Raw genomic sequence first — 57,671 nt, 5'->3', positions numbered from 1 at the left:
GCCCTGATGCAGTTTTGCGATACCTTTAATCTCTTTTACTTCACACCAAAAACCTGTAATTAGTGGCAAATGTTCTTCAAGCATTTTCTTTGGAAGGTCTTTATAATACAACGGATCTTCCTGTGGTTCTTCAAAAGTTGCAACTAGTTCTTTTAGCGAGTCTTCAAGTTCCTGACGGGATTGTATTTTCAGCTTTACATTTACGTGCACCGCAGAATAATCCCAGGTGCTAATGTCTTTTTCTTTGTACCAGGAAGAGGAAACATAGCCGTGTGCGCCCTGAAAAATCAATAATGCTTCTGTATCGTCTTTTAAATATTTAAACTGCTGATTATGGTTCGCTATATGCGAAAAGAGAAGAAAATCCTTTGCAGTCCCTTTTGTGAGCACCGGAATATGCGTAGCTAAGATTTTTTCACCATTAAGTATAAAAGTTGCGAAAGGATGTTGTTGTATAAATTTAAAAAGGAATTCAGGATCGTCCTTTTTGTATTTTTTGGGCTGGTACATATTTATTTTTTTCTGTGAAAAGGACATTTCCATTCCTCTTCAACTTTACGGCCGCTATATTGTCTGGCCTCGCTATTCTCTCCAAAGTCTTCCAACATAGGATTTATATTTCCCTGCAATTCTATATCGCGTTCTCTAATCTTATCACGAACGGTATTAAATGCCCCCATTTCTCTTAACTTTTCAAATTGCCAGTGTAAATTAAAAGCAATTGCGGGATAAGGACTCTGCCTTGCTTTGCGACTGCTGTTTGGATGCATGCCTACCATATAAAAAGCTTTTCCGGCAATGCTAAAACTAAAATTTTTGTCTTCAGGATTATCGCTTACTTCAGGATCCCAGTCTTCATTATCTATATCGTGTAAGAACTCCAGTTGTTTCCAAAGTGCAGTTTCAAATTGCGTTTCAGAAAATGAATCCTGGTCTTTAAAAACCGCCATAAATGTATAGAATTCATTAGACTCAAAATCGTAGTTTTCTATATAGTTCTGTAAATCTTTATATATTTCTTTGGCTGTTCTTCGGCTTGGAAATTCATCGTAGGTATGTAGGTCTAAATGATTTTGGTCCACCACGGTTTGTGCCATCATACAAGGATGGTCTTTAGTTAGCACAAAATCTTTAAATGCTAACTCTGCAGCTTCATCTGCATTAACTTTCCACTTTTTCACTTTAGGTTTAACTCCGAAAGAAATCATAATATCGAATGGTTTTTTATAAAACTACCATCTCTAAGGTGGCGTTCCATAAGGTTTAAGAATAAATTAATTCAAAATTTAATAAGATTAACAGGCAGCCTCATAATCTATTTTTTTAAGGCAGATTTACCTCATTACATCTTTTGTGAGCCAATCTTCCAGCTCCTGATTCTCTTGTGAGGTATGTAAGACTGAAATATCTCCTGTGGTTTCAAATACTACTGCGCGTACCTGGGAAAGGTCTAAAACATTAGCTTCCCTTAATTTAGAGCGCAAATCACCTTCGGTAACCCTCGCTTTTTTTAAATTTTCATATAATATAGTTTGCTTATCCATAAGAAGCAAAGGGGAATTGTCTATTGCTTTTCGAGCCCAGGACCAACGTCTTAGAAACGCAGCCGAGATTTGTAAAATATATACAGCTCCAAGTCCCACAATTCCTTGTGTTAGGCTTACAGATTTGGATAAAATGGTTGAAGCTATAATAGAACCTACTGCAACCGTCATCGCAAAGTCAAAACTGGACATTTTAGAAAAACTACGTTTTCCTGCGATTCTTGTAAAGAGTATAATTGCCAGGTAGATTCCTAAGGCTGTTAATAAAATTGCTATTATAGACGTCCAGGACGCTTCAAACCATTCTTTCATAGTAAAGTTTTAACTGGTCCGGCAACCTTAAGAGTTGAAATTATAATTGGTTTCCGGGACATTATAGCTTAAAATTAAGAAGGATCTTGTACAATAAAATGTTAAGAATTTATAAGAGTTTCTAAACATCCATCAAAAAACCAGATAACATTAAAAAAACATGCTTTTGAGTTAATTGAATACCTTTGCAAAATGAATTTATTGAAAATTGGTCACCGGGGAGCCAAAGGACATTTGGCCGAAAATACTTTGGAAAGTATCCAGAAGGCCCTGCATTTTAAGGTTGATGCTATAGAAATTGATGTGCATCGATGTAAAACCGGTGAGTTGGTGGTAATTCACGATTTCACTTTAGACCGCACTACCAACGGAAGTGGTGAGGTTGCTAAAAAATCTCTAACCGAAATAAAATCCTTAAATGTAGAAGGTCAATATAAAGTACCTTTACTTACCGAAGTTTTGGATCTTATTCAGGGGAAATGTATTATAAATATTGAATTAAAAGGTTTAAATACCGCTACGTCTACTGCCGAAATCATTAAAAAATATATAGCAGAAAAAAACTGGAACTATAAAGATTTTATCGTTTCCAGTTTTCAGAAAAATGAGCTGTTTCAGATGCGAAAATTGGATGGAAAGGTAGCCCTGGGAATTTTGAGTAAAGCCAGTGTAACGGAGGCTATAGAGCTGGGAAAACTCCTCAATGCATCAGCAATTCATCCGTCTTTAGGAATAATTACCCGGGATAATGTAAAGGCATCTCACAAGGCCGGTTTTAATGTAAACGTCTGGACGGTCAACGAACCGGAAGACATTGCGCGGATGCGGGCATTTGGTGTTGACGGGATCATTTCCGATTTTCCCGACAGACTTTTATAAGCAAACGAAATTGGAAAAATTGACCCAGTAACCTTAAACTTTAAATCTGAAACCAGGAAAATGCAGCATTTCGATATTATAATTATAGGCGGGGGAGCAGCAGGCTTTTTTACCGCCATAAATGCAGCTGAATTTAATCCCAATCTAAAAATTGCAATTTTTGAACGCGGGAAAGAAGTGCTAACCAAAGTGAAAATTTCGGGCGGTGGAAGGTGTAATGTATCCCACGCAGAATTTATTCCGAAAGAACTTAGCCTCAATTATCCTCGTGGAGAAAAAGAATTGCTTGGGCCTTTTCATGGGTTTATGACCGGAGATACCATGGAATGGTTTGAGAAAAAAGGGATTGAGTTAAAGATTGAAGATGATGGCCGAATTTTTCCTGTTTCAGATGATTCGCAAAGTATTATTAATTGCTTTTTACAGGAAACCGAAAGATTAAAGATTCAGGTTTTTAAGAGCCACGCAGTTCAAAATTTTCAAAAGGAAGAAAAGTGCTGGATGGTTAAATCCAGTAAAGGGGATTTTTCTGCAGATAAAATTATGCTTGCCACCGGGAGCAATCCTAAAATGTGGAATATGCTGAAGAAACTGGGTCACGAAATTATAGAGCCGGTTCCTTCTCTTTTTACTTTCAATATTCAAGATGCCCGAATTAAAGATCTACCCGGAATCGCTACCGAAGCCGAGGTTAAAATAAATTCTAAGAATGTCACTTTAGAAAGTAAAGGACCTTTGCTAATTACTCATTGGGGAATGAGCGGCCCGGGAATTTTAAAGCTATCAGCCTGGGGAGCAAGAGATCTGGAGAAACTAAATTATCAATTTGAAATACTGGTAAACTGGTTGCCAGGGTTTACTTCAGAAGATATTTTGTCTAGTTTAAAAGATCTAAAAACAAAACTAGCTAAACAGCAGGTGGTAAAAAATGCGCAATTCGATTTGCCTAAACGCTTATGGAAAAACCTGGTGATAGGATCCGGAATTGCAGAAGGCACTACCTGGGCCGATTTAAATAAAAATCAGCTTCAAAATTTAAGCGATCAACTTACCGCAGCGATTTTCAAAGTAAACGGGAAAAGTACCTTCAAAGAAGAATTTGTTACTGCCGGGGGAGTGAATTTAAAAGAAATTAATTTTAAAACTTTTGAAAGTAAACTTCATAAAAACCTGTTTCTGGCGGGAGAAGTTTTAAATATAGACGCCATAACCGGCGGATTTAACTTTCAAAATGCCTGGACGGGTGGATTTCTTGCTGCAAAAGCAATGAGCGAAGATTAATTAAGTCGCCAGATCTCAAAATTTAAGATCATAGCAAACAATACCCAAACTGCATAGGGTATCATTAAGTAAGCCGCGGTTTTGCTTACCACTTTAAACCATTTTATTGTGATTAGTATTAGAATAAATAGCAAAGTAATACTTAATAAAGCTAAAAATGGTTTTTGTATCCCGAAGAAAAGTAAAGACCAGGAACCGTTTATTAATAGTTGAAATCCAAAATGATATAATGCGGTTTTCACCCATTTGTGATAAAAACCTTTGCTCCATACAATCCCTGCGGCAATACCCATTAATACGTACATAATTAACCAAATAGGGCCAAAAAATGCGTCAGGCGGATTAAACCAGGGTTTGTTCAGGGCGGGATACCATTCGGCGGTGCCAACTTGAGTGGCAATTGCGCCCATAAACCCGAAAAGCAAACAAATGCCAATGGCCACAGAACTTCGTAAAAAGAGTTTTTTGGTCATTTTTTGGTTGGTTTCGGGTAACTTCCCGGTTAAAACGAAGAAGTTTGTCCCTACTAAAATAAAAATTTATTTTGATAGGTAAAGAAAATTCCCAAAACATAAAACATATCTTTGCGCCCTGAGTAGGATTTAAATTTTCAATCTAATGCCTTAAGCTTCTGCGGCAGGTGTTTTTACTAAAATTTTGCTATGCGCGAACAGGATTTTATTCCAAAGCAATTTTCAAGCAACGTAGAAAAAGGAGAAGTTACCTGGAAGTCTCCCAGCAATATCGCCCTGGTAAAATATTGGGGGAAAAAAGCGAATCAGATTCCGGCTAATCCTTCGGTGAGTTTTACCTTGAAGAATTGTAAAACCACTACAAAAATGGAGTTTCAGAAGAAGCCAGAACCATCTGCGACTTTTGACTTTGAACTTTATTTTGAAGGAAAAAAGAAGGAAGATTTTAAACCGAAAATTCAGCAGTTTTTTCAGCGTATTGAGCAATATGCACCGTTTTTAAAAGATTATAAGCTTAATATTTATACTGAAAATTCTTTTCCTCATAGTAGCGGAATAGCATCGTCTGCAAGCGGCATGAGTGCCCTTGCGCTTTGCGTAATGAGCCTGGAAAAAGAATTGAATACTGATGTTACTAATGAAGAGTTTTTCTACAAAAAAGCTTCTTTTTTAGCCAGGCTAGGTTCAGGAAGTGCCTGCCGTAGTTTGGAAGGTGAATTGATTGAATGGGGCAAGCACCAGAATATTCCGGAAAGCAGCGATTTATTCGGAATAAAATATCCGTTTGAAATTGATGAGGTTTTTAAAAGTTTCCAGGATACAATTTTGTTGGTAGACAAAGGGCAAAAGCAGGTAAGCAGTAGTGTGGGGCATAATTTAATGCACGGCCATCCATTTGGTGAAGAGCGTTTTGCCCAGGCACATTCCAATTTAGATAAATTAAAGCAGGTTTTTGCTTCCGGAAATTTAGAAGAATTTATTTCTATCGTAGAAAGTGAGGCGCTCACTTTGCATGCGATGATGATGAGCAGCAATCCTTATTTTATTCTAATGAAGCCTAATACGCTTGAAATTATCAATAAAATATGGGAGTTTAGGGAAGATACTAAAATACCAATTTGTTTCACTCTGGATGCCGGCGCCAATGTACACCTGCTTTATCCAGAGATACATAAAGAAAAAGTTTTAGAATTCATTAAGAATGAGCTTGTTGCCTATTGTGAAAAAGGGCAGTATATTTGTGACCAGGTTGGAAAGGGAGCAGAAAAGCTAAATTAAACTAATGCCCACAATATTTAACGAAAAGAGGATTTCGGTTCTTTTTTTATTCAAATGAGCATCTTCCAAAACATATTCATGTTACTGGAAAAGGAGGCGAAGTTAAAATTGAATTAGATTCCTTAACTTTGGTATATAATTTTGGAGTGAAAAAGAATGATTTAAAGGCAATTATGGAAATTGCTGAAAAGAACAGATTCTTTTTTATTAAAAAGTGGGACGAGTTTTATAAACTATGAATTTAACGGAAGCGCATATTAAAATTAACGAAGTGAAGTTTAGGGAAGGGAAAGTTTTTTTTCTACTCGAAGACGGTCGTGAGATTGGCGCTCCTTTAAAATGGTATCCTAAATTAAACCAGGCTTCTGAAGATGAACTCCTGGATTTTGAAATTTCGCCGGGTGGTTATGGCGTGCATTGGAATAAAGTAGATGAAGATCTTTCTGCTTACGGAATGCTAAATTATAGCCAAGAGAAAAATATCAAAACAGTATGAAAGGACCTTTATTTTATTCAAAAATCTTACTCTTTGGAGAGTACGGAATCATTAAAGATTCCAAAGGTTTATCCATTCCTTATAATTTTTATAATGGAGCTTTAAAAGTAGATGAAGATCCTTCTGAAGCTGCTATAGCCTCTAATAGAAGTTTAAACCGTTTTGCCGATTATTTAAACGAGCTTCAGGAAAATAATCCGGAGCTGGTGCAGTTTGATCTGGCAAAGCTTAAAGCTGATATTGAAAAAGGCATGTATTTCGATTCTACTATTCCGCAGGGATATGGTGTAGGAAGTAGTGGTGCTTTGGTTGCGGCTATTTATGATAAATATGCAACCGGAAAGATCACGGTTTTAGAAAATCTTACCCGTGATAAACTATTAAAACTGAAAAAGATTTTCGGAGAAATGGAATCTTTTTTCCACGGAAAATCTTCAGGCTTAGATCCTTTAAATAGTTATTTAAGCATCCCGATTTTAATTAATTCTAAAGATAATATTGAGCCCGCAGGAATACCTTCGCAAACCGAAAATGGTTTAGGTGCCGTATTTTTATTAGACAGTGGCAGTACCGGTGAAACAGGCCCAATGGTGAATATTTTTATGGAAAATATGAAGCAGGAAGGCTTTAGACAAATGCTTAAAGAGCAGTTTGTAAAACATACCGATGCCTGCGTAGACGATTTTCTTAAAGGAGATGTGAAGTCGTTGTTTTCTAACGTAAAACGTCTTTCTCACGTGGTGTTGGATAACTTTAAGCCAATGATCCCCGCTCAATTTCATAAACTTTGGAAACACGGTATAGATACTAACGATTATTACCTCAAACTTTGCGGTTCTGGTGGTGGTGGTTATATCTTAGGTTTTACCGAAGACATTGATAAAGCCAGAAAATCTCTTCAAGATTACAAATTAGAAGTGGTTTACAACTTCTAAACAACCCTTACATGGCGTCTATTTCTAACAAGCGCTTATTGCTGAAAATGTTTAGTTTATTTTCGGTGGTTCGTGGCTATAATATTTTGGTGCTTATTTTAGCACAATACCTTACATCAGCTTTTATTTTGGCGCCTGAACTTCCGCTAAGAGAAATTTTTTTTGACGATAATCTATTCTTTCTAATTCTTTCTTCTGCTACGGTTATCGCTTCTGGGTATATTATCAATAATTTCTATGATAGCGAGAAAGATTTAATCAACAGGCCAAAGAAAACAATGTTAGACCGGTTTGTGAGTCAGCGAACCAAACTTTCGGTTTATTTTATTCTCAATTTACTGGCTATATTCTTTGCCAGCTATGTTTCGTTTAAAGCTGTAGTTTTCTTTTCTATCTATATTTTTGCGATTTGGTTGTATTCCCATCGTTTAAAACGGATTTTATTTTTGGGTAATTTAGTGGCTTCCATCCTTACCCTTACCCCATTTTTCGTGATATTTATCTATTATAAAAATTTTGAAACGGTCATCTTTATACACGCCACTTTCCTTTATTTAATGATCGTTATGCGCGAACTTGTAAAAGATCTGGAGAATATGCAGGGAGATTTGATTCAAAATTATCATACTATTCCCATAGTTTATGGCGAGAAGCTCAGTAAGTTTTTCCTTTCAATATTGAGTATTTTAGCCGTAATCCCAACCATGCTTCTAATTACCCGTTTTGATACCGGTTATATGAATTATTACTTTTATGTATCCCTTGTTTTACTGGTGTTTTTTGTACTGTTCCTGTATTTCAGCAAAGTGAAATGGCAGTTTTTACTGCTTCATAATATTTTAAAACTTATTATTGTTGCCGGGGTTTTTAGTATTTTACTTATTGATATTAAAGAGGTACTAAACCGCGTTTTTTAAGATTCAAATTCAAAAATAATTTATGGAAAAAGATCATAGCTATTTTTTAAAAAGAGCTATTCAGTTAGCAGAAGAAGGAATGGATAAAGGTTCCGGTGGCCCATTTGGTGCTGTAATCGTAAAGAATGGAGAAATTATTGCCGAATCCAGTAATAAAGTTACTTCTACCAACGATCCTACCGCACATGCCGAAGTTGCTGCAATTAGACAAGCCTGTGAAAAACTGGGAAATTTCCAGTTAGAAGATTGTATTCTTTATACATCTTGTGAGCCCTGCCCAATGTGTTTGGGTGCTATTTACTGGGCACGGCCTAGCAAAGTGTATTATGCTTTAAGTCGGGAAGATGCTGCTAGAATCGGTTTTGACGACCAGTTTGTTTATGATGAAATTGCACTTGATATGAATGAGCGTAAGATTCCATTTATTAATATGATGCGCGAAAAAGGCCTTCCAATTTTTCAAAAATGGGAAGCAAAAGGCGATAAAATTGATTATTAGATACGCTATTTTTAGTATAAATCAGTATAAAAACTTTCAATTAAATAGAATGCCACTCTAAATCAATAGAGTACCTTTGCAAAAAATTAGCGATATGAGTAGAGACGATAAATCTAAAGGTGGAAAATTTAGTGGAAGACAAGGTGGTGGTAAGACCAAGAAGTCTTTTGCACGCGGTAATGCGCCTATTAAAAAGCAGCAGTCAGCTCCTAAAACCCCTTCTAAGACCGATGGAATTCGTTTAAATAAATATATTGCCAATGCCGGGATTTGTTCCCGTCGTGATGCCGATATCTTTATTTCTGCCGGAAATGTGACCGTTAATGGAAATGTGGTAACCGAAATGGGCTTTAAAGTAGCCCCAACCGATGAAGTTAAATTTGACGGAAGAAGCGTTAATCCAGATAAGCCCGAATATTTTGTATTAAACAAACCAAAAGGGATCTACGTAACCGGAAGTATTGAAAAAGGAGGTAAAACAGTTATGGATATTATGGCGAAAGCCACTAAAGCTAAACTGGATCCTGTGGGTAAACTAGATACCCAGGCAATGGGACTTTTACTTTTTACCAACGACGGTACTTTGGCTAAAAAACTTGGTAAACCCAAGAATGGAATTAGACAAATTTACCAGGTAAACTTAACAAAACCGCTTTCAGTAGAACATTTAGAGAAAATTAGAAATGGAATTTTTCTTGAAGATGGGAAAGTTAATATACAAGACGTTAGCTTTATTGCCGATAGACCCAAAAACGAAATTGGAATAGAAACTAAAAGTACCAAAAACCACGTAATTCAAAGAATGTTTAAAAGTATGGGCTTTGAAGTTGAAAAACTGGATCGTGTAGTTTTTGGCGGCCTTACAAAAAAGGATCTGCCAAGAGGTCGTTTTAGAAGGCTTACAGATCAGGAAGTTATAAATTTAGGAATGCTTTAAAAAAAGTGATTCCGTATTAAGTTTTTTAATATTTTTGAACCGGATTAGGATATTCCTTCTCCGGTTTTTTATTTTAAATTTATAATGCACCTATTTAATTGACAGGAATTTATTACCTAAACGCTGGGCGAACCTTTTCGTCTGCTAAAATTCTTTGTTTTAAGCCTTATCAGAGCTTGACTTTAAGCTCCTATCATTTTTTTCTTAACATTAATTTACCAGTCATTCTTTTTGACCCGAAAAATTAATGCCTAATTTTTATCTTTATAACACATAAACTAAACAATTGAATACTAAATACAGCGATTTAATAGACCAGACCTATTACTTTCCGCAGGAAGAATTTACCCTGGAAGGAACCGAGTTAAAGTTTCACGACATAGATCTAATGGAGTTGATCAAAGAATATGGAGCTCCATTAAAATTCACCTATTTGCCTAAGATCTCCCAGAACATTCACAGAGCCAAAAAATGGTTTGCCGATGCTATGGAAAAACACGATTATAAGGCTAATTATAATTATTGTTATTGTACAAAAAGCTCTCACTTTCAACACGTTTTAAATGAAGCTTTAAAGAACGATATCCATATTGAAACTTCTTCGGCATTTGATATTAATATTGTGGAAGAATTAAAAGCATCTGGGAAAATTACCGATGATACTTATGTGCTTTGTAATGGCTTTAAACGCGACCAGTATATAGAAAACATTGCGCGCTTGCTTAATAATGGTCATAAAAACTGTATGCCTATTATAGATAATTATGAAGAGATAGATCTACTTTCAGAAAAAATAGAAGGGAAATTTCCCATTGGAATAAGGATCGCTTCAGAGGAAGAGCCAAAATTTGAATTCTATACTTCCAGGCTTGGAATTGGTTATAAGAACATTGTTCCGTTTTTCAATAAAAAGATTAAGGAAAATGAGCAGGTAGAACTAAAGATGCTGCATTTCTTTATCAATACCGGGATTAGGGATACAGCTTATTACTGGAACGAATTACAAAAATGTTTACGGGTTTATGTAAGCTTAAAGAAAGTGTGCCCAGAGCTGGATAGCTTAAATATTGGCGGAGGATTTCCGGTAAAAAATTCACTTCATTTTGAGTACGATTATGCTTATATGGTAGATGAGATCATCAACCAGATAAAATTATATTGTGAAGAAGCCGAAGTTGATGTACCCAATATTTTTACTGAATTTGGAAGTTTTACCGTGGGAGAAAGCGGCGGCGCCATCTACGAGATTTTATATCAAAAACAGCAAAACGACCGTGAAAAGTGGAATATGATCAATTCTTCATTTATCACCACCTTGCCAGATACCTGGGCAATAAGTAAGAAATTCGTGATGTTGGCCATAAACCGTTGGAACGATGAGTATGAGCGTGTTTTACTTGGTGGTTTAACCTGTGATAGTGACGATTATTATAATTCAGAACAGAACGTAAACGCTATTTATCTTCCTAAGTTTAAGAAAGAGAAACCATTATATATTGGCTTTTTTAATACTGGAGCTTACCAGGAAACTATTGGTGGATATGGTGGTTTGCACCACTGCTTAATTCCGCAGCCAAAGCATTTGTTAATCGATAAAGATGAAAATGGCAAGATTAGCACTAAGCTCTTCAGCGAGCAGCAAGATGCAAATGATATGCTGAAAATATTAGGCTATAATGGTCACAATTAAAAAATTAATAACTTTATATAACCAACAACCAATTAAGCATTTACAATGAACAAAAAGAATTACGCCGGAATACCAGATAAATATTCGCGCATAGATGATGCGAAAGTGGTATTGATCCCGGTTCCTTACGATGGTACCAGCACCTGGCAAAAAGGATCTGATAAGGGACCTGAAGCTTTTTTAGAAGCTTCAGAAAACATGGAACTCTACGATATAGAAACCCGTAGCGAAGTCTATAAAAAGGGAATTTATCTCGCGCCACCGGTTAGTGAAAATTCTTCTCCTGAGAAAATGGTAGAAGCGGTTTATAAAACCACTAAAAACTATATAACTCAGGAAAAATTTGTGACGCTTTTTGGTGGGGAACATTCAATATCTATTGGTTCTATAAAGGCCTTTAGTGAAAGTTTTCCAGATCTTACCGTAGTACAACTTGATGCGCACGCCGATCTTAGACCAGAGTATGAAGGATCTTCCTGCAACCACGCCTGTGCGGTTCATGAAGCCAGTAAGATGACAAATCTGGTCCAGGTAGGAATTCGGTCTATGGATGTTTCTGAAGTAGAGCATATGGATGAAAACCAGGTTTATTTTGCTCACGATCTTTACGAAGACTGGCAGGATGATGCTATTGGACAAATGACGCCAAATGTATTTATCACTATAGATTTAGATGCTTTTGATCCTTCTATCTTGCCATCTACAGGTACCCCGGAGCCAGGCGGACTTTTCTGGTATGAGACCCTGGAATTTCTTAAAATGATGTTCAAAAAGAAAAACGTAGTAGGTTTTGACATTGTAGAACTTTGCCCAAATAAAAATGAAAGATCATCAGATTTTCTTGCGGCCAAGTTGTATTATAAAATGTTGAGCTACAAATTCAAATATCAAAATTATAACGAAGAAGACGAAGATGAGTAAAGGAGCTATTTCCCAATTTATAGAAAAATATTATTTACATTTTAACTCGGCAGCACTTGTAGATGCGGCCAAAGATTACGAAAAGCAACTTCAGGGCGGTTCTAAGATGTTAGTTTCGCTAGCAGGAGCTATGAGTACAGCAGAACTCGGTAAAATTTTTGCCGAAATGATACGCAAAGATAAAGTGCAAATCATTTCCTGTACCGGTGCCAATTTAGAGGAAGATGTGATGAACCTTGTGGCGCATTCACATTATAAGCGTGTGCCGAATTATCGCGATCTAACCCCACAGGAAGAATGGGATCTATTGGAAAAAGGCCTGAATAGGGTTACCGATACCTGTATTCCGGAAGAAGAAGCTTTTAGAAGAATTCAGAAGCATATTGTAAAGATTTGGAAAGATGCCGAAGCCAATGGTGAGCGTTATTTTCCGCACGAATTTCTTTATAAATTGTTGCTTTCCGGGGTATTGGAAGAGCACTACGAAATTGATTTAAAAGATTCCTGGATGTATGCCGCAGCCGAAAAGAATTTACCAATTGTAGTTCCCGGTTGGGAAGATAGTACCCTAGGGAATATTTTTGCTTCCTACGTGCTTAAAGGGGAGCTTAAGGCTAGCACCATGAAGTCTGGAATTGAATATATGACATTCCTTGCCGACTGGTACACCGATAATTCTAAAGACGGAATTGGATTCTTCCAGATTGGTGGCGGAATTGCCGGCGATTTCCCAATTTGTGTAGTGCCTATGCTGTATCAGGATATGGAGCGAACTGATACTCCTTTCTGGAGTTATTTCTGTCAAATATCAGATTCAACAACCAGTTATGGATCTTATTCGGGAGCGGTTCCTAATGAGAAAATTACCTGGGGAAAATTAGATATAGATACTCCCAAGCATATTATAGAGAGTGATGCTACCATTGTGGCACCTCTCGTTTTTGCTTATTTGTTGGATATGTAATTAACATAGAATTATAAGTGTTTTAAGCTGTTCGCCTACATTATTTTATGTAGTATTGAACAGCTTTTTTTATGGATAAGATCTACTTATCTCAAGGCTATAATCTAATTGAAGTATGAGTAGTAGTTGGTTTGTTTACGCGATAGGCTTTTTGGGTCAACTTTTATTTGCTGGAAGATTAATTATGCAGTGGATAAAATCTGAAAAGGCTGAAAAGGTAGCAACACCAACACTTTTCTGGAAACTCAGTCTTCAGGGAGCCGTTTTGTTGTTTGTGTATGGTTATTTACGTGACGACATGGCAATTATGCTGGGGCAATTTTTGGTCTACGGCGCCTATTTTAGAAATCTGCAACTACAAGGGAAATGGGGTGAATCTGGAATAATATTTAAGATCTATGTAATTGCTTTACCAATCCTTATCGCTTTATATCTCATTTTTTTAGGTCAATTAGATTGGGCCGATCTTTTTAAAGGAGAAAATATTTCTGTCTGGCTTATTATTCTCGGTGTCGGTGGGCAGCTTATTTATACCTCGCGATTTATCTATCAATGGATTTATGCCGAAAGAAATGGGGAATCAGATTTGCCGTGGAAATTCTGGGTAATTAGCCTGGTGGGATCGAGTATTATTTTTACTTATGGAATCTTTAGAGATGATCCTGTTTTAATTGCGGCGCATTTCTTTGGAGGAATTGTTTATATCAGGAATTTATTTATAATACGGAAGTCTAAGGAGTAATTTCGATTTAAAAATTTCTAATAGAAAGATTCCAATTACAAGAATATATTCAACTGCAATTAACCAGTAATTTTCCTGAAATCCATTCTTTGTATAAGCCGAATAACTTAGCATTACCAAAAAAGACCATACCAACGCAAACCTAAATCTAGTAAAAATCGAAAGTAAAAGTGGCGTGGAAATATACCAGGGATGCACCGTGGTAGCTAGAAAAAAATAGGCTGAAACTCCCAGAAGCATAATGCCAATTAGCTTTTGGGTAGAATTATTTTTTCTGAAAAAGGCCAGTCCGGTAAGAATTAAAATTACAACTAAGGGTAAGATCTTCCCGGCGGTGGCAATAATATTGTAGCCTTTCAGTTGAAATCCAATCCATCTAATTGTATAATAAATACTCGCGTTAAACTCGAATTTCTGAAACCATAGCGCGATACTTGCTGAAAAATTGGAGATAAATTCCGAAGAAAGAAAAGGTAGAAAACTAGCTAATACTGTTACTCCAACGATGAAATAATAGCCCAGCAGTTTTTTGAAATTTAGACCCGGAATATCTGAATTTTCGGTCTTTCTGTTTTTTACAAAATAATTCCATAGAAGCGGCAAAACCAGTAGAGGAAGCAATTTAATCGAAACTGAAATTCCAATTAAAATTGCGCTCCAGACCCATTTTTTCTGATGTAATAAATAAATTGACCAGAGTAAGAAAAACAGCATTACACCTTCAAAATGAAGATTTCCGGTGAGCTCTATGATGATAAACGGATTTAAAATAAACCAGAAGATCTGGTGAGTAGGCAGCTTTAATTTTAGCAATAATTTTCTGCCGAAATATAGCGTCCCCAGGTCGGCTAAAATGAGAAAACATCTCATTACAATCACAGAACCCACAATACTCTTTCCTCCTAAAAATGCTGAAATTGCAAATAGCAGTTGATTTATCGGTGGGTAGCTGGTGAAGTTGCCGGCACTCAAACTGCCCATTCCCTGTATTAGTTTTTGCTGTGTGAATTCGAGAGAAGTTGAGATCTCTTTTAAATCATTAGGCACCGATAAATAAGGATTTATTCCTTCCAGAATCAATATTCCATCCCATATAAAACGATAAAAATCTTGCGAAAGATTTGGGGTGGCTGCAATAAAAACGAGTCGGAATAAAACTGCGGTTCCGGCTAACAACCAGAAATTATTCTTTTCTAACTGAATAAGTTTAAAACTGATAAAAAACAAGCCGGTATAAAGACTGATTAATCTTATAAAATCAGCGCGGGTTAGATCGTAAGCGAAAGACCAATAAAAAGCAATTCCGGTTAAGACTAGGAGAATGGAAAACTTATGATTTTTAAGGAAATCTTGCATTTTTATTTTCATAATACGTCAAGCTGAACTTGTTTCAGCTTCTAATATTCTTTTCGAGTTAGATCCTGAAACGAGTTCAGGATGACAGTGACAACAATTTTGAATCTAATCTATTTAGCCTTTCAAATCCTCACCGATCTAAAAACCACAAAACCAAAACCTATAAACAGCATCAGGTGGAAAATGGCCAGGCTAAAGTCGTTCAGCATAAAAGCGCTATAGAGTCCGAAACCAAAATACAGCCATAAGGCAAATTCAACCCCAATGCTTAATGAAAATTTCTGCTGAATATAAATATTCTTTTTCCAGGAATCGTTGAGGGAACTTACATTGAATTTTGGAGTTCTAATAAAAGCCGATTTTTTCCCCAAATGTCCTTCCAAAACTGCCAGGGAATTGTGGACCGAAAATCCCATCGCTACCGAAAAGAAAGTGAAAAACATTGCTATAAACTTTAAAAAGCTTTTAAAACTCTTCCCGTGAATCTTCGTATAAGCCGCATAATAACATAGAAAGAAAATAAGCGTACTTACTAAAAAGAAAGCCACCAAATTAAAATACCAGCCAAACTGCGGATTATTGTTTTTAATAAATAATACCGGAATGCTTAGAACCGCCAACACCAGAATGATTAAAAACATACTGGAATTTAGAAGATGAAAAAATGCATGAAACTTAGTGCCAAAAGGAACCGATTTGTCTTTTAGTAAGTTCTTGAAATTCTTTTTAAAATTCTCTGCAGCGCCTTTATTCCACCGAAATTGTTGCGAACGCGCCGCGCTTATTGCTACCGGTAATTCGGCGGGAGTTTCTACATCTTCCAGGTATTTAAATTTCCAGTTCTTTAGTTGTGCACGGTAGCTTAGGTCAAGGTCTTCGGTTAAAGTGTCTCCGCTCCAATTTCCTGCGTCCAAAATACATTCTTTCCTCCATATTCCTGCCGTTCCGTTAAAGTTGATAAAATGCCTGCCAAAATTACGGCCGGTTTGTTCCAGGATAAAATGAAAATCTAAAGCGAAAGCCTGGATTTTAGTAAGCAAGGAATAGTCCCGATTAATATGGCCCCATCGAGTTTGCACCACACCAATTTCAGGATCTTTGAAATAAGGCACCGTTTGTAACAACCAGTCTTTTTTAGGTAGAAAATCGGAATCGAAAATGGCGATAAACTCCCCTTTGGCGATTTTTAAACCTTCTTTTAAAGCACCTGCTTTAAAACCGCTCCTATCCTTTCTCGTAATATGTTTAATGTCTAGACCGGTTTGCTTGAGTTGTTTTACCAACATTTCAATTTTTTTAACCGATTCATCGGTAGAATCATCTAAAACCTGGATTTCTAATTTTTCAGGAGGATAATCAATTTTCGCAATATTTTTCAGCAGGCGTTCTACTACATAAAGCTCGTTGTAGAGCGGGAGCTGAATGGTGACGAAAGGAATTTCTGCAGGATCTTGCAGGTTGAATTTTTCCGAAGCATCTACCTGTTTTTTGGCTTTTAGGTAATTCAACAATAATTGCAGCTGCGAAATACTGTAAAAGAAGATAAGCAGCAGGGCAAACGTGTATATAAGGATAATGGCTAAATCCATTACTTAAAACTGTATTTAAAGATCCAACCCAGGATTTTTACTCCTGCAAAGATAGCACCTTTAACGGTGCCTGAAACTTTTGAAGTGCCAATCCTGTTTTTGTAATGTACGGGAACTTCGGTGTAGGAAAAATCTTTTTTTAGGGCTTTTAATTGCATTTCTACCGTCCAGCCGTAGGTTTTGTCCTGCATTTCAAGTTCCAGCAACTTATTGTATTTAATAGCCCTAAACGGACCGAGATCGGTAAAGCGGGCGTTAAAGAATAATTTCATAAGAGAAGTTGCCAGCCAATTCCCAAATATCTGCGGAAAAGTCATTGAGCCTTTTTTACGCCATTTTTTTACCCGGGTACCAATCACCAGGTCTTTGTTTTCTTCAATAATTGGCGCAATAATTTTGGGTAATTCAGAAGGAAAATCGCTGTAATCGCCATCGAGAAAGACAATAATGTCGGGTGTTGTTGATTGTTTTGAGATATAGTCTATACCCTTTAAACAGGCATAACCATAACCTTTTTGATTTTCCTGAAGCACGGTTGCACCGGCATTTAGAGCGTTTTCTTCAGTATCATCGGTAGAATTGTTGCTTACCACTATTATTTCCTGAACAACCTTAGGAATTTCAGCAATCACTTTGGCAATGGATTCTTCTTCGTTATAAGCCGGAATAATAACTTTTACCTTAATTCCGTCAAGCTTAGAATCATTTAGGGAGTAAATTTCTGACTCATCTTTCGTAGTTTTTCGCTGAGTTTCGTGATTTTTTTGCGGCATTACTTCGATTTCTGGTTTACCAAATCCATTAGATCTACATCATTTCCCAATAGCACTTCTTCAGAATTTATGCGTCCGTCCATATCATCATTTTCAAGTTTTAAAACGCCACGTGGGCAAACTGCAGAACAGATTCCGCAGCCAACGCAACTGGAACGCACTATATTTTCGCCTTTTTGAGCATAAGCGCGTACATCAATTCCCATTTCGCAATAGGTAGAGCAATTTCCGCAGGAAATACACTGGCCGCCATTGGTAGTAATTCTAAACCTGGAAAAAAGACGTTGTTGCATTCCTAAGATCGCTGCCATTGGGCAACCGTACCGACACCAAACGCGACTTCCAAAAATTGGATAAAAACCTACACCAATAACACCTGAGAATGCGGCGCCAATTAAGAAGCCATACCATTCTCTAAGTTGATAGCCGCCGAAGAAAAAGATATTCCCATTTCCGCTGAAATAATTGAGACTTATTATTGACAAAATCACCACTAAATAACCAATAGCACCATATTTAGCATCTTTCGCCAATTCTTTGCGTTTAAAGATCATAATTACGGCAAAAAGCAAAGTAAGGAAACCGGCAGTGCTCCAAAGGAAAACGTCTTTGGTAAGCCAGAAATCATTGGCACTGTCGCCTAAAAATGAATATAAAACCGCGATAGTCATTACGGTAACAAAAACAAGAACACTGTGAATCACCCAGCGTTCAATTTTCCACGCATATTGCGATTTATTCGAAAGCTGACGGTAGGGATCACCGGCGGTCTCCGCGAGCCCACCACAGCCACAAACCCAGCTGCAATACCAACGTTTGCCGTATTTATAAGTTAATATGGGGGTGATTACAAAAATGGAAATCAAACCGAAAGCCAACATGATTACTCCGACATTGCCTGCCGAAAGGAATTCGTTGATTTTATAATCGGTAAACAGATCGTAGTTAAGTGGCCAGATATTAGCGGGATTGTAATAAGGTTGGTTAAGCCGAATTAAAATTTCCGGGATTAGAAATGCGAAACCCAATTGAAAGAACATAACCGAAAATGTACGAATTATCTCGTAACGATTATTCCGATATTTCAGGATAAATTTATAGCCAAAAATAAGAATGGCCAAAGTGTAAAGCGTTCCGTAAACAAACCACTGGCTGGCTGGATTTCCGCTAATAAGGTGGCTTAAAGGATCGAATAAAGAGACGATTCCTGTATTGGCGCCATCGGCATTCAAGCCTAAATATTGCGGATACCAATATAAGACTATATAAAAAAGCGTTAGGGTAATTCCCAGAATCCAGGCCCAAAATCCGCGGCCGGTAAGCGATTTAAACCAAACCCCATCATTTTTTACACCCGCATGTTTGCCTGAATATAAATCGTTGGCAAAGATTACTGTTCCCATTGTAATAAGTCCTAGAGACAAACTCAAGAATAAAATTTTGTTAGGGAAATTTACGTTTGCCACCGCAAGCACTAGAATAAACAGCCCAACCAACCCGATGCCACTGGCGAGTTTTTGCTTGGTAGAAAGTTTTGCCGGTGCCTCAGCAGTGAGGGACATATTGTGTTCTAGTTTGCTCATATATGGTGTGTTAGACCTCACAGGTTTTTAAAACCTGTGAGGTCTGCGTTTATTCTAAGAAAATGTTTTTATCTATTTCAAGTACTTCCTCTTGTCTTTCGTAATGAACAGACGAAAAGTTAGACTTATCATTAAAGAAACTTAATACCTCATTTGTGCTTAGAAAAGAATCTTCTGTCGCAATTATTGTTAAATAAGAAGAATGTCTATAGTTACCAAAATCTTCAATAATCTTGTGATTTTTTGGATTTAGATGAATGTACAGAATTAAGGTTTTAAGATATTCTTCATTTTCGATAATTTTTCGTTTAAATCGATCCTGAAAAAGACTTCCTGAGCGATTATATGCTTTATTTATAGCCTTTGCGTAGGCATTAAACAAATTTGAAAAAGCTTTTGAAATTTTTACATCAGGAATATTATTCCTGGTTTTTACCAAAATATGAAAATGATTTTTTATCAAACAGTACGCATAAATATCGGCTACAGGAATCAAATACTTTATCATAAGATTAATGAAATAATCGTAATTTTTCTCTTCAAAGAATATGGACTGTTTGTTATTCCCCCGATTATAAATGTGGTAGTACCTATCTGCTATAATTGGTTCATATTTCATTTTCTAAGGTGTTTTAGACCTCACAGGTCTCTAAGACCTGTGAGGTCTGTTCAATCAAAATTTCTGTAAATTCTCTTTAAAACTTTTAAAAATTTCTTTTTCGTAACGAGTATAAAATTCGGGGTCGAAATTGGCTTGTTTTAGATTGGCCAAAACATGATCTATTTTTCTGTTTTCGTTAAGCCATTGATCAAAAACTGAATGGCGCATCCTAATTCCGAAGGTGTTTATTCCCAGGAATTTATTTGAATTCGCATCAAAGGCGATAGTAATAGCTTTGGTATTTTCTTTATGCTGCCAGTGAAAATGCATTTCGTTATCACCCGGTTTTGCTGAAACATTGCCGTAAGTTTGATATTCAATATCGAAGAATTTAGCCGAATTAAACCAGTTCCCGGGTTTATATTTTATAGCGTTTCCGGTTAAAGTTTGCGCCAGGGTTTCGCCCATCATACGGCCGGCATACCAAACTGCTTCGATGGGTTTGCGGTGGGATAAAGGCTGCTTTAATTGGGCGCAATCCCCAATAGCATAAACATCTTTTATGTTAGTTTGTAAGAATTCATCTACCAGAATTCCTTTATCGGTTTCCAGAGATGAATTTTTAAGAAAATCTACATTCGGTCTAACTCCGGTGCAAAGGCCCACTAACTGGCATTCGATTTCTTCTCCGGAATTTGTGATTATAGATTTAACTCTTCCGTTTTCATTTGCAACAATCTTATCCAGTTCGGTTTCCTCTCTAAGATCTACGCCGTGGGATTTGATGTGTTTAGAGATCATTTGGGCATCCTGAATTGGCAATACATTATGCCAAAAAGCTTCTTCTCGAATTAGGAATGTGACTTCAATATTTCGGGTTTTAAGCATTTCGGCGAGTTCCACGCCTATAAGTCCGCCGCCAATAATTACTGCTTTTTTGCAGTTCTGCGTGTTTTCTTCCAGTAATTCTAAATCCTGCTTAGAAACCAATCCCTGAACACCTTTTAAATCCTGACCTTCCCAACCGAATTTATTATAAACCGAACCTGTTGCTAAAACCAGCTTGTCATAATTCAATGTTTCTTCTGTAGAAAAATGCAATGTCTTTTCTTCAAAATCTATGGTCTCAACCCAGGCTTTTTTTAATCCAATCCTGTTTTTCTCCCAAAACCAGTCTTCATAAGGTTTCAAGTGATTCCATTTCATGTGGCCCATATACACATACATCAAGGCGGTACGGGAAAAGAAATAATCGCTTTCCGCAGAAATCACAGTAATTTTCGCATCAGAGTTCTTTCTAATATGCCGCGCACAGGTAATTCCTGCAATCCCATTTCCTATGATGACTATTTGTTCCATATGTGCTCGATACTCGAGATTTAAAAGCTCCAGGGCTTGCTTCGAAATTAAAATTTTATTTTCTAAATATCCTTTTGAATTTGTTCGGTGCTAGTTTGCTTAAACAGATTTTACTACTTCCTTAAAAAGCTTAATCATATTTGGTTCTGCTTTTTCGGCCATAGCGATAATTTCGTCAATATTTACCGGTTTTAGGTTATCGGGATCGCCTTCATCTGTAATTACAGAAATAGCCGAAACCGGTAGTTTTAAATGGTTGGCCACAATAATTTCGGGCACGGTACTCATTCCTACAGCATCTGCTCCCAGCACCTGCAACATTCTATATTCTGCACGGGTTTCTAATTGCGGACCTAAAAGTGCCGCGTAGACTCCTTTGTGCAGTGTAATTCTTTCTTTTTTAGCGATAGTTTCAAATGCTTCATTCATTTCAGCATCGTAAGGCGCACTCATATCCACAAAACGTTCGCCCATTTGTGAAACTCCTTTAAAGGCTAAAGGAGAATCTCCCAGCAAATTAATATGATCGTCAATTAGCATAAGTTCACCTTTTTTAAACTTTAAATTTACCGAGCCGGAAGCATTGGAAACAAGTAGTTTTTTCATACCCAGCTGATGCATTATGCGAACGGGAAAAGTGACATCTTGCATCGTGTAACCTTCATACATATGAAAACGCCCCTGCATGACCATTACTTTTTTCCCTTCCAGTTCTCCAAAAATTAATTTTCCTTTATGGAATTCTACCGTTGCGGTTGGGAAATGCGGAATATGATTGTAACTAACCTCAATTTCTATCTTAATTTCGTCTAAGAGCTGACCTAAACCGGTGCCAAGAATAATCCCGATTTCAGGATTTTCAAATCCTTTTTCCTTGAGGTATTTAGTAGTTTCCTGTATTTCTTTAATCATTTTTTAATTTTTGAAAAATTGCTGAAAATCTTTATGATCTTTAATATCTGAATAATAATCTACATCGTTCCTGGCTTCAAGCAAACCGATATTTTTTCCTTTTAAATCCTTTAAAGTATCCTCCAAAACCGATGAGGTTCCCCATTTTTTTTCCTCAAATACTTCTGGAAACAATTGATTCATTCCCAATAAATAATAGCCGCCATCTGTAGCCGGGCCAATTACCGCATCTTTTTCCTGAAGTAATTGAAAGGCTTTTTCCAGATCTTCCCGCTGTAAATCGTAAAGATCGCTACCAATAATTATAATATTTTTGTAACCATTATTAAAACCTTCTTGAAACGCATTTTTCATTCTTTCTCCCAGACCTTCTCCCTGCTGAAGTTTTTTATCATAAGCCTTCGATTTCCAAATATCGTTTTGGGGAATTGTTTCAGAATAATATACTTCTTTGCTAACCGCAAGATTTCTAGTAACCGAAACAGTATGCTCCAGTAAGAAATTATAAATTTTAAAAGCAGTTATATCGCCAACATCTTTGGCAAGCCTGGTTTTTACTTTTCCCAGTTCTGGATTCCTGGTAAAGATAATTAATAAAGCTTCGGTAGGTTTAAGGCTCAAAGTTTAAAATTTAAGAAGTGAAAATTATGCGACTGTTCCCTGGCAGCTACTTCCAGCGCCTGCAGTACAGCCGTAACAATGTTGTGAAATTCTTATTTCCCGGTTATTGAGCAAATCTTCGTTGTAATCGCTAATATGCTGCACTTTGCTGTCTACTTTTAATTCTAACATCTGATTAAAATCGCAATCGTATAACCAGCCATCCCAACTTACCGAAATGGTATTGGTGCACATAACACTTTCTACCGCGGCAGAATTGTAGGCTTCTACTAGCGCATACATATAATCTTCATAATTCTCTGAAGCAATTAAAAATTCTAGAAACCTGCTTATAGGAAGGTTAGTGATGGCAAAAAGATTATCAAAATCTATATTGAAATCTTCTTTAAGTGCGGTTTTAAAATCCTGTTCCAATGCTTGCTGATTAGTAGGTAGAAAGGCGCCGGCAGGATTATAAACCAGGTCTAGTTTTAAATCTGTTTCTGGCTGTGCGTAGCCCACAGCGTTAAGCATTTGCAGGGCTTTGATAGATTTATCAAAAACACCGCTCCCACGCTGTTTATCTGTTTTTTCCTTTTTATAAAAGGGAAGTGAGGAAACTACGTGAACATTATATTTTTTGAAGAATTCTGGTAAGTCATGGTATTTTTTGTTCGCCAGAATTATAGTAAGGTTAGACCGAACAATAAAATCTTTGATCCCTGCTTTTGAAGCTTCTTCTACAAACCATCTAAAATTGGGGTTCATTTCCGGAGCACCGCCGGTAAGATCTAAGGTATGGGCTTTAGTGGTTTTAATAACCTCCAGGCATTGCTCCATGGTTTCTTTGGTCATAATTTCCTTCCGATCGGGGCCTGCATCTACGTGACAATGCGAGCAAACCTGGTTGCACATATAACCCAGGTTAAGCTGAAGGATTTCCAGTTTTCTAGGTTTTAAAGGATAATTGCCGGTTTTGGCAATTTTATCTTTAAAAAAGGGTAGTTCTCCTTCTTTAAAAATTCCGTTGCTTAAAAAGGCAAGCTGGTTCTCTGGTTTAGAAAGATCGTTTTTTCTAGCCGATAAGGATTTGAGTAAAGCCATGCAAAAATTACATTTTGTGCTATTTGAAGAAAATAATTTATGAGATTAAGCGGTAAGATAAGGGCTTACATGCTTAACTTATCATATTTATTCATCATCTGTACGCCGTGTACAAGGGTAGCTCCACTTTCAATAGCGGCACCGGCGTGTACGGCTTCCATCATTTCTTCTTTGGTGATTCCTCTTTGCAAGCCGTCTTTAGTATAGGCATCAATGCAGTATGGACATTTTATCACGTGAGAAACGGCAAGAGCTATCAGTGATTTTTCCCTGGCGGAAAGTGCTCCTTCTTCAAAAACTTTTCCGTAATAATCAAAAAATTTATTTCCTAAGTCTTCGCTCCACTCGGTTATTTTACCAAATTTTCTTAGATCATCGGGATTGTAATAGGTCTTCGCCATAGCAGTTAATAGGTTTTTAGATATTTTGGTCTAAAATATCTATTAATACTTACGCAGCCAATCAATTTTAAGGGAAATGGCAGGTATTAAATTTCGCTTTGAGAATTCTAAAAGCTGAAAATTTCTTGAAGAGAGAATGGTAAAAATGGTGGAAATAGAAACTACTTTCTTCTAAGCGTTTTGATAATTTTCTTTACAAAAAATATAGAAACTGCAAGAATAGCCAGAATTTCTAAGCCCAAAAATATATAAATAAGATCCATAGTTGGTTGGTGTTTAGGACCTAACCCGTGTAGGCGAGGGCATGGTTATTAAGATGTAAATGTCTGATTCTTAATTTGTTTTACTTGCCGCTATTCGAATAAAAGTTAATGTTTATAATTTGCATTTGGTTACAATTGCGTATTTTAATCCTAAAATAATTACCTGCTAAAAATTTGCTATATCCCCATCAAGCCTCGGTCTAAAATGAAAATGATAATGACTTTTAATTGTATGTATGCTAAGTGTTTTATCTTTACACTGAACTATTAAACGTTAGTTCTGCTAATAATGAATGAATTAACAGTAATTTTAGGAAATAAGAAATTGATTTACAGGGGCTTCCCTAAGAATTAGGTTTATGAGGATAGATGTAAAAACTTTACCGGTAGAGGAAATCATTCAAGATATTTCTGAAAGTCTGGATGCCCCAATTCAAAATGGGAGTGGAGAGCATACTATACAGCTGCCAGAACATATAGGGGAAGGATATATTAGAGGAATCAGTTTTGATTCTGGCATGGGGTTTATTACTTACAACTGTAAGTTTTATGAAGATGTAAAGATATGTTTTGCACTTAATACGGTGCATCCGCTAAAATTCATATTTTGCTCAACCGGGACTGCCGGTCACTCATTTCAGGATACCGAAAAGGTTAATGATATAAAAGCTTACCAAAACATTATTGTTTCCAGTAGTGGTTATAATGGCCACGTGCTTTACTTTAAAGCTAATGAAGCGACACACGTTTCTAGTTTGGAAATAATTAGATCGGTTTTTGCACATCGCAGGAACTATGACTTTAAAGATCTTGATCCAACTTTAAAAGAGTTGTTTCAGGATGCAGTATCAGAGAAACAATTTTTCTACCAGGGGAATTATAGTATTAAAGCTGCTGATATTATGAACGAGATTAATACCAAGGATTTTTCGGGATTCTTACGTTCATTATACCTGGAGGCGAAAGCTTTTCAAATGCTGGTGATACAAATTTCGCAATATGAAGACGATGAATCTGGAGATAAACTTCCGCAGATTTTAAGACAGTCAGATATTGAAAAAGTAGATTATGTAGTAAAACGCATTCAGGGCGATTTGGGAAGTAATTTAACGGTAGAAGCCCTGGCTAAAGAGGCAGGGACTAATGTGAACAAACTCCAGGAAGGCTTTAAATATGTTTATGATCTTACCGTGAATAAATATATGCAGCATAAAAAGCTGGAGGCAGCCAAAGAAATGCTAATGACCACCGAAAAGAATATTTCTGAAATTGTTACTTCAATCGGTTTGAATAACCGTAGTTATTTCTCGAAGATCTTTAAAGAGAAATATGGTGTAAATCCTAAGTATTTCCTGAAAACACGAAAAATGCAAGACGACTAGTCTTCCAGGATAATATCTTTTACTTGTGATAGATAACTACGGCCAATAACATATCTTTTACCGTTAATTTCCAGGCTGTTGCCTTCTAAGGCTTCAATTTTATCGAGAGAAACAGTATACGATCTATGTATCCTTATAAATCTATTGGAGGGCAAACTTTCGGTAAAACTGCTTAAGGTTTGATGAATAATATAATTCTTGTTAGGCGTAATTACCTTGATATAATCTTTTAAACTTTCCACTAACAGAATGTCATTTAAGTAAACCTTTTTCATCTTTTTTTTGTTGATTTTTAAAAAAAGATGTTTGCCTTTCCAGTCATCGTTTTCGCCTTTATTTTCTTCGCAATTCTTTATCGCCTTATTTACTGCTTTTAGAAACCGGGGAAACGGGATTGGTTTTACAAGATAATCCAGAATTTCAAGTTCATAACCTTTAACGGCGTATTCTTCGTGCGCCGTGGTGATTATTACCTGGGGCTTATTGCTTAAACTTTTTAGGAAACTGTAGCCGTCTAAAACAGGCATGTTTATGTCTAAAAACATAAGGTCTACCTCATTTTCCTGCAGAAATTCCAGGCTGTCTAAAGCGCTATTAAAGCTTGCTATTATTTCCAGGCCTTTAATTTGGGAGATATAGTTTTTAATTACATCCACCGCTAAAGGCTCATCATCTATAATTACACATTTCAGCATCATTTCAATTTTAACTTTAGGTCAACCAAAAACTCGGTTTCTTCTTTAGTGATTTTTAAGTCGTAATTCTCTCTGTTATACCCAAGATTGAGACGTTTTTTTACATTTAAGATCCCTATACCTCCCGGTTGTTCCTCAATATTTTGAGAATGGTAAGTTTTAATTTCTTCCTCGTCTGGAAGGCTATTGCAGGTTCTAAAGTACAAAATATCATCTTTAATGATCAATTCTATTTTGATAACAACTTCTTTAGTACTTCTGTTCGCTCCGTGTTTAAAAGCATTTTCAATAAATGGAATAAGAAGCATTGGCGGTAACTTCTTATTTTCTGTGTTTCCTTCCACTTTTAGCTGTATACTTAACTTCTCGCCATACCTGATTCTTTCCAGGTCCAGGTAATTTTTAATGCAGTTAATCTCTTTTTTCAGACATTGAAGATTCGGTTTTGTCTCATAAAGCAAATACCGCATTAATTCTGAAAGTTTTAAAATCGTTTCAGGAGTTTTATTCGATTTGCTAAGACTAAGCGAATAAATATTATTTAAGGTATTAAAAAAGAAATGCGGTGAGATTTGTGATCGTAAAAACCTTAATTCGGTTTCAAGCTGAGTTTTCTCAAGTTTAGCCGCTCTTTTGTTTTCACTCATCCAGTCTATCGTAATCTTTATTGCAGTAACAAAAGAGATTACATACAACTCGCCCAGCATCATAACCAGTACATAATTAAAACTGAAAGTAGATGTTTCTTCAGGGCCCTCTGGCCAAACATTGTTGCTTATAAGAAGATAGGTGAGTTCAAACTTGAGAAACACCATCAAAAAGATTGAAAATATTAAAATAGCGATAAACCAAAAGAACTTTCTGGTGTAAATAAACTTAGGAATAAGCAGGTAAATAGTGAAATAACATAACGCCATGTGGATAGGAAAACCCAGCAAGTTTGCTTTAAGCGAATAGAGGTAATCGCCATAATAACTTCCCCATCTAAGTGCATTAAAAATAAAGTAGACAGACCAGAAAATTATATGATGCAAAGTGGAGATTTGATAACCCCATCTTTCATTTAAAAAAAAGCTTCTTTTAAAACGTTTTCGTAGTGACATGGAATGGAAAAAGATGGATTTTAGCTATTCGGCTTTTCTTACTTGTTGTTGGTCTAATATTATTTTTTTCGTTGATGAATATATAAATATTTATGAAATATCTACCCGTATTATTTTTAATGCGCCATAACCTAAGAAAGAAAATGTTTAAAAGATACCCCGTCCTCTTACTTGTTTTATTGTTAACATTAGCTGCTTGTGAAGAACAAGTTGAAAAGGATATTGATTCGCAGAAATCAGTTGATAGTTTAACTTCTTATGTAGATCCTTTTATTGGAACAGGTGGTCACGGGCATACCTATCCTGGGGTGAGCCGACCATTTGGAATGGTACAGGTAAGCCCAGATAACGGTACTAGCGGTTGGGATTGGTGTTCCGGCTATCATTATTCGGATTCTTTAGTGGCAGGCTTTAGTCATTTGCATCTCTCGGGAACAGGAATTGGTGACCTCGCCGATATTTTATTTATGCCGGTAAACAAAAAGATTGATCTTAAAAAAAAGGTTGAAGCGAGAAAAGATATTCCATATCTCTCAAAATATTCTCATATAGATGAATCGGCCAGCCCGGGATATTACCAACTCTACCTGGAAGATTTTAATATTAATGTAGAGCTTACTTCAACCAATAGAACAGCGTATCATAAATATACATTTGGAAAAGGTGAAGAGAAATCGGTTGTAGTAGACCTTGGATTTGCTATAAACTGGGATGAACCCACAGAAACTTCTATTAAAATACAAGATGAAAATACGATTACTGGCTACCGTCACAGTACCGGTTGGGCAAATAATCAAAAAGTGTTTTTTGTAGCCAAATTTTCAAAACCAATTATAAAATCAGAATTATTCTCAGACGGAGAAGCTGTTTCTAAATCTCAAGTAAGTAATAAGAAAACCTCAGCGCAGCTTTATTTTGATAAGGAAAGCAAGCAGCTTCAGGTGGCCGTGGCACTTTCTTCGGTAAGTCTGAAAAACGCCAAAGAAAATCTGGAAGGCGATGCGAATTTCGATTTTGATGAAATTAAGAAAGAATCTAATCAAACATGGGAAAAGGCATTGTCAGATATCGTTGTAGAAACTTCTACAGATTCTTTGAAAACCATTTTCTATTCAGCACTTTATCATACAAAACTAGCGCCGGTTACATTCAGTGATAAAAATGGAGAATTTCGATTACAAAATGATAGCATTGCTAAAACTGATGGTATTGCATATTCAACTTTATCGCTTTGGGATACCTTTAGAGCACAGAATCCTCTGCTAACAATAACGAATCCTGGAATAACTTCAGACATTGTAAATAGTATGTTAGCCTACTACGATGAAAGTGGCAGCTTACCGGTATGGACGCTTTACGGAAACGAAACCAATACTATGACCGGGTATCATTCGGTTCCTGTAATTGTGGAAGCCTATTTTAAAGGAATTGAAGGTTTTGATGTTGAAAAAGCTTACGAAGCTTTAAAAACTACAATGATGCAAGACCAGCGAAGTTTAAAAGAATTAAAAGACTACGGCTACATTCCTTATAACCTGGGGAACGAATCGGTGACTAAAACCCTTGAATATGCTTATAACGACTGGTGTGTGGCGCAGATGGCGAAAGCTTTAGGGAAAGAGAAAGATTATGACTATTTCTCTGAAAGAGCTAAAGCCTACAAAGAACTTTTTGATCCCGAAACCGGATTTATGAGGGGGAAATCCTCAGAAGGAGAATGGAATACACCATTTGATCCCAAACATTCACAGCATAGAGTAAACACCGATTATACCGAGGGTAATGCCTGGCAACACAGCTGGTTTGTATTGCACGAGCCGCAGGGTTTAATTGAACTTCATGGAGGAGCGGAGCCTTTTACTAAGAAATTGGAGCAATTATTTAATGAAAGTTCAGAGATTACCGGAGATCATACTTCAGCAGATATTTCAGGCTTAATTGGGCAATATGCTCACGGTAACGAGCCCAGCCACCATATCGCATATTTATTTAATAAAGCCGGGAAGCCCTGGCGAACACAATATTGGGTACGTGAGATACTAAAAACTCAATACAGTACTAAACCAGACGGGTTAAGTGGTAATGAAGATGCCGGGCAAATGTCTGCCTGGTATGTGTTTAGTTCTATGGGTTTATATCCTTTTAACCCAGCTTCAGCTGAATACGAAATTGGCAGCCCTATATTCGAGACTTCTACTATTAACTTAGAAAATGGGAAGAGTTTTAAAATTGTGGCTAAGAATGTTTCCGAAGAAAATATCTATATCCAGTCCGCTACTTTAAATGGTGAAAATTTCAACAAGACATCTATTTCCCATAAAGAACTTTTAGCGGGGGGTGAGTTAGTATTTGAGATGGGCAGTGCGCCTAATAAAAACTGGGGTGTAACCACAAATAAAAATTAATGGAACTAATAGATGTTCTAATTATTGCGCTATACCTCATCCTTACACTTTCTATTGGAATTTGGGTTTCAAAGAAGGCTTCTAAAGGTTTAGATTCTTACTTTCTGGGGGGTAAAAGCATCAAATGGTATTACTTAGGTCTTAGCAACGGTTCGGGTATGTTTGATGTTTCAGGTACTGCCTGGATGGTAGGGATTCTCTTTCTATACGGGGTGAAGAGTTTTATGTTTATGTGGATGTGGCCCATTTGGAACCAAATTTTTGTGATGATGTTTCTGGCGGTTTGGATTAGAAGATCTGGCGTGATGACAGGATCTGAGTGGATCCTTACCCGCTTTGGTGACGATAAAGCCGGCAGGGCTTCGCACCTTATTGTCGCTATTTTTGCAGTAATCGCCTCTATAGGTTTTATAGCTTATTTTTTTGAAGGTGTCGGGAAATTTATGACGGTAATCCTTCCCTGGGATCTTTCGCTCAGCATTGCAGAAATAAGTCTGTTGAATTCTGAACAATCCTATGCCTTGCTTATAATTTTCTTTACTACAATCTACACTATAAAAGGAGGGATGTTCTCGGTGGTTACCACTGAAGTTCTACAATATGGAATTATGGTTTTAGCCGGAGTCCTGGTGGCAGGATATACTTTTGTGAGTTTTACTGATGTAGAAGTGAATAAACTTATTCCTGAAGCCTGGAAAAGTATTTCATTTGGGAGCGAACTTCAGGGGTTTTGGAATGAAAAGAAAGAACCTTTTAATGCTCTTATAGATTCACAGGGCTATAAAATGTTTGGTGCTTTTATTGGAATGACTTTATTCAAAGGGTTTTTTGCCAGTATTGCCGGGCCCACGCCCAGTTACGACATGCAACGGATTCTTTCTACCAGAACAGTAAAAGAGGCCGCATATATGAGTGGTTTTACCAATCTTGTGCTATTTGTGCCAAGATATCTTTTAATTGCCGCCGTGGTATTGTTAGGTTTGGTTTTCGTTGCACCAGAGATGGCTGCTTCCGGGAGTTTAACAGGAAATGATTTAGAAGTTGTGCTACCAAAAGTAATTAATAACCACGTGCCCGTGGGTGTAAAAGGCTTATTGTTGGCAGGGCTTCTAGCAGCATTTATGTCAACCTTTTCTGCCTTTGTAAATGCAGGACCGGCCTATATTGTTAACGATATTTATAAGAAATACTTTAAGCCTAAAGCGACTGATCGTCATTATATTAAAGCGAGTCACATTACTTCTTTTATAGTGGTTTTACTAGGGGTGATTATGGGCTTTTTTGCCGATTCTATTAACTCGATAACTTTATGGATCACCAGCGCTTTGTATGGTGGATATGTTGCGGCCAATTTCCTAAAATGGGTTTGGTGGCGTTTTAATGGCTGGGGGTATTTTTGGGGAATGCTCTCAGGTTTGTTAATCGCCACCTTTCAATTTTTTATGGATCAAAATAAAGGAAATTTTGTTCCAGATTCGTTTTTATATGAAACCGCCCATATTCCCGCGATATACCTGTTTCCGGCTATTTTTGGCTTCTCTCTGTTGGGTTCTTTTTTAGGGACTTATTTTACTGCTCCCACTAATATGGAAACTCTAAAGAGTTTCTACAAAAATGTAAGGCCCTGGGGATGGTGGAAACCGGTATTAAGGGAATTGCGAATAGAAAATACCAGGATAGAACGGAATAAAGATTTCGGGATAGATATGCTAAATTGCCTTATAGGAGTGATATGGCAATCCAGTATGATACTTTTACCAATATTTTTGGTAGTACGGGACTACCCTAAAATGGGATTAACTTTTTTGATTTTCCTTTTAAGTTCTCTTATTCTGAAATTTACCTGGTTAGACAAAATTAGAAAATATGCAAACTGAAATGGCAAATAATATACCCTGGCAGGAAAGGCCGGCTAACTCAAAAGAGGTGCTATGGCGATACGATCAAAACCCTATTATAGATCGTTACGCTATACCCTCTTCAAACAGTATTTTTAACTCTGCGGTAGTTCCTTTTAAAGATGGATATGCAGGGGTGTTTAGATGTGATAATAAAGCGGTGCAAATGAACATTTTTGCAGGTTTTAGTAAAAATGGGATCGATTGGGAAATAGAACATGATCCTATAGATTTTAGCCCGGGAAATACTGAAATGATCGATTCAGATTATAAATACGATCCACGGGTTACTTTTATCGAAGACCGTTACTGGATAACCTGGTGCAATGGATACCACGGGCCAACAATAGGAATTGGGTATACCTTCGATTTTAAGGAGTTTTATCAGTGTGAAAATGCTTTTCTTCCTTTTAACCGAAACGGAGTTTTATTTCCGAAGAAAATTAAAGGGAAATATGCCATGTTAAGTCGGCCCAGTGATAATGGTCACACTCCTTTTGGCGATATTTACATTAGTTATAGTCCTGACATGAAGTATTGGGGAGAACACCGCTGCGTGATGAAAGTGTCTCCTTTTGAAGAAAGCGCCTGGCAGTGTACTAAAATTGGAGCCGGCCCTGTTCCTATCCTAACCGATGAAGGTTGGTTACTTTTTTACCACGGTGTAATTAATACTTGCAACGGTTTCCGGTATTCTATAGGCGCAGCCATTTTGGATGAAAACGAACCAGACAAAGTGAAATACCGTTCTCAGCCTTATTTACTGGCCCCAGCAGAACTTTATGAAATGGCCGGAGATGTTCCAAATGTAATTTTTCCCTGCGCAGCATTACATTCAGAAAAGGAAGATAAATTAGCGCTCTATTATGGCGCTGCAGACACAGTGACCTCGGTAGCTTTCGGTCATATTACTGAAATTGTAGATTTTGTAAAAAATAATAGCCTGTAATTATGAACTATAAATTGCTTCTCCTTTTTGTTAGTGTTTTTGCTGCCAATTTCGTCCACGCTCAAAATCCGCCAAGATCCTATATAGCTTACAAAACTATTGGTGAGATTCAAATAGACGGGAAGGCCGAGGAAGAGTCCTGGAAAGAAGCTCCGGAAAGTGAAGATTTTATTGATATTGAGGGCGAAAAAACTCCAAAATACCAAACAAATATGAAGATGGTATACGATGAGGAGTATCTCTATTTCTATGTTAAAATGGAAGAGCCTCATATTTGGGCAACGCTTAAGCAGCGCGACACGGTAATTTTTTATAATAATGATTTTGAGATTTTTATAGATCCAGACGGCGATACTCATAATTATATGGAGTTTGAAATGAATGCTCTTAACACGGTATGGGACCTTTTTATAGTAAAACCTTATCGTGAACCTGCACCGGTAATAGATAGCTGGGATATTCAGGGTTTAAAATCGGCTGTTCATATTTCGGGAACCTTAAATGATGCCTCAGATGAAGATGAATTTTGGAGTGTTGAGGTAGCAATTCCCTGGGATGTTTTAACCGAAGCAAATTCACATAACGAAATTCCTGAAGACGAATTCTGGAGAATTAATTTTTCGCGAGTAAACTGGGATTTTGATCTTAATGAAGGCACATATTCCCGAAAGAAAACTGAAGAAGGAGAATATTTGCCTGAATATAATTGGGTGTGGTCTCCCCAGGGCGTTATCAATATGCATGAACCCGAACATTGGGGCTATGTATATTTTTCTGCAGAAAATACAGGAGAAAATGACGAATTTGAAATTCCCGAAGATGAAAAAATTAAATGGAAGCTTTATGAAATCTATCGAAAGCAGAAGGAGTATTTCAGCAAAAAGGAAGAATGGGCTACAAGTTTAGAAGAAATTCAAAAAGATACAATCAAGCTCAACGGAAAGATACTTCAGCCTAAACTCGAAAATCATCTAACCGGATGGAATATCTCTATAGAAAGTCCATTTACCGGGAATCATTATATCATTAAAGAAGATGGTAAAGTTTTAACCTCCAAAATCTAAATTATATGAAAACTAAACTTTTATTAATTGCCTTATTAGCCTTTGGGTTTACATCCTGCCTGGATAACGTAGCCGCCTCAAAAAAGAATCAGGACAACAGTACAGAGGAAAACCAGGAAGATTTCAAATTTTGGGTCTGGACCACTGCCGATGCTAAAAGAGCAGATTCCTCTTATACTTCAGAATTTAAAAAATACAGTGAGAATGGGATAGAAGCGGTACTTATAAATACCAATACCGATCCTGAGTTGCTTTCTCGTATAACACCCCTGGCTAAAAAAGAAGGGCTGGAAGTGCACGCCTGGATTATGGCTATGAATCGTCCGGGAGATAGTGTAGCCTTGCAACACCCTGAATGGTATACCGTAAGTAGAGAAGGGAATTCTACCCACGACACCAGGCCTTATGTAGATTATTACCAATGGCTATGCCCAACAAGAGAAGCATCAAGAAATCACGTTTTAGGCTTGGTAGAAGGTCTAGCAAAAGTTGAGGGTGTGGCCAGCGTTCACCTGGATTATATTAGATTTTCTGATATTTTTCTGCCAATAGGGTTATTACCAAAATATGATTTAGAGCAGGAAGAAGAGCTTGCTGAATTTGATTTTTGTTACTGCGATGTGTGTGTAGCTGAATTTGAGAAAATTCACCATAAAAATCCTAGAGATTTTGAAAATCCGGCGATAGATATGGAATGGAAACAATTCCGATTAAATAAAATTAAAGAAGTAGTTGATGACGCTTATGAAATTGCACATGAAAACAATAAAGACTTGACCGCAGCTGTTTTTCCATATCCAGAAATGGCCGATCATATGGTGAGACAACGTTGGGATAAATGGAAAGTAGATGCTGTTTTACCTATGATCTATCATAACTTTTACAATGAAGAAGTAGACTGGATAGGATTTGCTACAAAACAAGGTGTGCAAGACCTAAAAGGTAAAAACACCGATTTACATACAGGAATTTATCTGCCGCCTATGAGTGCAGAAGATGTTACCCAGGCAATTGATCTTGCTAAAGAAAATGGTGCCAAAGGTATTTCGTTTTTCGATGGGAATGCGCTTACCAAAGAGCAACTAAAAGCTATAAAAGAAGCGAGTAAATAGATGAAGAATTTAGGTTTGTTTTTATTAATGCTGTTTACTGTTTCTGCTTTTGCCCAAAAGCATAGGCTTACGGAATATGTAAACCCCTTTATTGGAACCGATGGCCCGGGAAATACTTATCCCGGTGCCACCGTTCCTTACGGGATGGTGCAGCTAAGTCCCGATATAGGGATTGGAGGCTGGGATCGCATTTCAGGTTATTTTTACCAGGATTCCATAATTAGCGGTTTCTCTCATATGCATCTTTCTGGAACCGGTGCTGGCGATCTTTATGATATTTTAGTGATGCCCACCAATAGCCGTTTTTCTAAACGAATTCCGGAGAATAACAATAAACCTTTTTCAAAATTCAGTCATGATAAAGAAGAAGCTTCTCCAGGGTACTATTCGGTGCAGCTTTTAGATTATGATATTAAAGCTGAACTTACCGCAACTAAAAGAACCGGGATTCATCGCTATACTTTTCCTAAAGATTCGCTTTCTCAAATTCATGTAGATTTAGGTTATGCGATGAACTGGGATCGCCCAACTGAAACTCATATTAAAGTGGTAAACGATTCGGTTATTGAAGGCTATAGAAAGTCTACAGGATGGGCCAAAGATCAGCGGGTTTATTTTGTGATGAAGCTTTCTAAAGCTTTTAAAAATTTTCAGCTTTTCAATGATGAAAAAGAGATTTCAGGAACAGGAATTACCGGGACGAACATCAAAATAATTCTGAATTATAAAACAACTTCTCAAGAACAGATAGTTGTAAAAACAGGAGTTTCTTCCGCAAATATTGCAGGAGCTTATGCCAGTCTAAAAAAGGAAGCACCAGGTTTTAGTTTTGATGATTTCAAGAAAGATGCCGATGAGGTTTGGCAGCAAGAACTGGAAAAAATAAAAATTAAGACTGCTGATGAAGACCAAAAATCGGTTTTCTATACGATGATGTATCAATCTATGTTAGCGCCAACCTTACTTAGCGACCCTAATGGAAATTATAAGGGAGCTAATGGGGAAATAGCAACAGCCAGGGATTTTGAACGTTACGACACCTTCTCTTTATGGGATACTTTTCGGGCGGCGCATCCACTTTACACAATTATTCAGCAGGAAAAAGTACCTGATTTTATAAAATCGATGTTGGCTCATTACAAAGAAACCGGATTGCTTCCGGTTTGGTCTATGCAGGGAAATGAAACCAATATGATGCTGGGTTACCACGCTGTTCCGGTAGTAGTAGATGCATATTTTAAAGGTTTTGAATTTGATGCTGAATTAGCTTATAAAGCTTGTAAAGAAAGTGCAATGGCTAATGACAGAGAAATTGATGTTTACCGGGAAATGGGCTATGTACCTGCAGGGGAAGAAAACGAAGATTGGAGCGTTTCAAAAACTCTTGAATATGCTTACGATGATTGGTGTGTAGCAATGTTTGCAAAGGATTTGGGGAAAACAGCCGATTATAATTATTTCCTGGAACGTTCTCAGAACTGGAAGAATATTTATGATGAACAAAGCAGTTTTTTCCGCCCCAAAACTGAAGATGGAGAATTTGTTGAAAATTTCGTTCCAAAAGAATACACAAAATTTTTTAGTGAAAGCAATGCCTGGCAATATTTCTGGTTTGTACCGCAGGATATTCCAGCCCTTTCACAACAATTAGGAGGAGAGCAAAGGTTTGAGCAAAAACTGGATTCTATGTTTTCCTATTATCCTAAAGCCACAGATAAGCTGCCAATTTTTAGCACCGGAATGATTGGCCAGTATGCTCATGGTAATGAGCCAAGCCATCACGTTGCCTATTTATATAATTACGTAGATAAACCATCTGAAACGCAAAAGCTGGTAAGAGAAATTCTCACAACTCAATACAAAAACGAGCCTGCGGGACATTGTGGAAATGAAGATTGCGGACAAATGTCTTCCTGGTACATTTTCAGTTCTCTTGGCTTTTATCCTGTAAACCCTGCCCAAGGCACCTATATACTTGGGGCGCCACTTTTTGAAAATGCTGAAATAAAATTACCTGGAAACAAGTCTTTTAGTATAAGAACAGAAAATTTTTCACCAAATAATATTTTCGTGAAAAGTGTTTTGCTTAATGGTGAAAAGCTGGATCGTGCATTTATAACCCATAAAGAAATTATTTCGGGCGGGGAATTAACCTTTGTGATGAGCAACAAGGCTCGGAATCAAGAATCTGGAAAGAGATCGATTAAAACACCAAAGCCTGATAAAATCTACCAATAATGAAATATTTATACTACCTCTTATGTTTTCCAGTTTTAGTCGTTTCGGCCTGTTCTGGGAATAAAGAAAAGACCTTTTCAGAAAACGAGCTCAACCTTATTCCCATGCCTAAGGAATTGAAGTTAAATGAGGGTAGTTTTAACTTCACAAAGGAAACCAGCTTTGTGGTAAAAGAAACTCAACAAAAGGAAATTGCGCAGTTATTAAACTCTAAATTTAGTGCTGCCGCAGGCTGGGAACTGAAAATACTTGAAGAAAAGCCTCAAACTAATTTCATTCAGTTTAAAGAAAATAAGGATTTGAATGAGGAAGCTTATAAACTTTTAGTAGAGGAGGAAAAGATTATTATTGAAGCTGCAGCCTCTGCGGGATTTATTTATGCTATAGAAACCTTGCGCCAATTGCTCCCTTTAGAAATTGAAAGTAAAGAAGAAATAAGTGATGTAAACTGGCAAATTCCGCAGATAGAAATAAGTGATGAACCTAGATTTGAATGGCGGGGATTAATGTTAGATGTTTCCAGGCATTTCTTTGAGAAAGAATATATTTTTAAAACTATAGATAGGCTTGCTTTCCTGAAAATGAACACCCTTCATTTGCATTTGGTAGACGATCAGGGCTGGAGAATTGATATCAAGAAATACCCAAAGCTTACTGAAGTTGGCGCTTTTAGAGTAGACCAGGAAGATAAGCATTGGGATGCTCGCAGTGATAATAAACCGGGGGAAGAAGCTACTTACGGAGGATTTTATACCCAGGAAGATATTAAAGAAATTGTTGCCTACGCTGCGAAACACGGGATAGAGGTAGTGCCTGAAATTGAAATGCCAGCTCACGTCACCAGTGCAATTGCTGCATATCCAGAACTTTCCTGTACAGGGAAACCGGTAGCTGTGCCTTCCGGGGGTGTTTGGCCCATAACCGATATTTACTGTGCAGGAAAAGAAGAGACTTTTGAGTTTTTAGAAAATGTATTGTTAGAAGTGTTAGAGTTGTTTCCTTCAAAATATATTCATGTAGGTGGAGACGAAGCGACCAAAACAGAATGGGAAAAATGCAAGGATTGTCAGCGTAGAATAAGAGAAGAAGGCCTGACTGGTGTGGATGAATTACAAAGCTACTTTATTCGCCGAATGGAAGAATTTATAAGTTCTCATGACCGGGTTTTAATTGGTTGGGATGAGATTTTAGAAGGTGGCCTCGCTCCCGGCGCTACAGTAATGAGCTGGAGAGGCACCAAAGGAGGTTGGGAAGCTTCGGAACAGGGGCACGATGTGATCATGACTCCGGGAAGTCACGTGTACTTCAATTTCTACCAGGGTGATTTCAATACAGAGCCAATGGCATTTTCCGGTTTCACTCCGCTAAGCAAAGTTTATAATTTTGATCCTGTGGTAGATAGCATGAGTACTGCTCAGAAAAAACATGTATTGGGCGGGCAGGCCAATTTATGGTCTGAGTTTATCGCAACGCCAGAGCTTTCAGAATATATGCTTTTCCCCAGGTTAGCCGCATTATCGGAAGTGCTTTGGACTCCAGAAGATAAAAAAGACTGGGCAGATTTCTCCCGAAGGTTGCAGGCTATGTTCAAACGTTTCGACCTTATGGATATTAATTATGCAACCAGTGCTTACTCAGTAACTGCAAAGAGTGAAGTAGATTCAAGCTCCGGTAAAATTAAAATAGTTTTACAGAATGAATTTCCAAATTCAGAAATTAGATATACATTAAATGATAAGAATCTAAATGCCTCTTCTCCTTTATACAAAAAACCTGTTGTTGTTGATGAGAGCAGTGTTTTAAGTGCTGCCGTTTATGAGAATGGAAAACCTAAAGGCGATACTTTGGTTAAGAATTTTCATTTTCATAAAGCTGTGGGAAAGAAAGTTAGTTATAAGCCAAAATATAACGATAACTATACAGGTATTGGTAAGAATACTGCGGTAAATGTGATTAGAGCTACCAAAAATTTCCACGATGGTCAATGGCTTGGTTGGCTGGGTGAAGATGTAGAAGTTACTATAGACCTTGAGAAATCTACTCAAATAGAAAGTTTGAAAGTCGGAACTATGGAAAACCAGGGCTCCGGGATTTACTTCCCCGTAAAGATTTCTGCTTTTGCGTCTAAGAATGGAGAGGAATATAGCAAGATAGGAGAAGTAAGCAGAGACTTTAAGATCAATGGTGCTGTTAGTTTAAAGGACTTTGAAATAAAAGTAAAGCCTCAGGAAGCTAAATTTATTAAATTAAGGATAGATACTTATAAAGGATTACCGGGAAGAGGTAAAGCCTGGCTTTTTGTTGATGAAATAATTATAGAATAATGAGAGTAAAAAGCTTAATACTTATTTTTCTTTGTTGCACTCAATTTTGTTTTGCGCAAGATTCGCAAAAAGCGAAAGAAAAGATGGCTTGGTTTGAAGATGCCAAATTGGGAATATTTATCCATTGGGGGTATTATGCAGTTAATGGAATAACAGAATCCTGGTCTTTATATCATAAGCAGATCTCTTATGAAAATTACATGGATCAGTCTAAAGAATTTACGGCCAAAAATTACGATCCTGAAGCCTGGGCAAAGTTATTTAAAGAAGTGGGGGCCGATTATGCGGTGCTTACTACAAAACATCATGATGGGGTTGCACTTTGGGATACCAATTTAAGCAAACTTAATGTTGCGAAAAAAACTCCTGCCGACAAAGACCTGGTTGATCCTCTTGTAAAAGCAATGAGAAAAAACGACCTTAAAGTGGGATTGTACTATTCTTTACCGGATTGGTCTCATCCCGATTATAAAGTTGTTTTTCCAAGACCTGATACCCGAAAAAATTATTCACAGAAGAATCAGAATAACTGGCCTGCCTGGGAAAGATTCGTGTATTTCTATAAAAACCAGATAAAGGAATTACAGGATAATTATAACCCAGATCTATTTTGGTTCGATGGAGATTGGGAGCATAGTGCAGAAGAATGGAGAGCGAAAAGCCTTAAAGATTCTTTATTGTCCAGGAATCCAAACGTAATAGTTAATTCCCGGCTGAATCAATATGGGGATTACAGTACTCCAGAGCAGGGAGTGCCGGTGGTAAGGCCTGAAGGTCCCTGGGAATTTTGTATGACTATGAATGATAATTGGGGGTATTTTCCTTCTGACACTAATTACAAACCAGCTTCTCAAATAATTAGAACTTTTGCCGAGGTAATAGGTTCCGGTGGAAATTTATTGCTGAATATAGGCCCTAAGCCCGATGGTACTATTCCGCAAGAACAGGAATACAGGCTTAAAGAACTTGGAAAATGGATAGCTAAAAATAACGATGCTATTTCCGGTACTAAGGCCGGGCTTCCTTATGGGCATTTTTATGGTCCAACTACTTTAAATAAAGACAATACCAAATTATACCTTTTTATGCTTCAGGATCCCAAAAATTATATCTCCCTAAAAGGTATCCAGAATAAGGTGAAATCTATCCGTGTTTTGGGAAGTAGAGAGGAATTAGATTTTGAAAGAAATGGTGGTGCCGCCTGGAATAATATCCCCGGAATCTTGAGAATATCATTGCCTTCAGAAGCAAGTTTAGATAAATATGTTACGGTTTTGGAAGTAAAACTTGATGGAGAGCTTGAATTATATAGAGGGCATGGAAATGCCGTAGAATTAAATTAAAATATGGGAATGAAATTAAATGTATTATTTGGTACGCTTTTTACGCTTGTTTTTTCAGCAAATACTTATGCGCAGGAAAGCGAAATCTCTTATGTAGATTATGTGAATACCCTGATGGGAACAGATTCAACTTTCGATTTGTCTAATGGGAATACCTATCCGGCCATTGCACTTCCCTGGGGCATGAATTTCTGGACTCCACAAACCGCCGAAATGGGCGATGGCTGGGCCTATAAATACGATGATTATAAAATTCGAGGCATAAAACAAACCCATCAACCAAGTCCGTGGCTTAATGACTACGCAGCCTTTTCCTTAATGGCGATAACGGGACAGTTAAAATTTGAGGAAGAAGAAAGGGCCTCCTGGTTTTCGCATAAGGCTGAAACCGCAAAGCCACATCATTATAGCGTCTACCTCGCCGATTATGATGTGACGGCAGAGGTGGCTCCCACCGAGCGTGCCGCACATTTTAAATTTACTTTTCCGGAGTCAGATAGTTCTTATATAGTGCTGGATGCTTTTAATAAAGGTTCTATGGTGAAAATTATTCCTGAAGAACGTAAGATTATTGGATACGCCAGGAATAATCATGGCGGAGTGCCGGAGAATTTTCATAATTATTTTGTAGCTGAATTTGATAAGGATTTTGAAGTTAATCATACCTGGAAAGACGGTTGGGAACTTCAGCAGGACTCTAATAACGCAGAGGCCGATCATGTAGGAGCTATAATTGGTTTTAAAACCAAAAAGGGTGAGGAAGTGAATGTAAAAGTAGCTTCTTCATTTATTAGTCCAGAACAGGCACAGCTAAATCTGGATTCAGAAATTGGTGAAAGTGATTTTAAAGAGGCGAAAAATAATGCTAAAGAAATATGGAATAAGGAGCTTGGTAGAATTCAGGTAGAAGGTAATAATACAGATCATATTGAAACTTTTTATTCCAGTCTTTACCGGGTTTTATTATTTCCGCGGAAGTTTTACGAAATAAATAAAGAAGGAGAGCGGGTACATTACAGTCCGTATAATGGTGAGGTTTTACGAGGCTATATGTTTACCGATAATGGATTCTGGGACACGTTTAGAGCGGTGTTCCCGTTTTTTAATATGATGTATCCCGAGCTGAATAAAAAAATAATGGCCGGTTTAGCCAATACCTATAAAGAATCTGGCTGGCTACCGGAATGGGCGAGCCCCGGGCATAGAGATGTGATGATTGGTTCTAATTCGGCGCCTATAATTGCAGATGCCTATTTAAAAGGAAATGTATATCCTGAAGATGTTGAGGTGCTTTTTGAGGCAATTCTTAAAAATGCCAATATTGAAGAAGGCCGTCCGGTAGCATCTGTTGGTCGGGAAGGCTTAAATTATTACAACGAACTGGGTTATGTCCCGTATGATGTAGATATAAACGAAAACGCAGCCAGAACCCTGGAGTACGCTTATGCCGACTGGACCATAGCAAAAATGGCAGAAGACCTGGGGAAAGAAGAAATTGCAGACCGTTTTTATAGACAGGCTTATAATTATAAAAAATTATTTGATCCTTCTACTAATCTCATGCGCGGTAAGAATGAAGACGGAACTTTTCAGGAACCTTTTAATCCATTGAAATGGGGCGATGCCTTTACAGAAGGGAATAGTTTGCATTATACCTGGAGTGTGTTCCAGGATGTTGAAGGACTTATTGATCTTATGGGCGGCGAAGAGGAATTTACAGGAAAATTAGATGAAGTTTTTGAAATGCCTCCCGAATTTGATGATTCCTATTATGGTTTTACCATTCACGAGATCAGGGAAATGCAAATAGTGAATATGGGAAATTATGCCCACGGAAATCAACCCATTCAGCATATGATTTATTTATATAATTATGCCGGAGAACCATGGAAAACTCAGCAGAGAATTAGAGAAGTTCTTACTAAACTTTATGCTCCAACTCCAGATGGATATCCCGGAGATGAAGATAATGGTCAAACTTCTGCCTGGTACGTTTTTAGTTCATTAGGATTTTATCCCGTTACCCCGGGAGCTCCTCAATATGTAATTGGTAGCCCACTATTTGACAAAGCTACCTTACAACTTCAGAATGGAAATGAATTTAAGATTATAGCTAAGAATAATTCCGAAGAAAACTTTTATATAGAATCAGCCTCCCTAAACGGAAAGGATTGGAACAAGAATTACCTGAATTATGAGGATATGATGCGAGGTGGTACACTTCAACTTGAAATGACTAACACTCCTAATAAGGAAAGAGGGGTTAACAAAGAGGCAGTTCCATTTTCTTTGAGTTCAGATACTAAATAATTCGACTTATGAAAAATGTTTATTTATCTCTGCTGGCTTTTTTAATTTTTGGATTTATATCAGCACAACAAGCTCCGGTAGATTATGTAAACCCGTTTATAGGAACCTCTAATTATGGAGCTACTAATCCGGGAGCAATTGCGCCACGTGGGATGGCAAGTGTTTCCCCGTTTAATGTTGCGGGAAGAATAGATCTTAATCCTTTAGAAAAGGATAGCCAGTGGCTGTCTAATCCTTACGTATATGAAAATAAATTTCTAACCGGTTTTTCACACGTGAATATGAGCGGGGTAGGTTGCCCTGATCTTGGAGTCATTATCACCATGCCTACTACCGGAGAATTGGAAACAGATCATTTAAAATATGGGAGTACTTATTCTGAGGAAACAGCGAAGGCCGGGTATTATTCAGCCAACCTGGATAAATATAAGGTAAGGGCAGAAGCTACGGCAAGTACAAGAGTTGGTGTTTCGAGGTATTCCTTTCCGGCAGGAAAATCTAATATTTTATTGAATTTAGGCTTAGGGCTCACCAATGAGCAGGGGGCAATGGTTCATGTTGTTTCCCCTACCGAAATTGAGGGAATGCGCACTGTGGGTTCTTTTTGCTATAATAATGCAGAAGCAGCTTATCCTGTTTATTTTGTGGCTAATTTTTCAAAACCGGCAGATGAGTTTGGGATATGGAAAACTCCTTATAATTATGAAGGCGAGGAAGCGCAATGGATGACGTATAATGGTAAAACCCGGATAAAAGAAGGTTTTACTCGGGAAGTTATGGGTGATAGTATTGGAGCTTACATGACTTATGATTTCAATGAGCCCCAGGAGGTAGAAGTTAAAATTGGTATTTCTTATGTGAGTCTTGAAAATGCTCGAGAAAATTTAGATAAAGAGGTTGGGGATTTATCTTTTGAGGAAGTGTATGAACAAACAAAAGAAGCGTGGAATAAGAAGCTTAAAGTTGTAGAAGTTGAAGGCGTAAGTGAAGACGATAAAACTATTTTCTACACGGCTTTATACCATACACAGATTCATCCCAATATTTTAAATGATTTTAATGGAGAGTATCCTGAAATTGCCACTGGGAAAACAGGAAAAACCGAAGGAACAAGATATACCACATTCTCACTTTGGGATACCTATAGAAATTACCATCAATTAATGAGTTTGCTATATCCGCAAGAGCAATTGGAGATGGTGAAATCTATGTTAGCCATGTATGATGAAAATGGGTGGCTGCCAAAATGGGAGTTAAATTCAACCGAAACATTTACCATGGTGGGAGATCCCGCAGCTGTAGTAATTTCTGATACTTATTTAAGAGGTTTAACCGATTTTGATGTAGAGAAAGCTTATAAAGCTATGCTGAAAAGTGCGCTTGATACAGTTAGCAATCCTTTACGCCCTGGCCTTAAACAGTATGTTGATAACGGTTATGTAGGAGTTGATAGCGGTGTACCCGGACCTGTTTCTACCACATTGGAATATAATATTGCCGATTATGCTATCGCGCAATTAGCAAAAAGTTTAGGTAAAGAAAAAGATTATAAAACCTTCTCAGACCGGGCTTTTTCCTATAAAAAGCTTTACAATTCAGAAACTGGATTTTTACAGCCAAAATATAGCAGTGGAAAATGGTATCAGCCTTTTGACCCTCTCGCGGGAGCTAATTTTGAAAAAAATGTTGGTTATATAGAAGGTAATGCCTGGCAATATCTATTTATGGTGCCTCATGACATTAAAGGTTTAATGAAAATTATGGGAGGCGCCGAAAGTTTTGAAAATAAATTAGATAAAGTATTTGAAGCAGGGCATTATGATATGGCAAATGAGCCGGATATTCTTTATCCTTATTTGTATAATTATATTGAGGGTAGTGAATATAAAACTTCAGCAAAAGTTACCGAACTTATTAAAAAGTATTATAAGAACAGTCCGGCTGGTCTTCCCGGGAACGACGATACGGGTACTATGAGCGCCTGGTTGGTGTATTCAATGATGGGATTCTATCCTGTAACTCCTGCAGAACCTATTTACACATTCACAAAACCAGCTTTTGAACAAATAAAGATTAATCTCAACGATCAGTATTATGATAATGAGTCAATTATAATAAATTATCGATCTTCAGAGGAAACTAGCAATAGCGATAAATCCCCCGCATTTCTCCTAAAAGATTTCTTCATAAATCATAATGACTTCCTAAATTCTAAAAAAATAAATTTAATTACTGTTGATAATTAATTAAAAAAATTAGTTAAGATAAATTACTTCTTATTAATTTAGCTTAAACGTTTTCGTTTATGTTAGTTGTTTAGCTGTTCAAATTTGTTATCTGTCGAAAACTTTCTGAAATGGTTAACACATTTCTAACATTTATTTAAATTTATAATCGAAATGCGCTATAAAGGCGTAAAATTCTAACCAAAACTAATTACACATGGGTAAAAAATTATTATTCCTGCTTGGATTAATGTTTTTTTCATTTAATCAAAACTTGATTGCGCAGGAGCAAACAGTAACCGGAACAGTAACAGATTCTGAAAACGGAATGCCTTTACCGGGAGTTACTGTACTGGAAAAAGGAACCAGTAATGGGACCTCTACAGATTTTGACGGAAATTATTCTCTGGAGGTTGCAGATGATGCTACTTTAGTCTTTTCTATGGTAGGATTTATGAAACAGGAAGTTCCTGTAAACGGTCAGACTACAATCAACTTAGAACTTGCTCCAGATACGGAAGCTTTAGATGAGGTTGTGGTTACTTCTCTGGGCTTAACCAGAGAGAAAAAATCACTTGGTTACTCCGTAACCGAGTTAGATTCTGAAGAAGTAAATACAGTTAAAGATTATAATGTTGCCAGCTCTTTGGTAGGTAAAGTTGCCGGTTTGGTAGTTAATCAGGCCAGTGGAGTTGGTTCTGGTTCTCGTATTACTATTCGTGGTAATAACACCTTAACCGGAAACAACCAGGCTTTGGTTGTAGTAGATGGTATTCCAATTGATGCATCTGGAAACGAATCTGGAGGTAGTATTTATAATAGTACCGTTACCGGTGGTGGAATTACAGATATTAACCCTGCAGATATTGAATCAATTTCAGTATTAAAAGGGCCAAACGCTGCTGCATTATATGGTTCAAGAGCTGCCAGTGGTGTAATATTAATTACTACTAAAAAAGGTACAAGAGGTGCCGGGTTGGGTATATCGGTTAATTCAAATGTTTCTATAGAAGAAACTATGTTCCTGCCAGATTACCAAAACCAATATGGGCAGGGAACCAATGGTGCTGTTTATGCCGATTTAGATAATTTTGGATCTAATTCCTGGGGGCCACTTTTAGATGGTTCTCAACAATTATACTATACGGGAGAGCAGAGAGCATATACTGCACAGCCAGATAATGTTGAAGATTTCTTTGAAAATGGAATTAAAAGTATTAATACCATTTCAATGGATCAGGGTGGAGAAAACCACAGTGTAAGATTCTCTTATACCAATAACCAAACAACTTCGGTTATTCCTAATTCTGAACTTCATAGCCACAACTTTAATTTAAGAGGGGTTATAGATTTATCTGATAAATTAACTTTAGATAGTAAGGCCACCTATTTTACTCAGGAACTTGAAAATAGAGTGAATGTGGGTACAGAGGGTGTTATGGCTTATGTTTATACCATGCCTAGAAATGTTGCTATAGATGATCTAAAAAGATATAAGCCATCTTTATGGCCTAACCCAGAAATGTTTCCTGACGAATATGGGGCAATAAGTTATGCCGGGCAGAACAAGAGTATTGGTAACCCATATTGGATGCTAAATCAGGATACCAATGATGAGCGTAGAGATCGTTTTCTAGGTTTTACAAAATTAAATTATGAGTTTAATGATTGGCTTTCTGCTTTTATTAGAATTGGGGGAGATGTTACCAACGTTAGAACAGAGAATATCCAGGATTATGGACATCACTTCTTTTATGATGGTCGCTTGAATTTTTCTAGTCGTAAGAACGTAGAAATAAACAGTGATTTCTTATTTACAGCCAATAAAGACCTTACAGAAAAATTAAACCTGGTTGCCAATGTGGGTGGAAGTTTGTCAAAACGTACTTTTGAAGGAATGAGTGTTAGTGGAAATCAATTTAGATTGCCTTCCAGGGCTTTTTTAAACAATACTAATGTTCAAACCAGTACACATACTCCGTTGGGAATTAAAAAGATCAATTCATTGTATGGATCTTTTAGTTTTTCTTACGATGATTTTATGTATTTAGATTTAACCGCCAGAAACGATTGGTCATCAACTTTAAGTGAAGATAATAGGTCTTTCTTTTATCCTTCCGTAAGTTATTCTTTATTGGTTAACCGATTTATAGATCCAGATAAAGACTTCCTGGATATGCTTAAAGTGAGAGCCAGTTGGGCAGAAGTGGGTAATGATACTGGAGTGTATCAGTTATACCAAACTTTTAGTGTACCGCAACAGGGTTATTTAGGTTTAACTGTTTTGGAAGGTCCTAGCGTAAAACTAAATCCAGATCTAAGGCCGGAAAGTGTAAAATCTACCGAATTTGGTGTGGAGTTCAATATGTTTAAGAACCGGTTGTATGGAGATTTCACTATATATGAAATCGTAACCAATGATATGATCTTCAACGTTCCTGTGCCTTTCTCTACTGGATATAGTTTCTTCAAAGAAAATGTGGGAGAAGTAAAAAACAACGGTTTTGAACTTATGATTGGCGGTGTACCTGTACAAAATAAAAACTTTAGGTGGGATATTTCAGCCAATATCTCCAGAAATAATAATAAACTGGTAAGTTTAATTGATGGTCTGGATTATACGGTATTGAATAGTCTGGGAGGTCTATCAGTTAGAGCAGAAGTAGGAGGAGGAATTGGTGATTTATACGGTACCACCTGGAAAACTAACGAGAATGGGGAAAGATTAGTTAACGCAGAAGGATTCCCAATAGCTTCTACAGAGAGAGAGAAATTAGGGAATGCCCAACCAGACTTAATCGGAGGTATTACCAATACTTTAAGCTATAAGAACTGGAACTTTAGATTTCTTATAGATGGTAGATTTGGAGGAGAAATTTACTCGGCAACCTCATCTTATCTTGATGCTGCCGGTGTTTCTGAAAGAAGCCTGCGATATAGAGATGAAGGAATAGTCGTGGATGCAATTAATGAGGAAACGGGGCAACCAAACGATACTCAGATTACTGCACAACAATATTGGGGTAGTTACTCCGGTATCACTTCAAACTATGTTTATGATCAAACCAATGTGAGATTAAGAGAATTTGCCTTAACTTACAGGTTACCAGGGGAGTCTATAAGTAATATAGGTTTAACTTCTGCCTCTGTTGGTTTAATTGGTAGAAATTTATTCTTTATATATAAAGAGGCTGAAGATATAGATCCTGATTCTTCTATTGGTACAGGACTTTCAGGACAGGGTATTTCCCTTAACAATGCACCAACTATTCGTAGTCTTGGTTTAAACATTAATATTAAATTTTAATAAAAATAATTATGAAAGGAATTTTAAAGACAATTGGCACAAGCTTGTTGTTGGTCTTTTTACTTGCCGGATGTTCCGATTTTGAGGAGATCAATACAAGACCTGATGCATTTGGATCTGAAGAAGTAAGTGCGAAATACTTTCTTACCGGAATTCAAATAGAACTTTATGCGCCTAACCGTTTTCCCTATTGGAGAGCGCAATTAATTCACGCCGATAGATTTGCTGGTCAATTCACTTTTGGTTATAACGGTTGCTGGTGGTCCGGTTCTCTTGGTTATAATTACAGCGCAGGGTATACCGATGCCACTTACGGTTGGATAGCAGGTTATGTGAGTAACCTAAGTGTTTATCAAAATTTTGTGGGTGAAGGCGGAGACCTGGAAAATCAGAATTTTTACGCGCTTGGTTTGGTAATGAAAGGTCTCTATTACCAAATGTATACCGATACTTTTGGAATGGTACCTTACTCAGAAGCTTTAGATCCAGACATTATTACCCCAAAATTAGATAGCCAATCTGAGATTTATCGTGGAGTAATTGCTGAGTTAGATCAGGCGATGGAGATTATTGGAGAGCAAACAGTAACTGGTGATGGAATTGAACTTCTCGCTGAAAACGATTTATTCTTTAATGGAGATCTTCAGCAATGGAAAAAACTGGCAAACACCCTGAAGTTAAGAATGGCCCTAAGAGCGCAAGGTGCTCCTGGAGCAGATTTTGCCGAAACAGCAATTTCAGAAGCTTTACAGGCTCCACTTTTAAGCACAGAGATGGATAATGCGCTAATGGAAAAAGATACCGAAATAGATCAATTCGGGAATGCTGCTTATGGAGATATCTGGCATAACTTCGGTGGGATAGGATCTCACTGGAATGTTGGAAAAACCCTTATTGATTATCTTAGAGATAATAACGATCCAAGATTGTCGCGTTACGCTGAGCCTATTATTGGAGGAGATTTCACTTTTACAAGACCAGCTGAGGGTGCAGGAGCCTCTCTTTTTGATAAACACGTAGAGTTTGTTTTAGCTGAACTTGATAATGCTGGGGTGCCATATACAAGAAGTGGTTCTGGAGATGAATTTACAATTTCTGTACCTCAGGATCAGGATTACTATGTTGGGCAACCATCAAGATTGAATCCTGAAATTTATCCTCACGTAAAAAACGATTTGTTTTCTGAACCGGCAGATTGGGTTATTAATCCAAAAAACCAGGGACTGGAGATCTTTCCTGAAATTGTATTTACTGCAGCCGAAGGAAACTTTCTACAAGCTGAGGCTATCGTAAAAGGTCTTAGTTCTGGTGATGCTCAGGCATTATATCAGGAGGGAATAAGACAGGCCATGAAAATTTGGAGAGTGGAGGAAAGCGAGATTGAAGCTTTCATTGCTAATGAAGAAATGGCTCAATTAAACGGAACCGATGAAGAAAATTTAGAGAAAATCGCTATCCAAAGATGGATCGTTTCTTATACAGATGGTTTTGAAGCATGGGCAGTAGTAAGAGATACAGGATATCCTGTTGAATTAGCAAATGGAGTATCAGATTACGATATCTATGCAGCAGGAACTCTTAATGGTGAATATCCTCAGCGAATGAGATATGGAAACCAGGAGTACAATACAAACGGAGCAAATGTTGAAGCGGCCATACAGGAACAGGGACCAGATGAACAGGGAACTGAATTATGGTGGGCACAGAATTAGCCTGAATATTTAATTGAATGAAAAAGAGGGAAGTTATTTCCCTCTTTTTTTATGCAAAAATTTCTGGAATCTCGTTCACCTTAAAATTCCAGATGCTGGGTAAAAAGAAATACACCAGGATACTTATTAAAAGAATAGAAAACAGGTTCATCCATAATCCGGTTTTTATCATATCTGGAATTTTTAAATAACCTGAGCCAAAAACCACTGCGTTTGGTGGCGTTGCTACCGGCAACATAAAAGCGCAGGATGCGGCCAGTGTAGCGCTTATTAATAATAAATAGGGGTGAAGCCCCATTGCTAAAGCCATAGGCGCTAAAATCGGAAGAAGCATGGCTGTAGTAGCCAGATTAGAGGTGACTTCTGTCAGAAAATTAACGGCAGCGACAAGAATTAATATTAATAGAAATAACGGCAGGTTTGGTAAGTAAGTGAGTTGTTCGCCTATCCAAACCGCTAAACCTGTTTCACTAAAACCTTTTGCCAGTGCCATTCCGCCGCCAAAAAGTAAAATGATTCCCCAGGGAATTTTCACCGCTTCTTCCTAGTTTAATAAAGGTTTCGTCTCTTTTCCCGATGGGACAATAAATAGTGCGATTGCCGCAACAATAGCTATTATAGTATCATCTATAAAAGGAAGAAAAGGCTGGATTAAAAATGATCTTGTAATCCATAGAAAAGCAGTGCAACCGAAGATAACGAGCACCCTCTTTTCCTGCTTGCTTATTTTTCCTAAAGACTTCAGTAGTTTGTTAATTTCGACTTTCCCGCCGGGGAATTCAGCTTTATCAAATTTAAAAGCAAAACTGGTAAGGTATTTCCAACAAATAAACAACAAGAAAACCGAGATAGGAATCCCTAACATTGCCCATTTTAAGAAACTGATCTCGATGCCGTACAATTCTTCAACAATTCCCGCAAAAACGAGGTTTGGTGGTGTTCCTATAAGTGTTCCAATTCCACCAATAGAAGCGCTATAGGCAATAGCGAGCATTAATGCTTTACCAAAGACCAAAGGTTCGTTTTCGTTACTAAAAGGATTGTTTTTCAACTGACTTATTATCGCGGTGCCAATGGGAAGCATCATGACTGAAGTTGCGGTATTGGAGATCCACATAGAAAGAAATGCTGTGGCTATCATAAAGCCGAGGATTATAAATTTTATTTTGCTTCCAATGAGGTTAATGATGTTAAGTGCGATTCTTCGGTGTAGATTTCATTTTTCGATAGCTACCGCAAGAACAAATCCCCCCAGGTATAAAAACACGTATTTATGACCAAAAGCAGCGGTGGTGGCTTCAATATCTAAAGCGCCGGTTAAGGGGAACATAACAATGGGCAATAAAGCGGTAACCGAAATTGGGATTACCTCGGTAACCCACCAGAGTGCCATCCAGATGGTAATACAAAGAATATCAAAAGCTGCCGGCGGCATAGATTGCGGTGCCCCGATGATTTGAAGGATAAAAAATAATAATGGCCCCGCTATTAAAATTAGAGCTCTTATAAATTTATTCATTAGATATGGTTCTCAAGGATCTACCAAGATATTAAATTTAATAGAGCCGGATAATTCTTTAAAGATGTTACCAACTTTTTTTTTAGTTTAACTACTATTTATTTAGTTAAAATTTTTATTAGGATAAATATATTCTTAATATTGAAGAATAATTCATCATATTAATCTAATTCTTAATATATCATCACTAATGCAGACTTTCCTTTTGATTATTTTCAGCCTTATTTTTTCTTCCGCTTTTGCACAAAACAAAGAGATAGAAGATCAATTTAAGTACAAAGCTACGTACGACCTTACCTGGCAAATAGATTCAACCGATGCTGAGTCTATCCAGAATGAAACTATGGTGCTATATATGGGTGATAATATTTCCAGGTTTACCAGTGAGAACTTTTTAAAGCACGATTCCATTAATGAACTTAGAAAAAAGAATTTTGAAAAGACGGGCAGGTTTATGGCTCCTCCACAAACAAAGTTTAAGTATAAATTATTTAAAAATCTTACTGAAGGAAGGCTTTATTTTTTCGAGAAGATTGCACGAGACAGGTTTAAATATATCGAAGAATTACCTCTTCAGGAATGGGAAATTCATCCTGAAATAAAAGAAGTTTCTGGTTATAATGTACAAAAGGCTACTACCATTTATGCAGGGAGGGATTATATAGCGTGGTTTACTTCTGAAATTCCAGTTTCAGACGGTCCGTATAAATTTAGCGGTTTACCGGGATTAATTATCGAAATAGCTGACACCAAAAATTATTATCATTTTAAATTATCAGGATTTAAAGAAATAGGGACAGCGGCTACGGTCAGCACTGATGAAGATCGATATACTAAAGTTTCTAAGAATGATTTTTTAACTGCTCAGGAAAATTATGCGCGTGATCCTTTGGGGACCTTATCTAAAGCTGGTATTACCATAGGCTGGTCTGAAAAGGAAGAGAAATCTGCAAAAAAGGAATTAAAAGAAAATTATAAAAGTCGAAACAACCCTATTGAACTGGAATAAAGTTTAATCTATGAAATATTGCTATCTACCTCTTTTGTTCATTCTAATTTCTACACTTTGTAGTGCCCAAAAGCTAAGCGATAAATTTGAATATAAAGTCACCTACAAACTCACGTATAAATTGGATTCTACCAATCTGGATGAATCAAAATCTGAATATATGATCTTGTTTGCCGGAGACGAGCTTTCCAAATTTTCCAGTCGGGCAAAAACTCTGGCCAATCCTATTGTAAGAAAAGGAAATACTGCATATACTTCCCGAGAAGCGGTTACAGATTTTCAATATGTCATTTTGAAGCATAGGAGCGAAAATAAGCTGTTTTTCACGAGGACTATTTCACGTGATCAATTTTACTATACCCAGGAAATGAATCAATTTGAATGGGAGATTCTACCGGAGAAAAAGAAAATTAAAGATTTTGAGGTTCAAAAAGCTAAAACTTCTTTTGGTGGGAGGGATTATGTAGCCTGGTTTACTACCGAAATTCCTATTTCAGACGGGCCTTATAAATTTACTGGCCTGCCCGGTTTGATATTGGAACTAGAAGATACACAGCAGCATTATGTGTTTGAATTTTTTGGTCTTGAAAAATTGAGATCGAAACTAAAATACAAGATCAATCTTAGCCAATATGCTGAAACCAATAAAACTGAATTATATAAAGTTTGGAAACGATATATGGAAGACCCATGGGGGTATGCTCCCATCCCTCCTAATATAACCATCTCTGAAGAAAACAAGAAAAAATATGCTGAATCGTTTAAAGAGAGATTTGCGAAAATGAATAACCAAATAGAACTACAAAAATGAGAAGTCTTATAATCGTAGCGCTTTTACTTAGTTTAGGAAATTTGCAGGCACAGGATCAGTATTCCTATAAAGCTACCTATCAACTCGAATTCCAGGAGGATTCGACAGATGAAAACTCCATAAAATCTGAAACTGGTGTACTTTATTTAAGTGAGGAGCAATCACGATATTCCAGCCTGGGTAAAGCAGTTAAAGATTCTTTAGAAAATATGACAAATCCTGTAAACATGAGGATGGACGAGTACAATCAAATGACCGATTTTAAATATACCATCTATAAAGATTATCAGGATAACGAACTTATTTTAGCCGAAAAGGTTTTTCAATATGAATTAAAATATAAACAGGATCTAAAACAGATTGATTGGGAAATTCAGCCAGAGAATAAAGAAATTTTAGGCTTTAGCGTTCAGAAAGCCACAGGTAATTTTGCAGGTAGAAATTATATCGCGTGGTTTGCGCCAGAATTACCATTCTCCGATGGGCCTTATAAGTTTAGTGGTTTGCCGGGACTCATTTTAGAGATTTCAGACCTAAAAAATCATTATCATTTTAGCTTAACGGCATTTGAGGAATTAGCAAATCCGGTAGATAAACTATTGAATTTGGATAATTATAAAACTATTTCTCAGCAAGAACTTGATCAGGTTCGGGACGATTATGACCGTGATCCTATTGGTACAATGCAAAAGGCAGGCATAAAATTCGGTTGGAGCGAAGAAGATGAAGCTAAAACAAGAAAAGAACTAAGCGAAAAATATAAAAGACGAAATAATCCAATCGAGCTTCAGCCATAATAAATCATCATCAATCAAAAAAAATAATCAATTGGATCATTTTAGACAGATTTTCCTATTCCTGATATCGATATTTATCATTTCTATAGGTTATTCTCAAAATGAAATCTCGGGTCAGGTTTTTGACGATCAAGATCAAAAGCTTAATGGGGCAACGGTAATGGTTAGTAAAGATTCTGTTTCTCCGATATTAGCTTATGGTATTTCAGATGCGAATGGAAAATTCAAAATGGCTGTCAAAAATGAGAGTAATTCCCTGTTTTTGAAGGTTTCATACATAGGTTTTGGTACGTTTAAAAAAACAATTCAGAATAAAACACAGGCATTGAAAGTTAAGCTTTCGCCTTCTTCAGAATCTTTAAAAGAGGTGCTCGTGAAATCTGAAATTTTGCGTCAGCGGGGCGATACACTTAGTTTTTCAGTAGCAGCCTTTAAAGGAAAAAATGACCGTGTGATCGCTGATGTACTAAAAAAAATACCGGGTATCGATATTCGGCCAAACGGACAGATTTTTTATAGAGATGAGCCTATCCAGAAATATTATATCGAAGGTTTAGATTTGTTAGAAGGGCGTTATAATCTGGCGAATAATAACCTATCTGCCGAAGCGGTTTCTAAAGTCGAGATTTTGGAAAATCATCAGCCGGTAAAAGTTTTGGATAGTTTGGAGTTTTCAGAGCGCGCTTCAATAAATATCAAGCTTAAAAAAGATATTACGTATAGCGGAACGGCCATCGCCGGGATTGGTGCAGCGCCTCTGCTTTGGCAAGCAAAGGTAACGCCCATGATTTTCACTAAAAAACAACAGGCGATTGTTACTTATCAAAGTAATAATACCGGTAGTGATGTTTCCCGGGAGATTCTTGATTTTTCGATTAATTTTTTAGGCGATCAGTTTACGATCGATAAAACCGATTGGCTTTCGATTCAGAACATTTCAGAGCCGCCTTTTTCTCAGGAGCGTTGGTTGGATAACAATGTGCATTTGGGTTCTGCAAATATTTTACAGCGTATAAAAGAGAATATAGATCTAAAACTGAATATCTCCTATCTCAATGATTACCAGCAACAGGATGGGAGTACACAAACCCGCTATTTTACGCCTACAGATACGATAGATGTTATCGAGAATACCAACAATGATCTTTACGTGAGTACACTTCAGGGGAAACTAACCTTAGAAAATAATGCAGATAAAAACTACCTGAAGAATCAACTGGAATTTAACGGATTTTGGAATGCTGCACGAGGTGTTATAGATCGTCCAGATATAAAAATAAAGCAGCAGCTGGATAATCCTTTCTTCGGAATTAAAAACGATCTACGTTTGCTTAGGACCCTGGGTAAGCAATTAATCACTTTTAATTCGAATACAGGATTTACAGAAAATAATCAGGATCTAATGGTGCAGCCGGGACAATTTGAAGCTATTTTTAATGATGGAGATCCTTATAATGAAATTCAGCAATTGGTATCGGCCAGAAAAATTTATACCGATAATTCTGCCGGATTCACAAAAGCACTGGGGAAATTCACTATCTCCCCAAAATTCGGTTTTTCATTTCAGCATCAGCAGCTAGATAGCGATGTTTTTCTTAATGAGGATGACGAAGTTTTGGATGTGAATTTTAAAAACCGAACCAAATTTGTACAATCTTCGGTGTATTTTAAAAACGCCTTCAGATTTGAAAGTAAGGATGAAACCTGGAATTTGCGTTTAAGGACACCGCTTGAATTTAAAAGCTTTCACCTTGAAGATGATAATTTTGAAGATAGCAGAAATCTGGATCGTTTGGTTTTTGAACCTAATTTTTACGTAAAAAAGAAAATTTCAGCCTTTTTGGAAGCAAATGCTTCAGCAGGATTGAGTTATAATTTTGGTGAAATTCAGCAATTATATTACGGATTTTTACTGAAAGGCTATCGAAATTTAAATCGCTACAATGCACCAATTTCCGAAGAAAAAAAACAAAATTATAGCGGAGGCCTACGCTATCGAAATCCGTTAAAGCAATTGTTTTTAAATGCATCTTACTCGTATGCGTATTCTGAAAATAACCTTTTGTACAGTTCTAATATTGGTGAAAATGGATTAACAATTTTAGAAGCTGTGGCTCGTAATAATAGTTTTGATAATCATAGTTTCAAAGCCGGCGGAAGTAAATACCTTAGGAAATTAAAAACATCGCTTAAACTAAATGCCTCATACAATTTATCAAAGCGGCAACAGCTTTTAAATAACACGCTGGCCGAGGTGACTACACAAAGTTTTAATTTAAGAGGAAGTGTGGAAGCTGATATTTCGAGTTGGCTAATTGCGAATTATTCAGGTAATTTTTCAACTTATACTTCAGGTTTTGAAGGGAGTGATTTTCAAAAAATAGAAAACCATCAGCATATTATAGAACTTTATTTTTATCCTAAGGATAATCAATATTTGAGTTTGAGTGGAGAATATTATGGAAATTCTCTTTCTGAAAATGGGGATAATTATTTTGTAAACCTGGGCTATCAATTTACTTTTGAAAAGCCCAAAATGGACTTGAATTTAAGTTGGCGAAATATTTTGAATACGGATACTTTTATAAATGCATATAACAATCAATATTATTACGTGCAGAGCAGTTATCAATTAAGGCCTTCGCAGGTTTTAGCAACGTTAAAATTTAGTCTATAACTAAGCATCTTTCCTGTCCTCAAAACTTTCGAGATTATTTCAGAATCTAAGCTATAAGGTATTCTAAGTTCTCATATTTGGAGAGTTCTTTGGTATGTTTTTAAACCTCACAGGTTTTAAAAGTCTGTGAGGTTTAGAATTTCTGTTTTATATTTAAGGAAACTTATGTCCCATGAAGATGCTAAAAATTAAAACCGCCCTGCAAATCGCAAAACCAAAAGCTGAGGTTTATCAGGCGATAATAGATACTGAACACATGAAACATTATTTTATTGCTGAAAGTTCAGGGATGATGGAAGAGGCAAAAACAATTAGCTGGAAATTTCCTGAATTTGATATGTGCCGGTAAATGTTCTGAAACTAGTTCCTGGTGAATTCATTT

47 protein-coding genes and 2 pseudogenes (2 of these 49 cut by a window edge) are annotated in these 57,671 nt (G+C 37.0%); 32 read left to right on the top strand and 17 right to left on the bottom strand.

Annotated elements, in window-relative coordinates; translation table 11 throughout:
• The 3 genes from B5440_RS02060 to B5440_RS02050 form a co-directional block, all read right to left on the bottom strand.
• Nucleotides 1-510, bottom strand: partial view of an FMN-binding negative transcriptional regulator gene (locus B5440_RS02060; RefSeq protein WP_070053826.1) — the 5' portion only. 108 nt of this gene lie to the left of the window's left edge; the window shows 510 of its 618 coding nt (coding positions 1-510); it begins with the start codon at nucleotides 508-510; its stop codon lies beyond the left edge, outside the window.
• Nucleotides 511-512: 2 nt separating this feature from the next.
• A complete protein-coding gene (gntA, locus tag B5440_RS02055; RefSeq protein WP_070053825.1) occupies nucleotides 513-1,208 on the bottom strand; it encodes a guanitoxin biosynthesis heme-dependent pre-guanitoxin N-hydroxylase GntA in 696 nt (231 codons plus the stop codon).
• Nucleotides 1,209-1,334: 126 nt separating this feature from the next.
• Entirely contained in the window at nucleotides 1,335-1,856 is a 522-nt protein-coding gene (locus B5440_RS02050) for a DUF421 domain-containing protein (protein ID WP_070053824.1), read from the bottom strand.
• Nucleotides 1,857-2,048: 192 nt separating this feature from the next.
• Here B5440_RS02050 and B5440_RS02045 point away from each other — a divergent pair, with 192 nt between their 5' ends.
• On the top strand, nucleotides 2,049-2,735 hold the full coding sequence (locus B5440_RS02045; protein ID WP_070053823.1) for a glycerophosphodiester phosphodiesterase: 687 nt from the start codon (nucleotides 2,049-2,051) through the stop codon (nucleotides 2,733-2,735).
• A 60-nt stretch (nucleotides 2,736-2,795) separates the two neighbouring features.
• Complete coding sequence (locus B5440_RS02040) at nucleotides 2,796-4,016, top strand: BaiN/RdsA family NAD(P)/FAD-dependent oxidoreductase (protein ID WP_070053822.1); 1,221 nt, start codon at nucleotides 2,796-2,798, stop codon at nucleotides 4,014-4,016.
• Here B5440_RS02040 and B5440_RS02035 read toward each other — a convergent pair.
• A complete protein-coding gene (locus tag B5440_RS02035; protein ID WP_070053821.1) occupies nucleotides 4,013-4,489 on the bottom strand; it encodes a TspO/MBR family protein in 477 nt (158 codons plus the stop codon). The two genes, B5440_RS02040 and B5440_RS02035, sit on opposite strands and share 4 nt — an antisense overlap.
• A 189-nt stretch (nucleotides 4,490-4,678) precedes the next feature.
• Here B5440_RS02035 and mvaD point away from each other — a divergent pair, with 189 nt between their 5' ends.
• The 11 genes and pseudogenes from mvaD to B5440_RS01980 all read left to right on the top strand — a co-directional run bounded on the left by mvaD (nucleotide 4,679) and on the right by B5440_RS01980 (nucleotide 13,868).
• Entirely contained in the window at nucleotides 4,679-5,767 is a 1,089-nt protein-coding gene (mvaD, locus tag B5440_RS02030; protein WP_070053820.1) for a diphosphomevalonate decarboxylase, read from the top strand.
• A 41-nt stretch (nucleotides 5,768-5,808) separates the two neighbouring features.
• Nucleotides 5,809-6,006, top strand: a pseudogene (locus B5440_RS15875) (DUF4160 domain-containing protein); the annotation flags it as partial.
• Nucleotides 6,003-6,263, top strand: a complete 261-nt coding sequence (locus tag B5440_RS02020; protein ID WP_070053819.1) for a DUF2442 domain-containing protein — start codon at nucleotides 6,003-6,005, stop codon at nucleotides 6,261-6,263. The pseudogene B5440_RS15875 and the gene B5440_RS02020, both read left to right, overlap by 4 nt.
• Nucleotides 6,260-7,198 carry a mevalonate kinase family protein gene (locus B5440_RS02015; RefSeq protein ID WP_070053818.1) on the top strand — a complete coding sequence of 313 codons (939 nt, stop codon included), beginning with the start codon at nucleotides 6,260-6,262 and terminating at the stop codon, nucleotides 7,196-7,198. The genes B5440_RS02020 and B5440_RS02015 overlap by 4 nt, the downstream gene beginning before the upstream one ends.
• Before the next feature lie 11 nt (nucleotides 7,199-7,209).
• Complete coding sequence (locus B5440_RS02010; protein ID WP_057482927.1) at nucleotides 7,210-8,115, top strand: geranylgeranylglycerol-phosphate geranylgeranyltransferase; 906 nt, start codon at nucleotides 7,210-7,212, stop codon at nucleotides 8,113-8,115.
• Nucleotides 8,116-8,137: 22 nt separating this feature from the next.
• Nucleotides 8,138-8,614 (top strand): nucleoside deaminase, encoded by a 477-nt coding sequence (locus tag B5440_RS02005; protein WP_070053817.1) that lies wholly within the window; start codon nucleotides 8,138-8,140, stop codon nucleotides 8,612-8,614.
• 94 nt (nucleotides 8,615-8,708) lie between these two features.
• Entirely contained in the window at nucleotides 8,709-9,551 is an 843-nt protein-coding gene (locus B5440_RS02000; protein WP_070053816.1) for a pseudouridine synthase, read from the top strand.
• A 286-nt stretch (nucleotides 9,552-9,837) separates the two neighbouring features.
• A complete protein-coding gene (locus tag B5440_RS01995; RefSeq protein WP_070053815.1) occupies nucleotides 9,838-11,241 on the top strand; it encodes an arginine decarboxylase in 1,404 nt (467 codons plus the stop codon).
• 45 nt (nucleotides 11,242-11,286) lie between these two features.
• The gene (gene speB, locus B5440_RS01990) at nucleotides 11,287-12,162 is read left to right on the top strand and encodes an agmatinase (RefSeq protein WP_070053814.1); all 876 of its coding nucleotides are present in this window, start codon (nucleotides 11,287-11,289) and stop codon (nucleotides 12,160-12,162) included.
• Complete coding sequence (locus B5440_RS01985) at nucleotides 12,155-13,126, top strand: deoxyhypusine synthase family protein (protein WP_057482932.1); 972 nt, start codon at nucleotides 12,155-12,157, stop codon at nucleotides 13,124-13,126. Before speB ends, B5440_RS01985 begins: the two co-directional genes overlap by 8 nt.
• Before the next feature lie 115 nt (nucleotides 13,127-13,241).
• Nucleotides 13,242-13,868 carry a lipid-A-disaccharide synthase N-terminal domain-containing protein gene (locus B5440_RS01980; RefSeq protein WP_070053813.1) on the top strand — a complete coding sequence of 209 codons (627 nt, stop codon included), beginning with the start codon at nucleotides 13,242-13,244 and terminating at the stop codon, nucleotides 13,866-13,868.
• Here the strand turns inward: B5440_RS01980 and B5440_RS01975 are convergent.
• The 10 genes from B5440_RS01975 to B5440_RS01930 form a co-directional block, all read right to left on the bottom strand.
• Complete coding sequence (locus B5440_RS01975) at nucleotides 13,839-15,224, bottom strand: MptA/MptB family glycosyltransferase (protein WP_070053910.1); 1,386 nt, start codon at nucleotides 15,222-15,224, stop codon at nucleotides 13,839-13,841. The genes B5440_RS01980 and B5440_RS01975 overlap by 30 nt on opposite strands.
• Nucleotides 15,225-15,346: 122 nt before the next feature.
• Nucleotides 15,347-16,813 (bottom strand): cellulose synthase family protein, encoded by a 1,467-nt coding sequence (locus B5440_RS01970; RefSeq protein WP_070053812.1) that lies wholly within the window; start codon nucleotides 16,811-16,813, stop codon nucleotides 15,347-15,349.
• Nucleotides 16,813-17,586, bottom strand: a complete 774-nt coding sequence (locus B5440_RS01965) for a glycosyltransferase family 2 protein (protein ID WP_079711046.1) — start codon at nucleotides 17,584-17,586, stop codon at nucleotides 16,813-16,815. Before B5440_RS01965 ends, B5440_RS01970 begins: the two co-directional genes overlap by 1 nt.
• A complete protein-coding gene (locus B5440_RS01960; RefSeq protein ID WP_070053811.1) occupies nucleotides 17,586-19,169 on the bottom strand; it encodes a 4Fe-4S binding protein in 1,584 nt (527 codons plus the stop codon). Before B5440_RS01960 ends, B5440_RS01965 begins: the two co-directional genes overlap by 1 nt.
• Before the next feature lie 49 nt (nucleotides 19,170-19,218).
• Entirely contained in the window at nucleotides 19,219-19,788 is a 570-nt protein-coding gene (locus B5440_RS01955; protein ID WP_070053810.1) for a transposase, read from the bottom strand.
• A gap of 54 nt (nucleotides 19,789-19,842) precedes the next feature.
• Complete coding sequence (locus tag B5440_RS01950; protein ID WP_070053809.1) at nucleotides 19,843-21,129, bottom strand: NAD(P)/FAD-dependent oxidoreductase; 1,287 nt, start codon at nucleotides 21,127-21,129, stop codon at nucleotides 19,843-19,845.
• Nucleotides 21,130-21,228: 99 nt separating this feature from the next.
• The gene (locus B5440_RS01945; RefSeq protein ID WP_070053808.1) at nucleotides 21,229-22,041 is read right to left on the bottom strand and encodes a purine-nucleoside phosphorylase; all 813 of its coding nucleotides are present in this window, start codon (nucleotides 22,039-22,041) and stop codon (nucleotides 21,229-21,231) included.
• Between the two features lie 3 nt (nucleotides 22,042-22,044).
• Entirely contained in the window at nucleotides 22,045-22,662 is a 618-nt protein-coding gene (locus B5440_RS01940; protein WP_070053807.1) for a TIGR04282 family arsenosugar biosynthesis glycosyltransferase, read from the bottom strand.
• A 24-nt stretch (nucleotides 22,663-22,686) separates the two neighbouring features.
• Entirely contained in the window at nucleotides 22,687-23,745 is a 1,059-nt protein-coding gene (arsS, locus tag B5440_RS01935) for an arsenosugar biosynthesis radical SAM (seleno)protein ArsS (protein WP_070053806.1), read from the bottom strand.
• A gap of 65 nt (nucleotides 23,746-23,810) precedes the next feature.
• Entirely contained in the window at nucleotides 23,811-24,146 is a 336-nt protein-coding gene (locus tag B5440_RS01930; RefSeq protein WP_070053805.1) for an arsenosugar biosynthesis-associated peroxidase-like protein, read from the bottom strand.
• A 622-nt stretch (nucleotides 24,147-24,768) separates the two neighbouring features.
• On the opposite strand from B5440_RS01930, the gene B5440_RS01925 reads away from it, so the two are divergent.
• Nucleotides 24,769-25,791, top strand: coding sequence for a helix-turn-helix domain-containing protein (locus B5440_RS01925; RefSeq protein WP_070053804.1), 1,023 nt, complete (start codon nucleotides 24,769-24,771; stop codon nucleotides 25,789-25,791).
• Here B5440_RS01925 and B5440_RS01920 read toward each other — a convergent pair.
• Nucleotides 25,788-26,489: a LytR/AlgR family response regulator transcription factor gene (locus tag B5440_RS01920; RefSeq protein ID WP_070053803.1), complete on the bottom strand. Its 702-nt coding sequence runs from the start codon at nucleotides 26,487-26,489 to the stop codon at nucleotides 25,788-25,790. The genes B5440_RS01925 and B5440_RS01920 overlap by 4 nt on opposite strands.
• Nucleotides 26,486-27,520: a sensor histidine kinase gene (locus B5440_RS01915; RefSeq protein WP_317039372.1), complete on the bottom strand. Its 1,035-nt coding sequence runs from the start codon at nucleotides 27,518-27,520 to the stop codon at nucleotides 26,486-26,488. Before B5440_RS01915 ends, B5440_RS01920 begins: the two co-directional genes overlap by 4 nt.
• Before the next feature lie 212 nt (nucleotides 27,521-27,732).
• Between B5440_RS01915 and B5440_RS01910 the strand changes: the two genes are divergently transcribed.
• The 12 genes from B5440_RS01910 to B5440_RS01855 all read left to right on the top strand — a co-directional run bounded on the left by B5440_RS01910 (nucleotide 27,733) and on the right by B5440_RS01855 (nucleotide 50,476).
• Nucleotides 27,733-29,994 (top strand): GH92 family glycosyl hydrolase, encoded by a 2,262-nt coding sequence (locus B5440_RS01910; protein WP_070053801.1) that lies wholly within the window; start codon nucleotides 27,733-27,735, stop codon nucleotides 29,992-29,994.
• Complete coding sequence (locus tag B5440_RS01905) at nucleotides 29,994-31,871, top strand: sodium:solute symporter family protein (protein WP_070053800.1); 1,878 nt, start codon at nucleotides 29,994-29,996, stop codon at nucleotides 31,869-31,871. The genes B5440_RS01910 and B5440_RS01905 overlap by 1 nt, the downstream gene beginning before the upstream one ends.
• Nucleotides 31,861-32,841: a glycoside hydrolase family 130 protein gene (locus B5440_RS01900; RefSeq protein ID WP_176728204.1), complete on the top strand. Its 981-nt coding sequence runs from the start codon at nucleotides 31,861-31,863 to the stop codon at nucleotides 32,839-32,841. The genes B5440_RS01905 and B5440_RS01900 overlap by 11 nt, the downstream gene beginning before the upstream one ends.
• Before the next feature lie 2 nt (nucleotides 32,842-32,843).
• Entirely contained in the window at nucleotides 32,844-33,905 is a 1,062-nt protein-coding gene (locus B5440_RS01895; RefSeq protein WP_070053799.1) for a carbohydrate-binding family 9-like protein, read from the top strand.
• A 5-nt stretch (nucleotides 33,906-33,910) separates the two neighbouring features.
• Nucleotides 33,911-35,017 carry a family 10 glycosylhydrolase gene (locus B5440_RS01890; RefSeq protein WP_070053798.1) on the top strand — a complete coding sequence of 369 codons (1,107 nt, stop codon included), beginning with the start codon at nucleotides 33,911-33,913 and terminating at the stop codon, nucleotides 35,015-35,017.
• Nucleotides 35,018-37,255, top strand: a complete 2,238-nt coding sequence (locus B5440_RS01885; protein ID WP_070053797.1) for a GH92 family glycosyl hydrolase — start codon at nucleotides 35,018-35,020, stop codon at nucleotides 37,253-37,255. It begins immediately after the preceding gene.
• Entirely contained in the window at nucleotides 37,255-39,579 is a 2,325-nt protein-coding gene (locus B5440_RS01880; RefSeq protein ID WP_070053796.1) for a beta-N-acetylhexosaminidase, read from the top strand. The genes B5440_RS01885 and B5440_RS01880 overlap by 1 nt, the downstream gene beginning before the upstream one ends.
• Complete coding sequence (locus B5440_RS01875; RefSeq protein WP_070053795.1) at nucleotides 39,579-40,922, top strand: alpha-L-fucosidase; 1,344 nt, start codon at nucleotides 39,579-39,581, stop codon at nucleotides 40,920-40,922. Before B5440_RS01880 ends, B5440_RS01875 begins: the two co-directional genes overlap by 1 nt.
• A 9-nt stretch (nucleotides 40,923-40,931) precedes the next feature.
• On the top strand, nucleotides 40,932-43,232 hold the full coding sequence (locus tag B5440_RS01870; protein WP_070053907.1) for a GH92 family glycosyl hydrolase: 2,301 nt from the start codon (nucleotides 40,932-40,934) through the stop codon (nucleotides 43,230-43,232).
• A gap of 8 nt (nucleotides 43,233-43,240) precedes the next feature.
• Complete coding sequence (locus B5440_RS01865; protein WP_070053794.1) at nucleotides 43,241-45,478, top strand: GH92 family glycosyl hydrolase; 2,238 nt, start codon at nucleotides 43,241-43,243, stop codon at nucleotides 45,476-45,478.
• A 196-nt stretch (nucleotides 45,479-45,674) separates the two neighbouring features.
• Entirely contained in the window at nucleotides 45,675-48,764 is a 3,090-nt protein-coding gene (locus B5440_RS01860; RefSeq protein WP_070053793.1) for a SusC/RagA family TonB-linked outer membrane protein, read from the top strand.
• Nucleotides 48,765-48,775: 11 nt separating this feature from the next.
• Complete coding sequence (locus tag B5440_RS01855; protein WP_070053792.1) at nucleotides 48,776-50,476, top strand: SusD/RagB family nutrient-binding outer membrane lipoprotein; 1,701 nt, start codon at nucleotides 48,776-48,778, stop codon at nucleotides 50,474-50,476.
• A 49-nt stretch (nucleotides 50,477-50,525) separates the two neighbouring features.
• Here the strand turns inward: B5440_RS01855 and B5440_RS01850 are convergent.
• Nucleotides 50,526-51,995: pseudogene (locus tag B5440_RS01850) on the bottom strand (SLC13 family permease).
• 190 nt (nucleotides 51,996-52,185) lie between these two features.
• On the opposite strand from B5440_RS01850, the gene B5440_RS01845 reads away from it, so the two are divergent.
• The 6 genes from B5440_RS01845 to B5440_RS15675 all read left to right on the top strand — a co-directional run.
• On the top strand, nucleotides 52,186-53,004 hold the full coding sequence (locus tag B5440_RS01845; RefSeq protein WP_070053791.1) for a GLPGLI family protein: 819 nt from the start codon (nucleotides 52,186-52,188) through the stop codon (nucleotides 53,002-53,004).
• A 10-nt stretch (nucleotides 53,005-53,014) separates the two neighbouring features.
• Nucleotides 53,015-53,815: a GLPGLI family protein gene (locus tag B5440_RS01840; protein ID WP_070053790.1), complete on the top strand. Its 801-nt coding sequence runs from the start codon at nucleotides 53,015-53,017 to the stop codon at nucleotides 53,813-53,815.
• Nucleotides 53,812-54,612, top strand: a complete 801-nt coding sequence (locus B5440_RS01835; protein WP_070053789.1) for a GLPGLI family protein — start codon at nucleotides 53,812-53,814, stop codon at nucleotides 54,610-54,612. The genes B5440_RS01840 and B5440_RS01835 overlap by 4 nt, the downstream gene beginning before the upstream one ends.
• Before the next feature lie 31 nt (nucleotides 54,613-54,643).
• Nucleotides 54,644-57,289: a carboxypeptidase-like regulatory domain-containing protein gene (locus B5440_RS01830; protein WP_070053788.1), complete on the top strand. Its 2,646-nt coding sequence runs from the start codon at nucleotides 54,644-54,646 to the stop codon at nucleotides 57,287-57,289.
• 172 nt (nucleotides 57,290-57,461) lie between these two features.
• Nucleotides 57,462-57,638 carry an SRPBCC family protein gene (locus B5440_RS15680; RefSeq protein ID WP_232755995.1) on the top strand — a complete coding sequence of 59 codons (177 nt, stop codon included), beginning with the start codon at nucleotides 57,462-57,464 and terminating at the stop codon, nucleotides 57,636-57,638.
• Nucleotides 57,629-57,671, top strand: partial view of an SRPBCC domain-containing protein gene (locus B5440_RS15675; protein ID WP_232755994.1) — the 5' end (the start) only. Its footprint extends 239 nt past the window's final position; 43 of the gene's 282 nt are visible here — the first part of the coding sequence; the start codon lies at nucleotides 57,629-57,631; its stop codon lies beyond the right edge, outside the window. The genes B5440_RS15680 and B5440_RS15675 overlap by 10 nt, the downstream gene beginning before the upstream one ends.

It is taken from the genome of Salegentibacter salarius, assembly GCF_900168265.1.
GTDB classification, from domain to species: Bacteria; Bacteroidota; Bacteroidia; order Flavobacteriales; family Flavobacteriaceae; genus Salegentibacter; species Salegentibacter salarius.
The sequence above is the reverse complement of the archived record's forward strand: the minus strand, read 5'-3'. Positions and strand labels throughout refer to the sequence as shown.

Bases quoted from the DNA above. Each gene is read 5' to 3' on its own strand.
- B5440_RS01925 (WP_070053804.1), top strand. From the start codon at position 24,769: ATGAGGATAGATGTAAAAACTTTACCGGTAGAGGAAATCATTCAAGAT.
- B5440_RS01905 (WP_070053800.1), top strand. From the start codon at position 29,994: ATGGAACTAATAGATGTTCTAATTATTGCGCTATACCTCATCCTTACA.
- B5440_RS01945 (WP_070053808.1), bottom strand. From the start codon at position 22,041: ATGATTAAAGAAATACAGGAAACTACTAAATACCTCAAGGAAAAAGGA.
- B5440_RS01840 (WP_070053790.1), top strand. From the start codon at position 53,015: ATGAAATATTGCTATCTACCTCTTTTGTTCATTCTAATTTCTACACTT.
- B5440_RS01955 (WP_070053810.1), bottom strand. From the start codon at position 19,788: ATGAAATATGAACCAATTATAGCAGATAGGTACTACCACATTTATAAT.
- B5440_RS02005 (WP_070053817.1), top strand. From the start codon at position 8,138: ATGGAAAAAGATCATAGCTATTTTTTAAAAAGAGCTATTCAGTTAGCA.
- B5440_RS01845 (WP_070053791.1), top strand. From the start codon at position 52,186: ATGCAGACTTTCCTTTTGATTATTTTCAGCCTTATTTTTTCTTCCGCT.
- B5440_RS01985 (WP_057482932.1), top strand. From the start codon at position 12,155: ATGAGTAAAGGAGCTATTTCCCAATTTATAGAAAAATATTATTTACAT.
- B5440_RS01880 (WP_070053796.1), top strand. From the start codon at position 37,255: ATGAAATATTTATACTACCTCTTATGTTTTCCAGTTTTAGTCGTTTCG.
- B5440_RS01895 (WP_070053799.1), top strand. From the start codon at position 32,844: ATGAACTATAAATTGCTTCTCCTTTTTGTTAGTGTTTTTGCTGCCAAT.
- B5440_RS01890 (WP_070053798.1), top strand. From the start codon at position 33,911: ATGAAAACTAAACTTTTATTAATTGCCTTATTAGCCTTTGGGTTTACA.
- B5440_RS01920 (WP_070053803.1), bottom strand. From the start codon at position 26,489: ATGATGCTGAAATGTGTAATTATAGATGATGAGCCTTTAGCGGTGGAT.
- B5440_RS15680 (WP_232755995.1), top strand. From the start codon at position 57,462: ATGAAGATGCTAAAAATTAAAACCGCCCTGCAAATCGCAAAACCAAAA.
- B5440_RS01855 (WP_070053792.1), top strand. From the start codon at position 48,776: ATGAAAGGAATTTTAAAGACAATTGGCACAAGCTTGTTGTTGGTCTTT.
- B5440_RS02045 (WP_070053823.1), top strand. From the start codon at position 2,049: ATGAATTTATTGAAAATTGGTCACCGGGGAGCCAAAGGACATTTGGCC.
- B5440_RS01870 (WP_070053907.1), top strand. From the start codon at position 40,932: ATGAAATTAAATGTATTATTTGGTACGCTTTTTACGCTTGTTTTTTCA.
- B5440_RS01900 (WP_176728204.1), top strand. From the start codon at position 31,861: ATGCAAACTGAAATGGCAAATAATATACCCTGGCAGGAAAGGCCGGCT.
- B5440_RS01930 (WP_070053805.1), bottom strand. From the start codon at position 24,146: ATGGCGAAGACCTATTACAATCCCGATGATCTAAGAAAATTTGGTAAA.
- B5440_RS01910 (WP_070053801.1), top strand. From the start codon at position 27,733: ATGTTTAAAAGATACCCCGTCCTCTTACTTGTTTTATTGTTAACATTA.
- B5440_RS01980 (WP_070053813.1), top strand. From the start codon at position 13,242: ATGAGTAGTAGTTGGTTTGTTTACGCGATAGGCTTTTTGGGTCAACTT.
- B5440_RS01835 (WP_070053789.1), top strand. From the start codon at position 53,812: ATGAGAAGTCTTATAATCGTAGCGCTTTTACTTAGTTTAGGAAATTTG.
- B5440_RS01960 (WP_070053811.1), bottom strand. From the start codon at position 19,169: ATGAGCAAACTAGAACACAATATGTCCCTCACTGCTGAGGCACCGGCA.
- B5440_RS02000 (WP_070053816.1), top strand. From the start codon at position 8,709: ATGAGTAGAGACGATAAATCTAAAGGTGGAAAATTTAGTGGAAGACAA.
- B5440_RS02035 (WP_070053821.1), bottom strand. From the start codon at position 4,489: ATGACCAAAAAACTCTTTTTACGAAGTTCTGTGGCCATTGGCATTTGT.
- B5440_RS01860 (WP_070053793.1), top strand. From the start codon at position 45,675: ATGGGTAAAAAATTATTATTCCTGCTTGGATTAATGTTTTTTTCATTT.
- mvaD (WP_070053820.1), top strand. From the start codon at position 4,679: ATGCGCGAACAGGATTTTATTCCAAAGCAATTTTCAAGCAACGTAGAA.
- B5440_RS02020 (WP_070053819.1), top strand. From the start codon at position 6,003: ATGAATTTAACGGAAGCGCATATTAAAATTAACGAAGTGAAGTTTAGG.
- B5440_RS01865 (WP_070053794.1), top strand. From the start codon at position 43,241: ATGAAAAATGTTTATTTATCTCTGCTGGCTTTTTTAATTTTTGGATTT.
- B5440_RS01950 (WP_070053809.1), bottom strand. From the start codon at position 21,129: ATGGAACAAATAGTCATCATAGGAAATGGGATTGCAGGAATTACCTGT.
- B5440_RS01975 (WP_070053910.1), bottom strand. From the start codon at position 15,224: ATGCAAGATTTCCTTAAAAATCATAAGTTTTCCATTCTCCTAGTCTTA.
- B5440_RS02010 (WP_057482927.1), top strand. From the start codon at position 7,210: ATGGCGTCTATTTCTAACAAGCGCTTATTGCTGAAAATGTTTAGTTTA.
- B5440_RS02015 (WP_070053818.1), top strand. From the start codon at position 6,260: ATGAAAGGACCTTTATTTTATTCAAAAATCTTACTCTTTGGAGAGTAC.
- B5440_RS02050 (WP_070053824.1), bottom strand. From the start codon at position 1,856: ATGAAAGAATGGTTTGAAGCGTCCTGGACGTCTATAATAGCAATTTTA.
- B5440_RS01875 (WP_070053795.1), top strand. From the start codon at position 39,579: ATGAGAGTAAAAAGCTTAATACTTATTTTTCTTTGTTGCACTCAATTT.
- B5440_RS01970 (WP_070053812.1), bottom strand. From the start codon at position 16,813: ATGGATTTAGCCATTATCCTTATATACACGTTTGCCCTGCTGCTTATC.
- speB (WP_070053814.1), top strand. From the start codon at position 11,287: ATGAACAAAAAGAATTACGCCGGAATACCAGATAAATATTCGCGCATA.
- gntA (WP_070053825.1), bottom strand. From the start codon at position 1,208: ATGATTTCTTTCGGAGTTAAACCTAAAGTGAAAAAGTGGAAAGTTAAT.
- B5440_RS01965 (WP_079711046.1), bottom strand. From the start codon at position 17,586: ATGCCGCAAAAAAATCACGAAACTCAGCGAAAAACTACGAAAGATGAG.
- B5440_RS02040 (WP_070053822.1), top strand. From the start codon at position 2,796: ATGCAGCATTTCGATATTATAATTATAGGCGGGGGAGCAGCAGGCTTT.
- arsS (WP_070053806.1), bottom strand. From the start codon at position 23,745: ATGGCTTTACTCAAATCCTTATCGGCTAGAAAAAACGATCTTTCTAAA.
- B5440_RS01885 (WP_070053797.1), top strand. From the start codon at position 35,018: ATGAAGAATTTAGGTTTGTTTTTATTAATGCTGTTTACTGTTTCTGCT.